67 protein-coding genes, 1 other RNA gene, 1 pseudogene and 1 other annotated feature (1 of these 70 running past the window's edge) are annotated in these 56,321 nt (G+C 35.7%); of the genes and pseudogenes, 49 read left to right on the top strand and 20 right to left on the bottom strand.

The features are described from left to right. The 3 genes from P9E47_RS06840 to ssrS all read left to right on the top strand — a co-directional run. On the top strand, window positions 1-180 hold a 180-nt coding region (locus P9E47_RS06840), incomplete at its 5' end, for a copper amine oxidase N-terminal domain-containing protein (protein WP_326162935.1). Window positions 181-306: 126 nt separating this feature from the next. Continuing rightward, window positions 307-450, top strand: coding sequence for a hypothetical protein (locus P9E47_RS06845; RefSeq protein ID WP_169315878.1), 144 nt, complete (start codon window positions 307-309; stop codon window positions 448-450). A 58-nt stretch (window positions 451-508) separates the two neighbouring features. Then, window positions 509-697, top strand: a non-coding RNA gene (gene ssrS, locus P9E47_RS06850) — 6S RNA. A 46-nt stretch (window positions 698-743) separates the two neighbouring features. On the opposite strand, the gene P9E47_RS06855 is transcribed toward ssrS, so the two are convergent. After that, entirely contained in the window at window positions 744-872 is a 129-nt protein-coding gene (locus P9E47_RS06855; RefSeq protein WP_003332654.1) for a hypothetical protein, read from the bottom strand. A 104-nt stretch (window positions 873-976) separates the two neighbouring features. Here P9E47_RS06855 and P9E47_RS06860 point away from each other — a divergent pair, with 104 nt between their 5' ends. Next, window positions 977-1,438: a divergent PAP2 family protein gene (locus tag P9E47_RS06860; RefSeq protein WP_003332656.1), complete on the top strand. Its 462-nt coding sequence runs from the start codon at window positions 977-979 to the stop codon at window positions 1,436-1,438. A gap of 77 nt (window positions 1,439-1,515) precedes the next feature. Continuing rightward, on the top strand, window positions 1,516-1,785 hold the full coding sequence (locus P9E47_RS06865) for a DUF6123 family protein (RefSeq protein WP_003332657.1): 270 nt from the start codon (window positions 1,516-1,518) through the stop codon (window positions 1,783-1,785). Window positions 1,786-1,826: 41 nt separating this feature from the next. Here the strand turns inward: P9E47_RS06865 and ilvB are convergent, their stop codons facing one another. Together ilvB and P9E47_RS06875 are read right to left on the bottom strand one after the other, a co-directional pair. Then, entirely contained in the window at window positions 1,827-3,527 is a 1,701-nt protein-coding gene (ilvB, locus tag P9E47_RS06870) for a biosynthetic-type acetolactate synthase large subunit (protein WP_326162936.1), read from the bottom strand. 397 nt (window positions 3,528-3,924) lie between these two features. Next, the gene (locus P9E47_RS06875; RefSeq protein ID WP_326162939.1) at window positions 3,925-4,854 is read right to left on the bottom strand and encodes a DMT family transporter; all 930 of its coding nucleotides are present in this window, start codon (window positions 4,852-4,854) and stop codon (window positions 3,925-3,927) included. Between the two features lie 141 nt (window positions 4,855-4,995). On the opposite strand from P9E47_RS06875, the gene P9E47_RS06880 reads away from it, so the two are divergent. Together P9E47_RS06880 and P9E47_RS06885 are read left to right on the top strand one after the other, a co-directional pair. Then, window positions 4,996-5,658, top strand: coding sequence for a ribonuclease H family protein (locus P9E47_RS06880; RefSeq protein WP_003332660.1), 663 nt, complete (start codon window positions 4,996-4,998; stop codon window positions 5,656-5,658). 17 nt (window positions 5,659-5,675) lie between these two features. Then, window positions 5,676-5,852: a zinc-finger domain-containing protein gene (locus tag P9E47_RS06885; protein ID WP_003332661.1), complete on the top strand. Its 177-nt coding sequence runs from the start codon at window positions 5,676-5,678 to the stop codon at window positions 5,850-5,852. 81 nt (window positions 5,853-5,933) lie between these two features. Here P9E47_RS06885 and P9E47_RS06890 read toward each other — a convergent pair whose 3' ends face one another. Both P9E47_RS06890 and cspD read right to left on the bottom strand, forming a co-directional pair. Beyond that, window positions 5,934-6,182, bottom strand: a complete 249-nt coding sequence (locus tag P9E47_RS06890) for a DUF2564 family protein (RefSeq protein ID WP_003332662.1) — start codon at window positions 6,180-6,182, stop codon at window positions 5,934-5,936. A gap of 140 nt (window positions 6,183-6,322) precedes the next feature. Then, window positions 6,323-6,523, bottom strand: a complete 201-nt coding sequence (cspD, locus tag P9E47_RS06895) for a cold-shock protein CspD (RefSeq protein WP_003332663.1) — start codon at window positions 6,521-6,523, stop codon at window positions 6,323-6,325. A 243-nt stretch (window positions 6,524-6,766) separates the two neighbouring features. Between cspD and P9E47_RS06900 the strand changes: the two genes are divergently transcribed. Next, the gene (locus P9E47_RS06900; RefSeq protein ID WP_003332665.1) at window positions 6,767-9,058 is read left to right on the top strand and encodes a YcdB/YcdC domain-containing protein; all 2,292 of its coding nucleotides are present in this window, start codon (window positions 6,767-6,769) and stop codon (window positions 9,056-9,058) included. A 64-nt stretch (window positions 9,059-9,122) separates the two neighbouring features. On the opposite strand, the gene P9E47_RS06905 is transcribed toward P9E47_RS06900, so the two are convergent. Next, window positions 9,123-10,538, bottom strand: coding sequence for a LysM peptidoglycan-binding domain-containing protein (locus P9E47_RS06905; RefSeq protein ID WP_003332667.1), 1,416 nt, complete (start codon window positions 10,536-10,538; stop codon window positions 9,123-9,125). Window positions 10,539-10,698: 160 nt separating this feature from the next. On the opposite strand from P9E47_RS06905, the gene P9E47_RS06910 reads away from it, so the two are divergent. Beyond that, window positions 10,699-12,846, top strand: a complete 2,148-nt coding sequence (locus P9E47_RS06910; protein ID WP_326162941.1) for a type IA DNA topoisomerase — start codon at window positions 10,699-10,701, stop codon at window positions 12,844-12,846. 80 nt (window positions 12,847-12,926) lie between these two features. Here the strand turns inward: P9E47_RS06910 and P9E47_RS06915 are convergent, their stop codons facing one another. Beyond that, window positions 12,927-13,280: a hypothetical protein gene (locus P9E47_RS06915; RefSeq protein ID WP_326162943.1), complete on the bottom strand. Its 354-nt coding sequence runs from the start codon at window positions 13,278-13,280 to the stop codon at window positions 12,927-12,929. Further along, the gene (locus tag P9E47_RS06920) at window positions 13,255-13,488 is read right to left on the bottom strand and encodes a hypothetical protein (protein WP_326162945.1); all 234 of its coding nucleotides are present in this window, start codon (window positions 13,486-13,488) and stop codon (window positions 13,255-13,257) included. Before P9E47_RS06920 ends, P9E47_RS06915 begins: the two co-directional genes overlap by 26 nt. Window positions 13,489-13,694: 206 nt before the next feature. Between P9E47_RS06920 and P9E47_RS06925 the strand changes: the two genes are divergently transcribed. From P9E47_RS06925 to P9E47_RS06955, 7 genes are all read left to right on the top strand, one after another. Beyond that, the gene (locus P9E47_RS06925; protein ID WP_326162947.1) at window positions 13,695-14,387 is read left to right on the top strand and encodes a YfjL-like protein; all 693 of its coding nucleotides are present in this window, start codon (window positions 13,695-13,697) and stop codon (window positions 14,385-14,387) included. Window positions 14,388-14,424: 37 nt separating this feature from the next. Then, a complete protein-coding gene (locus P9E47_RS06930) occupies window positions 14,425-14,640 on the top strand; it encodes a DUF6366 family protein (RefSeq protein ID WP_003332672.1) in 216 nt (71 codons plus the stop codon). 1,291 nt (window positions 14,641-15,931) lie between these two features. Next, entirely contained in the window at window positions 15,932-17,005 is a 1,074-nt protein-coding gene (locus P9E47_RS06935) for a hypothetical protein (protein WP_326162948.1), read from the top strand. Beyond that, window positions 16,995-17,537, top strand: coding sequence for a PLP-dependent aminotransferase family protein (locus P9E47_RS06940; protein ID WP_326162950.1), 543 nt, complete (start codon window positions 16,995-16,997; stop codon window positions 17,535-17,537). Before P9E47_RS06935 ends, P9E47_RS06940 begins: the two co-directional genes overlap by 11 nt. 83 nt (window positions 17,538-17,620) lie before the next feature. After that, on the top strand, window positions 17,621-18,502 hold the full coding sequence (locus P9E47_RS06945; RefSeq protein ID WP_326162951.1) for a PhzF family phenazine biosynthesis protein: 882 nt from the start codon (window positions 17,621-17,623) through the stop codon (window positions 18,500-18,502). 342 nt (window positions 18,503-18,844) lie between these two features. Beyond that, window positions 18,845-19,834 (top strand): helix-turn-helix transcriptional regulator, encoded by a 990-nt coding sequence (locus P9E47_RS06950; RefSeq protein ID WP_326162952.1) that lies wholly within the window; start codon window positions 18,845-18,847, stop codon window positions 19,832-19,834. 52 nt (window positions 19,835-19,886) lie between these two features. After that, a complete protein-coding gene (locus tag P9E47_RS06955) occupies window positions 19,887-20,516 on the top strand; it encodes a type 1 glutamine amidotransferase family protein (RefSeq protein ID WP_035197294.1) in 630 nt (209 codons plus the stop codon). A 251-nt stretch (window positions 20,517-20,767) separates the two neighbouring features. Here P9E47_RS06955 and P9E47_RS06960 read toward each other — a convergent pair whose 3' ends face one another. Next, window positions 20,768-20,968, bottom strand: coding sequence for a hypothetical protein (locus P9E47_RS06960; protein WP_326162953.1), 201 nt, complete (start codon window positions 20,966-20,968; stop codon window positions 20,768-20,770). Window positions 20,969-21,026: 58 nt separating this feature from the next. Here P9E47_RS06960 and P9E47_RS06965 point away from each other — a divergent pair, with 58 nt between their 5' ends. From P9E47_RS06965 to P9E47_RS06985, 5 genes and pseudogenes are all read left to right on the top strand, one after another. After that, window positions 21,027-21,455, top strand: coding sequence for a DUF2000 domain-containing protein (locus P9E47_RS06965; RefSeq protein WP_326162954.1), 429 nt, complete (start codon window positions 21,027-21,029; stop codon window positions 21,453-21,455). A gap of 9 nt (window positions 21,456-21,464) precedes the next feature. Then, window positions 21,465-22,610, top strand: a pseudogene (locus tag P9E47_RS06970) (APC family permease). A 211-nt stretch (window positions 22,611-22,821) separates the two neighbouring features. Further along, a complete protein-coding gene (locus P9E47_RS06975) occupies window positions 22,822-23,121 on the top strand; it encodes a hypothetical protein (protein WP_326162956.1) in 300 nt (99 codons plus the stop codon). A 22-nt stretch (window positions 23,122-23,143) separates the two neighbouring features. Further along, on the top strand, window positions 23,144-24,034 hold the full coding sequence (locus P9E47_RS06980; RefSeq protein WP_003332686.1) for an RNA polymerase sigma factor: 891 nt from the start codon (window positions 23,144-23,146) through the stop codon (window positions 24,032-24,034). After that, on the top strand, window positions 24,024-24,497 hold the full coding sequence (locus P9E47_RS06985) for a DUF6194 family protein (RefSeq protein ID WP_326162958.1): 474 nt from the start codon (window positions 24,024-24,026) through the stop codon (window positions 24,495-24,497). Before P9E47_RS06980 ends, P9E47_RS06985 begins: the two co-directional genes overlap by 11 nt. 473 nt (window positions 24,498-24,970) lie before the next feature. Here P9E47_RS06985 and P9E47_RS06990 read toward each other — a convergent pair whose 3' ends face one another. From P9E47_RS06990 to P9E47_RS07005, 4 genes are all read right to left on the bottom strand, one after another. After that, window positions 24,971-25,201 carry a DUF1093 domain-containing protein gene (locus tag P9E47_RS06990; RefSeq protein WP_326162960.1) on the bottom strand — a complete coding sequence of 77 codons (231 nt, stop codon included), beginning with the start codon at window positions 25,199-25,201 and terminating at the stop codon, window positions 24,971-24,973. A 71-nt stretch (window positions 25,202-25,272) separates the two neighbouring features. After that, entirely contained in the window at window positions 25,273-25,578 is a 306-nt protein-coding gene (locus P9E47_RS06995; RefSeq protein ID WP_326163011.1) for an ABC-2 family transporter permease, read from the bottom strand. After that, window positions 25,550-25,870 carry an ABC transporter permease gene (locus P9E47_RS07000; protein WP_003332689.1) on the bottom strand — a complete coding sequence of 107 codons (321 nt, stop codon included), beginning with the start codon at window positions 25,868-25,870 and terminating at the stop codon, window positions 25,550-25,552. The genes P9E47_RS06995 and P9E47_RS07000 overlap by 29 nt, the downstream gene beginning before the upstream one ends. Window positions 25,871-26,085: 215 nt before the next feature. Next, on the bottom strand, window positions 26,086-26,496 hold the full coding sequence (locus tag P9E47_RS07005) for a helix-turn-helix domain-containing protein (protein WP_003332690.1): 411 nt from the start codon (window positions 26,494-26,496) through the stop codon (window positions 26,086-26,088). Between the two features lie 155 nt (window positions 26,497-26,651). On the opposite strand from P9E47_RS07005, the gene P9E47_RS07010 reads away from it, so the two are divergent. The 10 genes from P9E47_RS07010 (at window position 26,652) to P9E47_RS07055 (ending at window position 33,643) form a co-directional block, all read left to right on the top strand. Continuing rightward, window positions 26,652-26,927, top strand: coding sequence for a hypothetical protein (locus P9E47_RS07010; RefSeq protein WP_035197298.1), 276 nt, complete (start codon window positions 26,652-26,654; stop codon window positions 26,925-26,927). Between the two features lie 396 nt (window positions 26,928-27,323). Further along, window positions 27,324-27,647: a PadR family transcriptional regulator gene (locus P9E47_RS07015; protein ID WP_003332694.1), complete on the top strand. Its 324-nt coding sequence runs from the start codon at window positions 27,324-27,326 to the stop codon at window positions 27,645-27,647. Then, complete coding sequence (locus P9E47_RS07020) at window positions 27,644-28,513, top strand: permease prefix domain 1-containing protein (RefSeq protein WP_326162961.1); 870 nt, start codon at window positions 27,644-27,646, stop codon at window positions 28,511-28,513. Before P9E47_RS07015 ends, P9E47_RS07020 begins: the two co-directional genes overlap by 4 nt. A 23-nt stretch (window positions 28,514-28,536) precedes the next feature. Then, the gene (locus P9E47_RS07025; protein ID WP_326162962.1) at window positions 28,537-29,571 is read left to right on the top strand and encodes a hypothetical protein; all 1,035 of its coding nucleotides are present in this window, start codon (window positions 28,537-28,539) and stop codon (window positions 29,569-29,571) included. A gap of 61 nt (window positions 29,572-29,632) precedes the next feature. Beyond that, complete coding sequence (locus P9E47_RS07030; protein WP_035197306.1) at window positions 29,633-29,818, top strand: hypothetical protein; 186 nt, start codon at window positions 29,633-29,635, stop codon at window positions 29,816-29,818. A 37-nt stretch (window positions 29,819-29,855) separates the two neighbouring features. After that, complete coding sequence (locus P9E47_RS07035; protein WP_326162964.1) at window positions 29,856-30,503, top strand: hypothetical protein; 648 nt, start codon at window positions 29,856-29,858, stop codon at window positions 30,501-30,503. 178 nt (window positions 30,504-30,681) lie between these two features. Next, the gene (locus tag P9E47_RS07040; protein ID WP_326162966.1) at window positions 30,682-31,191 is read left to right on the top strand and encodes a sigma-70 family RNA polymerase sigma factor; all 510 of its coding nucleotides are present in this window, start codon (window positions 30,682-30,684) and stop codon (window positions 31,189-31,191) included. Beyond that, window positions 31,181-32,251 carry a DUF4179 domain-containing protein gene (locus P9E47_RS07045; protein ID WP_326162968.1) on the top strand — a complete coding sequence of 357 codons (1,071 nt, stop codon included), beginning with the start codon at window positions 31,181-31,183 and terminating at the stop codon, window positions 32,249-32,251. The genes P9E47_RS07040 and P9E47_RS07045 overlap by 11 nt, the downstream gene beginning before the upstream one ends. A 131-nt stretch (window positions 32,252-32,382) precedes the next feature. Further along, on the top strand, window positions 32,383-32,964 hold the full coding sequence (locus P9E47_RS07050) for a sigma-70 family RNA polymerase sigma factor (protein ID WP_326162969.1): 582 nt from the start codon (window positions 32,383-32,385) through the stop codon (window positions 32,962-32,964). Beyond that, window positions 32,954-33,643: a DUF3600 domain-containing protein gene (locus P9E47_RS07055; protein ID WP_326162970.1), complete on the top strand. Its 690-nt coding sequence runs from the start codon at window positions 32,954-32,956 to the stop codon at window positions 33,641-33,643. Before P9E47_RS07050 ends, P9E47_RS07055 begins: the two co-directional genes overlap by 11 nt. Before the next feature lie 433 nt (window positions 33,644-34,076). On the opposite strand, the gene P9E47_RS07060 is transcribed toward P9E47_RS07055, so the two are convergent. After that, the gene (locus P9E47_RS07060) at window positions 34,077-34,322 is read right to left on the bottom strand and encodes a hypothetical protein (protein ID WP_326162972.1); all 246 of its coding nucleotides are present in this window, start codon (window positions 34,320-34,322) and stop codon (window positions 34,077-34,079) included. Between the two features lie 766 nt (window positions 34,323-35,088). On the opposite strand from P9E47_RS07060, the gene P9E47_RS07065 reads away from it, so the two are divergent. From P9E47_RS07065 to P9E47_RS07085, 5 genes are all read left to right on the top strand, one after another. Then, entirely contained in the window at window positions 35,089-35,373 is a 285-nt protein-coding gene (locus P9E47_RS07065) for a YciI family protein (protein WP_003329677.1), read from the top strand. Between the two features lie 144 nt (window positions 35,374-35,517). Then, entirely contained in the window at window positions 35,518-35,877 is a 360-nt protein-coding gene (locus tag P9E47_RS07070; protein WP_326162974.1) for an MmcQ/YjbR family DNA-binding protein, read from the top strand. Window positions 35,878-35,961: 84 nt separating this feature from the next. Then, window positions 35,962-36,206, top strand: a binding site (T-box leader). 70 nt (window positions 36,207-36,276) lie between these two features. After that, window positions 36,277-37,980 carry a 2-isopropylmalate synthase gene (locus P9E47_RS07075; protein ID WP_003329675.1) on the top strand — a complete coding sequence of 568 codons (1,704 nt, stop codon included), beginning with the start codon at window positions 36,277-36,279 and terminating at the stop codon, window positions 37,978-37,980. 263 nt (window positions 37,981-38,243) lie between these two features. Continuing rightward, window positions 38,244-39,554 carry a methyl-accepting chemotaxis protein gene (locus tag P9E47_RS07080; RefSeq protein ID WP_326162976.1) on the top strand — a complete coding sequence of 437 codons (1,311 nt, stop codon included), beginning with the start codon at window positions 38,244-38,246 and terminating at the stop codon, window positions 39,552-39,554. 254 nt (window positions 39,555-39,808) lie between these two features. Then, window positions 39,809-40,405, top strand: coding sequence for a cell wall hydrolase (locus P9E47_RS07085; RefSeq protein WP_003329673.1), 597 nt, complete (start codon window positions 39,809-39,811; stop codon window positions 40,403-40,405). A gap of 171 nt (window positions 40,406-40,576) precedes the next feature. Here P9E47_RS07085 and P9E47_RS07090 read toward each other — a convergent pair whose 3' ends face one another. Continuing rightward, window positions 40,577-41,197: a hypothetical protein gene (locus P9E47_RS07090; RefSeq protein ID WP_003329672.1), complete on the bottom strand. Its 621-nt coding sequence runs from the start codon at window positions 41,195-41,197 to the stop codon at window positions 40,577-40,579. Between the two features lie 153 nt (window positions 41,198-41,350). Further along, window positions 41,351-41,812 carry a hypothetical protein gene (locus tag P9E47_RS07095; protein ID WP_326162977.1) on the bottom strand — a complete coding sequence of 154 codons (462 nt, stop codon included), beginning with the start codon at window positions 41,810-41,812 and terminating at the stop codon, window positions 41,351-41,353. Between the two features lie 184 nt (window positions 41,813-41,996). Here P9E47_RS07095 and P9E47_RS07100 point away from each other — a divergent pair, with 184 nt between their 5' ends. From P9E47_RS07100 to P9E47_RS07120, 5 genes are all read left to right on the top strand, one after another. Next, window positions 41,997-42,722 carry a nucleotidyltransferase family protein gene (locus tag P9E47_RS07100; protein ID WP_003329669.1) on the top strand — a complete coding sequence of 242 codons (726 nt, stop codon included), beginning with the start codon at window positions 41,997-41,999 and terminating at the stop codon, window positions 42,720-42,722. A gap of 155 nt (window positions 42,723-42,877) precedes the next feature. Then, entirely contained in the window at window positions 42,878-44,317 is a 1,440-nt protein-coding gene (locus P9E47_RS07105) for an NAD(P)/FAD-dependent oxidoreductase (RefSeq protein ID WP_003329668.1), read from the top strand. A 124-nt stretch (window positions 44,318-44,441) separates the two neighbouring features. After that, complete coding sequence (rraA, locus tag P9E47_RS07110) at window positions 44,442-44,954, top strand: ribonuclease E activity regulator RraA (protein ID WP_407697173.1); 513 nt, start codon at window positions 44,442-44,444, stop codon at window positions 44,952-44,954. Window positions 44,955-45,039: 85 nt separating this feature from the next. Continuing rightward, complete coding sequence (locus P9E47_RS07115; RefSeq protein WP_157382042.1) at window positions 45,040-45,192, top strand: hypothetical protein; 153 nt, start codon at window positions 45,040-45,042, stop codon at window positions 45,190-45,192. A 42-nt stretch (window positions 45,193-45,234) separates the two neighbouring features. After that, window positions 45,235-45,375, top strand: coding sequence for a hypothetical protein (locus P9E47_RS07120; RefSeq protein ID WP_003329666.1), 141 nt, complete (start codon window positions 45,235-45,237; stop codon window positions 45,373-45,375). Window positions 45,376-45,516: 141 nt separating this feature from the next. Here the strand turns inward: P9E47_RS07120 and P9E47_RS07125 are convergent, their stop codons facing one another. Both P9E47_RS07125 and metA read right to left on the bottom strand, forming a co-directional pair. Beyond that, on the bottom strand, window positions 45,517-45,657 hold the full coding sequence (locus P9E47_RS07125; RefSeq protein WP_162137830.1) for a hypothetical protein: 141 nt from the start codon (window positions 45,655-45,657) through the stop codon (window positions 45,517-45,519). Window positions 45,658-45,803: 146 nt separating this feature from the next. Continuing rightward, window positions 45,804-46,712, bottom strand: coding sequence for a homoserine O-acetyltransferase MetA (gene metA, locus P9E47_RS07130; protein ID WP_003329665.1), 909 nt, complete (start codon window positions 46,710-46,712; stop codon window positions 45,804-45,806). Between the two features lie 131 nt (window positions 46,713-46,843). On the opposite strand from metA, the gene P9E47_RS07135 reads away from it, so the two are divergent. Both P9E47_RS07135 and P9E47_RS07140 read left to right on the top strand, forming a co-directional pair. Then, window positions 46,844-47,371, top strand: coding sequence for a hypothetical protein (locus tag P9E47_RS07135; RefSeq protein ID WP_326162980.1), 528 nt, complete (start codon window positions 46,844-46,846; stop codon window positions 47,369-47,371). Between the two features lie 14 nt (window positions 47,372-47,385). Further along, a complete protein-coding gene (locus P9E47_RS07140) occupies window positions 47,386-48,729 on the top strand; it encodes a DEAD/DEAH box helicase (protein ID WP_003329663.1) in 1,344 nt (447 codons plus the stop codon). A 41-nt stretch (window positions 48,730-48,770) separates the two neighbouring features. Here P9E47_RS07140 and P9E47_RS07145 read toward each other — a convergent pair whose 3' ends face one another. Then, entirely contained in the window at window positions 48,771-49,019 is a 249-nt protein-coding gene (locus P9E47_RS07145) for a hypothetical protein (RefSeq protein ID WP_003329662.1), read from the bottom strand. A gap of 229 nt (window positions 49,020-49,248) precedes the next feature. Here P9E47_RS07145 and P9E47_RS07150 point away from each other — a divergent pair, with 229 nt between their 5' ends. From P9E47_RS07150 to P9E47_RS07175, 6 genes are all read left to right on the top strand, one after another. Further along, complete coding sequence (locus P9E47_RS07150; RefSeq protein ID WP_326162982.1) at window positions 49,249-49,899, top strand: HD domain-containing protein; 651 nt, start codon at window positions 49,249-49,251, stop codon at window positions 49,897-49,899. Further along, on the top strand, window positions 49,900-51,816 hold the full coding sequence (locus P9E47_RS07155) for an ABC-F family ATP-binding cassette domain-containing protein (protein ID WP_326162984.1): 1,917 nt from the start codon (window positions 49,900-49,902) through the stop codon (window positions 51,814-51,816). A 37-nt stretch (window positions 51,817-51,853) separates the two neighbouring features. After that, a complete protein-coding gene (locus tag P9E47_RS07160; RefSeq protein WP_003329658.1) occupies window positions 51,854-52,081 on the top strand; it encodes a hypothetical protein in 228 nt (75 codons plus the stop codon). Window positions 52,082-52,187: 106 nt separating this feature from the next. Beyond that, entirely contained in the window at window positions 52,188-53,153 is a 966-nt protein-coding gene (locus P9E47_RS07165) for an AAA family ATPase (RefSeq protein ID WP_326162985.1), read from the top strand. A gap of 2 nt (window positions 53,154-53,155) precedes the next feature. Beyond that, a complete protein-coding gene (locus tag P9E47_RS07170; protein WP_003329656.1) occupies window positions 53,156-54,451 on the top strand; it encodes a DUF58 domain-containing protein in 1,296 nt (431 codons plus the stop codon). Further along, window positions 54,451-55,791, top strand: a complete 1,341-nt coding sequence (locus P9E47_RS07175) for a hypothetical protein (RefSeq protein WP_326162986.1) — start codon at window positions 54,451-54,453, stop codon at window positions 55,789-55,791. Before P9E47_RS07170 ends, P9E47_RS07175 begins: the two co-directional genes overlap by 1 nt. A 32-nt stretch (window positions 55,792-55,823) precedes the next feature. Here P9E47_RS07175 and P9E47_RS07180 read toward each other — a convergent pair whose 3' ends face one another. Beyond that, a protein-coding gene (locus tag P9E47_RS07180) for a C40 family peptidase (protein WP_003329654.1) crosses the window boundary here: on the bottom strand, window positions 55,824-56,321 show its 3' portion. Its footprint extends 246 nt past the window's final position; the window shows 498 of its 744 coding nt (coding positions 247-744); the start codon falls outside the window, past its right edge; it ends in the stop codon at window positions 55,824-55,826.

A 56,321-nucleotide genomic window follows, 5' to 3' on the forward strand; every position in this document is an offset into this window, starting at 1 on the left:
CAAGTCGCTCAATTAACAATTGGCAGCAACATCTTAACACTGAACGGTGCTAAAATCACAATGGATACAAAAGCAAAAGTAGTAAATGGCCGTACCGTTCTTCCATTACGTGCTGTAGCAACAGCATTAGGTGCAAACGTAGCTTGGAACGAAGCTGACCAAACTGTAACTGTTAAATAATAATAAATATTAATGTGTTAAAGAGTCCAGTTATACTGGGCTCTTGTTGTTATGATTTCCCACCACTAAGATTATTGTAAAAATCAAATACTAATTTTGACCGATAATTTTTAGGAGGTATCCACAATGGGCAGATCCAAAAACGCAAACCCTAATGCAATGAGAAATAACAATGCCAAGAGGATGGAAGAACGATCACGAATTGCAAAATTTGCGTCCTATGCAGAGCAGGAAATAGATAAGTTAGAAAGCCATCAGATTAAGAAATAACTGCATACATTGGCAATGAAACGTATTTGCAATATGGAATAGTGTTCGTTATAATAAAGATAACCTACGATGTTGGTGACTCTACTGTGTCTAAAACCGATGCTATTTATAAGGGAGTTCTACATTTTGACCAGGACGTCAAGCCTTGTCCATGACGACATGAGGAAGATGAAACGGTTAATGCGAACACCCACCTGCGAGAGCGGGTTTTTTTAGACATACTGAGCACGGCATATGTGGGGGATAATGATAAAGAACGAAACCTCGGCTTATTAGCCGAGGTTTTTTTGTGGTTAAATTTTCGTATTACTTTTCTTTGCTTTTTGTTCTAGTTGTGATTTAGGGTTTGTGGCAGATCCCTCTGGGTGACCTTGTTTATTTACAGATGGTGCAAATTTTCCACGGTTTGCGTCTTTTGTCATTGCTTTTTCCTCCTATATTTGAATTTTACCTTCAATATTTTCTCCCGAATTGACCCATAATATTAAAAAACATTGCTTAAGTCTAATTGGAGGTGGATTCATTTATGAATAGAGGGATTACGACTGCCCTTTTGTCGATTGGGCTGGCACAGTTTTTAAAGATCCCAATCCAAAAAGTGCGTACAGGGAAATGGGATTGGGGTGTGTTTTTTGAAACGGGAGGTATGCCAAGCTCCCACTCAGCTGGTGTTTCCTCATTAGCAACCTTCATTGCGCTAAAACGAGGTATATCAACTATTGACTTTGCGCTATCAACGATTTTTGGATTAATTGTCATGTATGATGCCCAAGGTGTCCGTAGGCAAACGGGGGAGTTATCGATTAGGGTAAATGATCTTTATGAAGACCTTGACCGTTTAGAAAAACAGCAGAAGAGGGCTGAACTCCATGAAGAAAAAGAAGAAAAGATAAAAGAGGTGTTAGGTCATCAGCCTCAAGAAGTACTTGGTGGTGCCTTATTGGGTGTTGCAACAGGGGCGCTTAGTTATCGGATTTCAAAAAAATGATGAACAAAAAACATAGATGATTTGTCCGATTTTCGGTATTATTAGAAGTATCAGTTAAAAAAGAGGAGAACGTTGGTATGCTAGCAGCTTCAACAAGCGACTACTTAAACCATTTGCAAACAAAAGGTTTTTCTTTTCGCGAAGATACACTTGGATTTATTGAATTTGGGAAAATATATACAGCATCATCAGATAAATTAGTAAATCTGGCCATTGAAATTACACTAAAAGCACAGTATGAATTTGATGGTAGTTTTTATATTGCCATTTTAGAAATGTTCAAGGCACATAATATAAAAAGTAAAAAAGCCGCCTATAAATTGATAAAAGAACGAAATATTTTATAAGAAATAAACCCCTTGAAAAGTTTTCGAGGGGTTTTTAACACTTATCTTGATAAAATTACCTCATCATTTCCGGCTCCAGGCGGTACCATTGGATAAACATTTTCTTCTTCAACAATATCAAACTCAAGTAGTGTAGGGCCTTCATGTTTAAATGCTTTTTTAATGATACCCTGTGCTTCTTCCGCATTTTTCGCTTTAAATCCAGGAACACCATAGGCTTCTGCAAGTTTTGCGAAATCGGGTGATGATATTTTTACTGAAGAATATCGGCGGTCATAAAATAATTCCTGCCATTGACGAACCATTCCTAAATAGCCGTTATTTAGGACAATTATTTTAATTGGCAGTTTATAAAAAGCAGCCGTACTTAATTCCTGTAAATTCATTTGGAAGCTCCCATCTCCAGTAACACAAATGATTGGATGGGCACTATTTGCAACAGCAGCACCAATCGCTGCCGGGAAGCCGTATCCCATTGTTCCCAAACCACCTGAGGATAAGAACGTACGTGGCTTTGTAAATTTATAATTGTGAGCCGTAAATATTTGATGCTGACCAACATCTGTAACAACAATGCTATCAACATCTGAGTATTGGTCAACAAGCTGCAGTACCTCTTGTGGTTTAAGGACGCTGTTTACTTTATCAAAACGAGGCACCGTTCTTTTGAAATTAGTAACTTCTGCAACCCATTCAGCACAGTTTTCAGTAATTTCTTTTTCATTTATTAGTTGGTTTAATTCTGATAAAAAGGCATTAATATCTGCAACAACTGGTATATCAATTGGTACAATTTTATTTATTTCTGATGGATCTACGTCAACTTGGATTTTAAGTGATTTCGGAGAGAAATGGCTCATCTTTCCGGTAACACGATCACTAAAACGAACACCAAGGCAAAGTAATAAATCGCAGTTGTGAACGGCCTTATTGGAGGCAAATGTACCATGCATACCTAACATTCCTAAATGAAGACTATGCTTGCTATCAAATGAGCCAATACCCATTAAAGTACTAACAACAGGAATTTTTGTTTTTTCAACAAATTTCGTTAGGAGGGCGGAAGCATCAGAAATAACAACTCCACCACCAACTAAAATGACAGGTTTTTTTGACTCAGAAAGTGCTTGTAAAACATACTTAATAGCATTTTTGCTTACTGCTTTTTCTGTTTTTTTCTGTTCAACAACGGTTGGGGTTAAGTCATAGGAAATATTTTCAGTGCCTGCCATTAACAAGTTAGCTGGAACTTCAATAACAACGGGACCTGGTCTACCACCTTCGGAGATAACTTTAGCCTTTTCAATTGCTCCAGGTAATTTTTCTAAATTCCCAACTCTAATATAATGTTTTGTTATCGGAATCGTTAATCCACTCACATCAACTTCTTGGAAAGAGTCTTTGCCAATTTTCTCAGATTCAATTTGACAAACGATAACTACCATTGGAACTGAATCACTGAAGGCTGTTGCAATACCGGTAACCGCATTTGTCACTCCGGGACCTGCTCCAATTAAAGCAAAGCCAGCTTTTCCACATGCTCTCCCATATCCATCTGCTGCATGAACGGCAGCTTGCTCATGCTTCATTAGAAAAAATGAAATATCTTTATTTTCGTCTAGCTTATCAAAAACGGGTAATAGAACCTCCCCATGACATCCAAAGAGTTTGTGTCCGCCTTGTTGTGCAATAGATTTAAGGAGAAGGCTTGCTCCAGTAAATCCCTGCTTTGTAAAATACATTTGCCATACAGCTCCCTTATAATTATGTCTGTTTTTTAACAATTTTAAATAAACTGACAGGAGTTGTATGTGATAATTGTCATAGTTGTGTGAATTGAAAGATGCGGAGGAAGTGCAGAAAAGTTATCTGCCACCAAAAGGAGGTAAAGTGAAGTTTGGTGAGGATAAAAGCAGGTTATCTACTACCAAAGGTAAGTAGAGTGGAATTTGGTGAGGATAAAAGCAGGTTATCTACTACCAAAAGTGAGTAGAGTGGAATTTGGTGAGGATAAATCCAGATTATTTACCATCAAAAGTAAACAGAGCGCAATTTGGTGAGGATAAAACAAACCACCATCAAAAGGGAGGATACCCCAGTTTGATGGTGGATAACAAAAGGATCCCACATAATAAGCATTTATTTTGCCTCATAACTCCGCTTATTCTTCACTAACCCATCAAAAACCTTTTGCGGGAGCTCTGCTAAAATCATACCAATAAAGATCAACAAACAGCCAAGTAAGGCTTTACTTCCAAGTCGTTCATTTGCCCAAAAAAAGCCTGTAATAGCTGCAAACACGGGCTCCATTGCAAAAATCAGGGCAACACGAGTTGGTGTCGTAAACTTTTGAAAGTTTGTTTGCGCTAAAAAAGCTAAGGCTGTAGCAAAAATAGAGCATATAATAAGCGCGAGAAAAACATTAGCATTTCCCATAACCTCTGAATCAAACACTCGCTGCCAATCCTCAAAAAGTACAGCGGAAATACTGCTAAGCACTGATACTGTAAAAATCTGGACGATGGTCAACAATAGAGTGGAATACAATGGTGTATATTTTCCGGTTACTACAATGTGAGCCGCAAAAGAAATCGCACAAAAAAACACTAATATATCTCCAAAATTAAGTGCTAAACTGTCTCCTAATGTTAATAAATATAAACCAATCGTGGCTACTCCAACACCGAAGATAGCAAATCGTTTTGGTGTTTCCTTTAAAAATAAAAACCCAAATAAAGGAACTAATACTACACTTAATCCGGTTATAAAGCCCGCTTTAGAGGAAGTTGTATGTAAAAGTCCAAATGTTTGTAAAGCGTATGCAGTAAATAGCCATGTCCCCATAATTACACCGGATAATAAAAGCTTTTTGTTCATCATTGATAATATATTTCGCTTAAAAACAAAAAGCCAGGCAATTAGAAATAAACCTGCAAGGCCAAAGCGGACGCCATTAAATGTAAATGGTTCAAGAAGGGCAACGGCATTCTGAACGAGTACAAACGTTGAACCCCAAATAAAAGTAACCAATAATAAACTAACATCAGCGATTACTTGTTGTCTTTTCATTGGATGAGTCTCCTTACTTATTTAAAATCAATAACTGTTATTCTATCATAATTTTCAAAAATTAGTTAACAAAATATGATACGTTTGAAATGGAAGCGAATATGATAAAATAAGCCTAAACTGTCGAAAGGGGATTAAGATGTGAAAGTATCAATTCATTGGACATATAAGCATCCAAAGGGGAGACAGATTGAACTTACTTCGGATTTTTTACCGGCGAATGAAGCGCTTTTTCTTGTCGAAGATTTTGAAAAGACCAGCAGGGTAAAAGATATAGTATTTTATGATACATCAGATCAATCATGGTCGAAAAAAGAATTACAGCAGTACGTAAAAGGAATTGAGACGGAGCCACATGATATTGTAGCCTTTTTTGATGGGGGATATGATATAGATACTAGAAAAGCCGGCTTAGGAGTTTCTATATATTTTACGCAAAATAATAAACAATATCGGGTACGGAAAAACAGTTCATTTGATGAGCTGGAGTCTAATAATGAGGCGGAGTATGCAGCGTTTTGGCTATTATTGCAGGAGTTGGAGAATTTAGGTGTTCACCATATTGAAGTGACGTTTAAAGGGGATTCACAGGTTGTTTTAAATCAATTAAGTGGAGATTGGCCGGTGTATGAAGATGAATTCATCCGCTGGATTGACCGAATTGAGGATAAAATGAAAAAGCTTGGAATCAAACCAATTTATGAGCCGATTTCAAGGAAATTAAATAAAGAATGTGATCAACTAGCGTTACAAGCATTAAATGGAATTGATATTGACAGCCGTATAGAACTGCAAAATGGGTAATAAATAGGGGTGATTAGGTGGATAGAAAGCAGGTTATTGAAAAAGTTGGCTCTCTTTTAGATACATATTGCAACGGATGTTTTTTGATCCATCATCACCGAAAGGAATATGGAAAAAAGTATGCGCAAAGCTTTTGTATTAAAAACTGTACGGTAGGGATCGAGCTTCAAAAATATGGTAGAGAGCTTTCTTGAACTAAAGGAATGAAAAGAAAAAGCTGATTAGTTTAACCATCTAGGTTCTAATCAGCTTTTTCGATAAAACTAAAATAAATTTTAACGTTTTGCTTCTTTTAATTGCTCTTCACAATCTTGCAAGAGCGACTCTTGTTCGTTTAAAAATTCATTATCAACTCCAGTTGCGTTATTAAGAGCATTTTGCAACTGACCTCGGGCAGCATTTATGGCATCTGTTGCAGCTTGAAGCTGCCCCGGTTCCATACTCATCGTTGCAGAACCGACCATTTTTTGGGCTGCTTCGATTGAAAGTTCAACCTGTTTTAGATCATTAAAAGGTTCACCCATATGTATTCCTCCTCATAGAAGTTCTATATATAGAGTTTGTAGGTAACGTGAATTTCATTCATAAATTATTGAAACAAAAAAAGACCACCCAAAGGTAGTCTTTTTATTTATAGGTTTATTCATTAATGTTAGGGTTCAAATTAAGCTTTGTTTACGTTAGCTGCTTGAGGACCACGAGCACCTTCAACGATTTCGAAAGTTACTTCTTGACCTTCTTCTAAAGTTTTGAAACCTTCAGATTGGATTGCTGAGAAGTGTACGAATACATCGTCTCCACCTTCTACTTCGATGAATCCAAATCCTTTTTCTGCGTTAAACCATTTTACTTTACCGTTTTGCATATTTAATCCTCCTAAAAAATCCTGCACGAAAGTGCTCGAAAATATATATCAACTACACTTTATGTAAGTTGATTAGTACTAATATAGCATTTACCCATGAAGAAAACAAGACAATAAAAAAATATTAGAAAAATTTTTTGGTAAAAAATTTTTTTGAATTATTTTCTTTCGAATGAAACTTTATCCAAATGAATACGTCTAAATAGTATGAAGAAAAAAACTTGTCTAAGGAGGGCATTGGGTATGAAGAAGAAAGCTATTATATTTAGCTGTTTGTTAGTTTTACCGCAAATTGCTGCAGTCCCATTTGCGAGCGCGGAATCAGCCGTAATGAAACAAAATCCCGAAGTTGTATCATCAGCTGCTGTTAAAACAATGGCTGCACAGGATCAAACGGTTTCAGCAAAAATTTCTAAAGAACAGGCAATTGAAATTGCAAAAAACTTTACGACAGTACCGAAGGATTATACACAACAATCAGTAAGTTATCAAAGCAATTGGTATCCAGGGAATCGTACAATCTGGAATATAAATTGGAATCGGCAAACTGAGAATGGTTATGGAAATATCGGTGTAACGGTGGATGCTGAAAATGGTACGGTAATTTCAATGAACCGCTGGGAGGATACATACAATCAACAGCCATCCTATCCTCCAAAATACAATTGGGAAAGTGCAAAGAAGATTGCCGAGCAATTTTTGCAAGATAAAGCCCCACAAAAAGCTAATGTTGTAGAATTAGATACTACTAATCTATCTAATCAAAAACCACCTTTACATGGAAATGCAAACTATTACTACTCATTTATGCGTGTGGAAAATAATATTTCATTCCAGGATCAGTATATTTCAGTCGTTGTTGATGGAAATGGAGAGGTAGTTGGCTACGATTATCGTTGGAATGACGATGTTAAAATTCCGCCAACTTCAGGCATGATGTCTCAAGCAGACGCTGAGAAAAAAATGAAGGACAGCATGGAGATTCAATTAAAATATCAAACTATCTATAACTATCAAGTTCGTACTGACAATCAAGGTACAGTTAAATTGGCCTATGATAACCGCTTTAATTATCCATATATTGATGCAAAAACGGGAAAATGGCTCGATTATAGTGGGAAGCCAATCGAAATGAAGGATTATGCTGCAAAACTTGAACCACTGTCACCTAATAAACCAACACAGACTGCACCAGCAAATAAAGATTTAACACAGGAACAGGCAATTGATATAGCGAAAGAACAATTTAACATTCCTGCTGATGCAACCTTGGAGAATATTTACTTTAATGATGTTGATCAATATCAAAAATATCCGGTTTGGAATTTGAATTGGAGGACTGGGCAAACTTGGATTAATGTATCCGTTAATGGTAAAACGGGTCAAATTACCAATTACTATAAAGAAGATCCAAGCAGATATCAGCCATTAAGTGAAGACCAAACAGTCAAGCAGGTTGTGAATTATGAACAAGCTCTCGAAAAAGCTAAGGAAACACTAAAAACATTTGCACCAACAGAGCTTCATGCGGTAACATTCGACCCGATTCGTAATCCTAAGCCTGAAAATCCTGAGAAAATGAAAGAGTTTTACTTTACTTTCCATCGTCTTGTTGACGGTATTATTGTCGAGGATCAGTTTATGAGTGTGACCATCTCAACGGAAACTGGCGAAGTCTTCCAATATTATCAAAGCTGGGATCCACAGGCAAAGTTCCCGGATACAAAAAATGTAGTTTCAGCTGAAAAAGCGAAAGAAGTATATTTTGACAACTTCACGATTGTTCCGAAATATTTGTATATTGAAAATGTAGATTATTCAACATCAAGACCAATTTACAAGGCCCCGGAAGTAAAAGTGGTATATCATTTAGCAATGAAACCGCAGGATCAAGCTATTTACCTTGATGCTGTAAAAGGAAAGTGGGTCTCAATGGAGACCGGTGAACCAATTCGCGGAAAAGTTGACGTGAAAGATATTAAAGGACATCCAAATGAAAAAGCACTACAACTATTAATTGACTACTATGCGATTGATGTTGACGATGCCGGCCTCGTTAAACCAAATGAAGAGATAACTAGAGGCGAAATGGTTAAAATGATGATGCTTGTAACAAATCCAGACCCATATTATTATAAAATGAACTATATGAGCGGGGACAGACCAGCCACATTTGCTGATGTGCAAAGCAATTCACCTTATTTTGCTTATGTTGAATCAGCAGTTCAGCAGGGCTTACTAGATAAGTCAAAAGGTGAGTTCAAACCAAATGAAACGGTCACTCGTGAAGAATTAGCTGAAATGATTGTAAAATCAATGAGATTAGAAAAGCTGGCAGAAGTTCCAAACTTATTTAATATTACCTTTACTGATGCAAATAAAATTAATAATAAAGGCCATGCTGCCATTGTTCATCATTTGGGCATCATGCCGGCAAAAAATAATAATTTTGAACCGGCTCAAAAAGTGACACGTGGTGCCGGTGCGCAAGTGTTTTATCAATTTTTACAAGAGCGTGGGAAATACAGTCGTTAATGAAATTTCCTGAACTAAGAAAGGGGCTACCTCTAACAAACGGAGTAGCCTCTTTCAAATGATTTCATATTAATTTTTTTACATTAAAGTTATCCTCTAATAATGCCCAATTTTGTGGGTAGGCGTAGCCTAATGCCCAGTAACTAACACCGCGTAGATTAAATTCCTTGACTAAATCAAATTTTGCTTGGGCGCTGCGTGCATCTTCAAACCAAACTTCATGCTCTTTACCTTCATTATCTACATATCGGAAATGTGGGGATTGTGTCGCTTCATCGTAATGGATCGTGGCATTGTGTGTTACGGCTAGCCTTACCGCTTCTTGGACACCGAAGGTTCTAGCGGATTGACCTTTCACATGTGGCAGCACCCAATCGCGGGCATAGATTTGGAATCCTAAGAAAATTTTTTCCGGAGGCATCACGCTTGCGGCATATTGGATGACGCGCCTCATTTGGTTAATTGGTGAAATTGCTTGTGGCGGGCCAAGTCGGTAACCCCATTCATAGGTCATTAAAACGACAAAATCAGCGATTCGTCCATGGGCAGCATAATCATGTGCTGTGTAAAGCAGCCCTGATTGAGCAGCACTCGTTTTTGGTGCAAGTGCACTGGAGACAAAATAGCCCTTCGGATGTAGGCGATCGACTGCCATCTGCATAAAACGATTGTAATTTTCTCGATCCTCTGGTAAAACATTTTCGAAATCGACATTTAAACCGCGATATCCTTTTTCATCCATAACTTTAATGGCATTTGTTAGGACCTTTTCACTTAATTCCTGGCTCGCTAAAATCTTATTTGCTAAATTGGAACCAAGTGAAGTCGACGTGAAGTTCGTAATCGACATCATTGGAACGACATTATTTGCATAAGCGGCAGAAATGGCTAACCGGTCTGGGAAGGGCTCTAACGTTCCGTCTTCTTTAATCATATAAGCAAATGGACTTAGATAGGTTAGATGACGGCCAACTTCATTAATCGAATTCGCAGCAGCCTGTTCACTTCCTTGGTACGTATAAGCATTAACCTCGATTGTTGGTTTTGGTCTAGGAATGATTAAATGGGTACCAACATGAATTAAATTCGGGTCTTGAATATGATTTTCGCGGACAATCGCTTGAACAGTAGTGCCAAAGCGTCTTGCAATGATTGATAGTGTATCACCTGATTGAACAACATAGGTAAGTGGTGGGATGATCAATTTGGTCCCGGGATATAGAAGATTAGGATTCGTAAGTTGGTTAGCTTGAATAATTGAATTTGTTGTGACACCGTATTTCTGTGCAATGGACCATAATGTTTCTCCCGATTTAATTACATGAGTTGTGCCGGATACGGGAATAATCAAGGATTGGCCGATCACAAGTTGATTTGGAAATTGCAGTCCGTTGATTTCTACAATTGAATTTATATTCACGTTGTAACGACTAGCAATTTGCCAAAGCGTATCTCCGCTTCTTACAACATGTATAAGCAACTTTATCTCCTCCAACATGATTCAATAATGTACTATATATGCAATAGTTGTGATTGTGTGTTTTGTCTATATTGAAAAAAACTCACTTTAAAGTCAATTAGAGAATATTAATTATGCTATAATTTAATTCGAGTCAGGTAAATAAGGAGTTGGCTAATGAATGGTTGCCGTCATTTTAACTGAAAAGCCATCGGTTGCTAAAAATATTGCTGATGCACTAAAAATAAAAGGAAAACAAGATGGATATTATGAGGGTAATGGCTATTGTATAACATGGGCATTTGGGCATCTTTTACAGCTCTATGATGCGAAGGATTATGAGCCTTCAATGAAAAGCTGGAAAATGGAGAAATTTCCTTTTATCCCGGATTCGTTCCGCTACAAAGTAAAATCCAGCCCAAAGAACCGTGACTTTAAGGATGCCGGTGCTGAAAAGCAGTTAAAAACAATCTATCGCTTAATGAAACGACCCGATGTCGACACGATTATTTCCGCTTGCGACTATGATCGTGAAGGGCAAATTATCGGAGATACAATTATTTATAATTTGAAGGTAAATAAGCCGGTATTTAGGCTCCTTCTTAACGAATGGACACCGGATGAAGTGCTGAAAGGTCTGGATTCACTTAAATCTAATGAAGAGTTAAGACCGCTTCAAGATGCTGGTATAAGTAGACAATGGTCTGACTGGGTCATCGGCATTAATCTTACATCTGTTGCCACATTAAAGTATCAAAAAGGGAAAGGACAAGCCCTTAATATTGGAAGAGTGCTTTTACCAACCCTAAAGATCATTTATGACCGTGATCAGGAAATCAAAAACTTTAAGCCGGAAAATTACTACAAATTGAATGCTACTTTTCAAACCTCTAACAACGAAAGTTATGATGCTGTTTATCAAGAGGATAAGGAAGAAAAATTTAAAGATCCTACTCACTTAGAGAAGATTCAGCAGGCTTTAGCAGGGAAAAAGGGTCAAGTTCTCGATAAACAAGTGGAGCATAAAAAAGAATATCCCCCTTACCTTTTTAATCTTTCAAATCTCCAAGGAACGATTACAAGCAAATACAAAGGTTGGACGTCAGATAAGGTATTAAAAGTTGCACAAAGCTTGTATGAGAAAAAATTCATTACATATCCACGTACAGCAAGCGTTGTGTTAGAGGAAAGTTTAGTGGGTAGGGCTGCCAAGGTTTTGGAAGGTTTAAAACAAGGCCATCCGTTCGCAAATGAAATTAATTTTTCAAAACTAAAGCGGGTATTTGATAACTCAAAGGTTGAAAGCCATAGTGCGATTATTCCAACCTATTTAAAACCCAAGTCACTAACAAGTGATGAAGAAATTGTTTATTCAGCGATTAAAAATCGATTTATTGCCCAATTTATGCCGATTGCTGAATATGAGGAAACGAAAATTACAACGGGTGTTGATGGTGTTCCAGGTTTTTTTCATTCGCAAGGAAAGGTGCAGCTCATAGAAGGCTGGAAAAAAGTTGAAAAAATAGAATCGAAAGATACAATTTTACCGTTTGTAGAAGTGAATGAAATGGTTGCGATCGAAAAGCATGAACTGACTTCTCACGTAACGAAACCTCCCAAACACCATACCGAAAAAACACTACTCCGTGTCATGGAAACATGCGGGAAGAACTTTAAAGAAGAAGACAATGAGGAAATGCTTGTTTCGATTTTGAGTGGATTCAGTATTGGAACTCCAGCTACAAGAGCTGAAACAATAAAAAAACTGAAGGATGTAGGATATATTACAACTCAAAATAAAAACCTGCTCTGCACAGAGCTTGGTGAAAAATTAGTAGAAACGTTTCCGATTAAAGATCTTTTTGATCTTGAATTCACTGGCCGTATAGAAAAAACGCTGGCAGATATTGAAAAACGAAAATATCGGAAAGATGATTTTCTAAAGGTAATCTTTAATTTTACGGTAGATTCTGTGTTGAAAATAAAGGCGGACCAAGAAGTGACGATCCATGAAGTGGAGACAGCGAAAAAATCAGTAGAAGTTTTAGGTAAATGCCCGTTATGCGGTCATGCAGTAATTGAAGGCCAAAAGGGCTTTGGCTGCAGCAATTGGAAAAATGGCTGTAAATTTGTGATTTGGAAGAATGATAAGTTTTTGGCTTCGATGAAAAAGAAGCCAACGAAGTCGATGGTTAAATCTCTCCTGAAAAATGGCGTTGCACAGGTAAAAGGATTAACAAGTAAGAATGGCAATAAGTTTGACGCCAATCTTCGTTATGTGAAAAATCCTGATAATGAATATTTTAGCTGGAAGATGGAGTTTAACTGATAACTTGGGGTAGTTGGATCGATAGACGCTAGAGTTTACAATGCTCTGGCGTTTATTTTTTAAATAATACCGGTGAAAAATCAACATCTTTTATCCAGATATTTGCTTGTTTCTTCTTGCCTACGTACCCATATTAGAGAAGATCCTACAACTTGAGGATCATCATCTAACTCATTTTCTCTTGGAAATGTAATTTGCTCCTGATTTCTTGAGCTTAAATCTATCTGATATAGAGAGGTGAACATTTTGGGAACTGGTCCCTCTTCCCACGCTTTGTTTTCCTGTGACCGTGCGACGATCACTTCGGAAGGTGACAGCCATTCCAAATCTAGGTCTACATAACCTTTTGGTGTATATTCTACCTGCTTGGCGGATACATCAATATCAGCAATTTTTGTGATCTTATTTTCAACAAAAAACCGTCCTTTTTCCATTTAGATACCATTCAAAGCCACTAACACTATAAGACCACTGGGGTGAATACACATATTTATCTTTGGTAAGCTGAATTACTTGATCTCCCTCTTTCATCCATAACTGGTGGTCACGAACAAACGTAGCCTTCAGTGGCACTTCTGCATTCGTCACAGAAATAAACTGAAGCATGAATAACGTCATTAGTAATAGAATTTTTATTGGCACGCCATCCCCTCCTGCTATTAGATTTATCTAGAGAATTCAAGTTGATGCTTTGTTTTAAGTGAATAGTCTTTCGAAACGGTCTTTATTTTACTAAAGGATTCAAAACGCGAAGAAGAAAAAATTTAGTAAATATCAAAGCCTTTTTTACTAAATAATGTAAAATAAGAATTGGAATTAATTTAATAGTCCGAAATGAGGTATTGTTCATGAAACTGTATTTCAGAAAGTTACTTATCATGTGTAGTGTGGTCCTATTAAGCGTCGCCCTATTCATTTATGTCAGTTTTAGTGGGTTCCCTTGGAAGAAGTATACGGTTGGTAAGGAAATACAAGCATATCTAGACGAACGTTATGATCAGCCTTTTTTAATTAAAGACCGCTTATATAATTTTAAGGACGGTAAATATGGAATTAAGGCTACACCGGTTAAAGAAGCCGATCTACAATTTACAGCTTGGGAAGGCTACGGTGATTACGAATATATTGATTACTATCCTGAAGCTGTATGGGAGAAGCAAGTTTATGATGATTTTAAAGAAATAGTAAATAAAATATATCCGGATCATACGATGTACAATGCTTCAACGGCTATGGGGTTTGGAAACGAACTTGTGAAAGGGCCAGAAATCCCAAGTTATAGGGACGTTGATGTGCTGACTAGTATTGGCATAAGCACGAGGGGTAGTGTAGTTGGCAACGATTCAGAGTTTGCAAGAATGCTAGCCATTCTTTCCGAAATAAAAAAAGCGGAGGCCAATATTGAAGTTTCTTTTCATTATTACCAAACAACAGAACAAAAAATAGAGTATCTTCATTTTGATCGTACAATAATCAATAAAATTACTACAATTGAAGATGTCAAGAAAATGGCGAGAATGAGTGTATGGGTGAACAATTAAAACAATTGGAAAAATGGCTAAAATTGAGGGGGATTTGATGAGAGACAAAGAAACTCTAGAGCAAAAAAGGGAAAGATTAAGGCAACAAGAAATTAGAAATAATCCAACCGGCAAACTAAACGATTCTTTAAACAGAGCCCAAAATGGAAATCTTGTCGATTTGGTAGGTAGTTTAGGATGGAAAGGTACTGCCATACTTATTCTAGTAATAGTATTAGGATTTATAATTTATTCCGTCTTCTTCGCTAACTAGGGCAAGAGTTCGAGATTGCTATTTCTATTTTGAATAAAGGGTCATTTTATAACCAAACGAAGATTGCGGTGGCAACATCTTCTTTATAGAGTGGCAGGTTACTTAAAGAAGGGCATTGGATTTCTTTTGGTAAAAAAGTAGAGGGGTGTTTTTTGTGAAATAAAACTATGCAGAAATGACTTAATCATAGATTAGAAAAGTGCTTCACTACAATACATAGAATTGAATGAATTGGATTAGTTGGAACGCCGTATGCGGTGAAAGTCGCACGTACGGTGTGAGCGGGGAAAAGGTGACGATAACTTCAAAGCCTGACCTATCCGTATCAATAAGTGAAGACGCATTTTTCTTGAATAGTTGGAAACATAATTTACCAACAAAATAAACTTCACGTTCTTTATCTCCTTCGCCCCTTACAATAGGAGAACGAACGATCAGATCAACTAGAACTGTTCATTTCTAATGAGACAATTTCTTCAATTCGCCAACCTGTTGAGAACATAAATTCAAATAAAGCCTTTTCCATGGATGTATGGCAAGCCTATCGTATATGCTCTCTTTCCCTTTTGGTTAAATTTGGGGATTGCCAAGCGCATCGAAAAGAAAACTTAATAGGCAGAATATTAAGCTGAAGTGGCAGGATAATAAACCAAATGTAGTGTGGGTTTCGGGGAAATTACACTTAGACGTTGTTAAGGGGTTGGAATTATGGGGATAGTTTTGATAAACTTGCTAATCCTTTTTGGGGTTATTGCTTTAGTTGAGATACCTAAACATTTTATAAAATCTAAAAATACTAAACTTGTTAGTTTTATATCGTACTTGTTGATGGGAATATTCGCATTTCTTGTAGGAGAGTATGTACTATTTGATTTTTCAAATTTTGCTTATACATTAGCAATATCGTTTATTATTGTTGCATTCATATCCCTTATTTCAAATAATAAGACCAGCAATGATTAAGTCAAATTACTTACGAATGCGATTGCAAAAGGAGTTTAGTCGCTATTTCCTAAAGGATAGAATACTTCAGTAAAGAAAATGAATATTTAAGGTGAGGTATATTTGCAAAATGTTCATTGGGAATTTCATTGCACTTCCATATTAAAATACTTCACCAAGCTGGAGCATTCCTTTCGTAAGGGATGTTTCTTTTCTTTTATAAAGGGTTCAGAATAGTTCGGTAAATGTAAGAGTTTTTTATGGTAGAATTAATTTGAAACGCTCTTCACTAAAGAGCCGGATCATTGAATTAGTGGATTGAACAATATAAGAAAAGGGGAAATATGTGATGTTGAAAAGGAAATTAATAATATTGATCCTTGGTTTTATGTTGCCAATTATATTCACATCGGCACCTATTTATGTATATGCATCTGACAATATCCGTTTGATTGTTGATGGAAATGAAGTGAATATTGAATTGGTTAAGAGCTGGATTATGGAACAAGGAGCCGAAGAAGATTCTTCCTATTATTTCGATGGATTGTCTTTTGAAGTAGTGAATTTAGATGAGGATGATGACTTAGAAATAATTGCAACTATAGATGGTGGGGTCCACTTAGGCCAATTTTTTATATTTGATAAAGCGGACGGTAAATATAAATTAATAGCGGAAAAACCACAAAAAATTGAAAAAGTAAATCTCCTTTCTTCTATAAATTTAGATGGTAAAAAGTTTTTCGCTTTATTTGAGCGAACTGGTGGTACGGGACTGGATATTTATTATGAGCATATCGCCTATTTAGAAGATAGAAAATTGCAAATTGCATGGACAGGCGTACAAAAAGAAAGGGATGCCAATTTAGGCCTTTATAATTTAAGAATAGGCAACTACCAGTACAATCCAGAAAATCAACTGCTATATACATGGGAGAGTCGTTTTGAACACGATATAGAAACAATGGATATATTGGAAAATAAGGGAACCGTTACGAAGGTTTATCAATTTGTTGATGGTAAATTTGTTGAAGTACGAGGTGGCTCCGCTAACTCTAAAACATCAGAAATAGATACTAAAATTGAACCTCCAATCTTAAAAATGAAACTTATGGTTAATTATGGAATGGAGGCAGAGTTGCTAATTGACGAGATAACAGAAGAAAAATTGAATTATAGGTATTTTGATTTTCAACATAATTATAAGCCGAGCAACAAACAAGAAGAAATGGCAATAAATGAAATGTTCGAAAGGGTTGTTGAAGACGGACATTTATTTCCAAAATATACGTTCCATTTTTATGTTCATACGGCAGAACAAGATGTAGAAGTTAAAGTGCCAAACGGATTTATTGATAAATTAAAAAATGATCATGAATTTAGAAGCAAAGTGATTAGCAAAATCAATCAACCATTTGATATTTGATAACCCGCCGCCAAAGCCAATAAAAGCAATTGATAAGCAAGGGAATGTCCTATATATTGGCAGTGTTTCCAAGTCACTAAGTCCGGGTTTACGGATTGGCTGGATTGTTGGACCGGAACCTGTTATTGATCGCCTTGCCGATATAAAAATGCAAACAGATTACGGTTCAAGTTCGATATCGCAATTTGTTGTGAATAGGTGGATAAAAAGTGGATGGTATGATGATTATGTAGATCAAGTAAGATCAGAGCTAAAATATAGAAGGGACTTTACAATTCAGATTTTAAATACATATTTTTCTGATATTGCCTTATGGAATATACCATGTGGGGGATTTTATATATGGCTTCAATTACAAACTGGTATTTCTACTCGAAAATTATTTGAAGCAGCCCTTCAGGAAGGGATTTTACTAAATCTGGGTAGTGTCTATGATAAAAATAACCAGCTACATCTTCGTTTGTCATATTCCCACGCATCATTAGAAGAGCTTCAAAAAGGGCTTAAACGGATATCAGAACTGATTAAATGATTAAAGAGAATCTTTAAGGAAGGCTGTTTTTTAAAGATTGCTACTTTCTAAAATATGACAGTCACAGGCGGAGGAAAGAAATAATGGGGAAAATTAATTATTCAATTGTAGATGTTTTTTCACAAGGAAAATATACAGGAAATCAACTTGCTGTTTTTAAGAATGCAGAAAACCTTTCAGATAATAAAATGCAACAAATAGCCAAGGAGATTAATTATTCAGAGACTACTTTTATATTATCAGATACAAAAAAAGATGATGGCTACGATGTTCGGATTTTTACACCCAATGAGGAGGTTCCTTTTGCTGGACACCCGACTTTAGGAACTGCATATATCATTCAAAATGAAATAATTGGGGAACCGATAGATAAACTAATTTTAAATTTTAAAGCTGGACAGATTCCCGTAACGTTCGATAAACAAGAACAAATACTTTGGATGGAACAAAATAAACCCACATTTGGTCGTATATTAGATACAAATAAGGTTTCTGATGTTCTAAATTTAGATAAAGAGTACATAGATGATAGATATCCTATCCAAGAGGTTTCAACAGGGCTTCCCGTGATTATTGTTCCTTTAAAATCTTTAGAAGCAATTAAAAAAGTTAGAATAAATAAGGAAAAATACTTTGAGTTAATTGAGCATATTGATGCAAAAGCAATTATGGTCTTCTCTCCTGAAACATATAGTATCGATAATAATTTAAACGTTCGAGACTTTGCAGATTATTTTGGTATTCCGGAAGATGCAGCTACTGGAAGCTCTAATGGATGTTTAGCTTCTTACTTAGTTAAATATCGGTATTTTGATAAAAGTAAAATTAATATTCGTGTAGAACAAGGATATGAAATTAAAAGACCATCGTTATTGTTTTTAAAGGCAAGTGGTGAAAATGGAGAAATCATAGTAAATGTTGGTGGAAAAGTAGAAAAAATTGCTCAGGGTGAATGGTTTCTATAATAAATAGTCTTCCTTTTTTATTTAGCGAGTGCGATTTTTCAATGAGAGTTGCTTTTTCCTTATTTCAACTATTAGATTGGAAAATATTGTACTTAAATCTTTGGGGGGCATTATTGCAACAACAGTAATGCTTTTTCTTATTGAACGGGTAGCTTAGATGAATATGATGTTTGTTTATCATTTATAGATTGTCGAAAAAAAGAAGTGATGTAGTTTAGCATTAGTTTCGATTAACCGCACCATAAATAAATGAGGTTTTTACTTAATATGTTAAAGTACGCTATCAATATGAAATTGTAGAATTGAACTTATTCATATAGAGTGAATAATGAGGTGATTTTTATGTCTAAAATTGACAATATGATGCAGATTCTATGGATGTTGAATTCAGGCAGGAAAATTACTGCAAAACAAATATCTGAAAAGTTAGAGATTAATATAAGGACTGTTTACCGTTATATTGATGCACTTTCTGCAAGTGGTGTCCCTATTATATCTGACACAGGTCATAATGGGGGTTATACTCTGTTGAATAATTTTATTAAAAGTCCTCTTCTTTTTGATGTTGATGAGAAAACTGCATTACTTCATGCGGCTATTTTTGCAAAAGAATCTGGATATTTTTTAGGGGAGTCATTGAACAGAGCAACATCAAAGCTTATAAGTTATTCAAATCAAGAGCAGGAAAGAATGATCAAGCAAAATTTGGAAGGGCTTGAGGTAATAAGCCCAATTGGAAAATCGTCTATGGATCCAATTTTAAAGAAGTTAGAGCAAGGTATAGTAAACGAATCATCTGTAGAAATTGAATACCATACAAGTCGTGAAGAGCAATCTAAGCGTAGGATTGTTGATCCATATGGAATTATTTATTGGAATAATAACTGGTATGTTATTGCGTTTTGTCATCTAAGGAATGAAATCCGCAGTTTTAGAGTAGGGCGAATTATCAGTATTATCCAAACAAATATAAACTTCAATCGACCACAATTTTTTTCGGCAAGTGAATTTTTTATGAAAAACCTAATTCCAGAAGTAGAAGATAAGCAAGCACTTATGCATTTGATTGTGGGTGGTAAGACAAGTGCGTTGGATGACTTATGCCAGCATTGGTTTTTAGGACATCATTTCAAAGAACGGACTTCAAAGAAAGTAATATTTCTACTAGAAGAAGAAGCATTACATGCGTATGTACCGTTTTTACTTTTACCCTATGGCAAATCTATTGAAGTTATTGAACCAATAAGTTTAAAGCAAAAGATTATTGAAGTTCTATATGAGCTAATTAATTATTATCAAGTTGAAACCTTTACTGACGGAGGATGTCAGTAAAGGTTTTTTATAATAGGATATATCGATTAATTAATTACGAGGAGTGTGAATTATGCATACAAAAAAAGTGTATCTTTATGTATTTGATACTATGTCAGACTGGGAGGTAGGTTATTTAATTGCTGAACTAAACACGGGAAGGTATTTTAAAAAGGAATTAGCACCTTTAGAGGTGGTTGCGGTAGGCGTTGATAAAAAAACTGTTACTACAATGGGAGGATTGAAAATACTACCTATTATATCTATTGATGAGTGTATTTTGAAAAGTACTGATGTTTTAATTCTTCCAGGCGGTAATACTTGGATAGAAGCAATTCATGAACCTATATTGAAAAAAGTTTCTAAATCTTTAAAGGAAGGAATTGTTGTTGCTGCGATTTGTGGTGCAACAGTGGGTCTGGCAAAGATGGGGTTGCTAGACTCAAGAAGACATACAAGCAACAATTTGGAGTATATGAAAATGGTATGTCCTAATTATATTGGAGAAAAATATTATGAAATGGAACCAGCAGTAACTGATGGGAATTTAGTTACTGCATCAGGAATAGCTCCGTTGGAATTTGCGATGCATGTATTGAAGGTGCTCGACGTATTTGCACCAGAAACATTACATTCATGGTTCAATCTTTATCAGACTCATGAACAAAAGTACTTCTTTGAGTTAATGAATTCTATCAAATAGTTGATAGGTAACCCCAAATACAAATGATAGTACTTGAATAAGTGTTAACTGAATCAGGGATTTTAACGCTAAACCAAACTTTAAATAAGGTATTATAAGGCTACTACTCTTGAACTAATAAGGAAACGGAATAATTAATAGAGAAAACGACTCGAATCTGCCGAGTCGTTTTCTCTATTATTTTGTTAGCAAGACACGTTTTAATTTTGCTACACCATCTGCTATTTTTACTTCATCTAAATTTCCAAAGCCTAAAATGATATGGTTTGTATAAAATCCTTTGTTAATGGTAGCAATTCAACAGGGTAAACTTTTACGCCGTAATCATTTATTCTTGACAGGAGACTTTCCGTGAAATATATTCCTTCAAATTCAGCAATCAAATGTAATCCTGTTGAATCACCATGTATCGTAACTCGATCCCCGAATTCATTATAAAGCCGTTCTTTCAAAAAATATCTTCTTTTTCGATAAATTTTCTTCATGCGGAAAATATGTTTTTCTAAATAAGTGAGCCAACAAAATAATGAGACTAAATGTGTTTTATTGATTGATTCAGAACTGCCATTAGGTTTATTAGCTAATACTGCAGCTGTTCTGGCTCTTACGATAGGAAAGAGAGTGGAAGGAATTATAGGATCTGATGTAGTGGATGGGTCAGGTCAAATACATACTGGGATTACAACGATACCTCTTCCGATTTTAAAATCCACACAGGAAGGCTTACAGGTGTTAAAACAGAAAGTATCAACAGAAGCATTTCAAGATTTGCTTGTGGTTGATTTTACTAATGCTGCACAAACCACTAAAACCTATGAAGCATACACTCAAAAAATAGCCACCTTTACAAGTGGAGATTTATATTATTTGGGCATTGCTTTATACGGTGATCGGAAAAAGATTAATAAATTGACAGGCAATCTCTCTCTTTTAAGGTAGGTGCAGAAAATGGAATTAACTCGAACTCTGGGAATCCGGGCCTCTACATCCATTGGAATCGGTGCAATGGTGGGAGCAGGAATATTTGTTTTAAGTGGGGTTGCTGCTGGTAAGGCAGGCCCTGCCGTTATTGTTTCATTTATGCTAGCAGCCATTTTAGAAATTCTTTTGGGTCTCTGCTATGCGGAATTGTCTTCAAGATATCCAAGAGCTGGCGGATCCTATGAATTTGTTCGTGAAACAATGGGACCTTTACTTGGAACTGTAATTGGCTGGGCCTATTGGGGAGCATAGCTGGCTGCCAGCAGTTTCGTTGCTCAAGGATTTGGCCGCTATTTTCATACCTTAACTGGGGCACCGCCAATAGTAAGTGCTATCGTTCTATTCATCTTATTAGGATTGCTGAATATAATGGGAGTTCAATGGAGTGGTAAAGTTCAAGTTTTTATTGTAGTGATTGAAATTATCCTGCTGTTAACCTTTTTTGCCATTGGATTTAATCATGTTGATTACACTTTATTTGTGCCGTTTGCGCCTACAGGCATTGAAGTGATCCTCGCAGCAGCTTTGGTTGGTTTTTTATCAATGGTGGGCTGGGATGGAATTGTAGCTTCCGCAGAGGAAATTAAAAACCCTACATGGACTATACCAATATCGATTATTTCGTCCATTTTAATAGTCATGTTATTATATATTGGATTGTTGTTCGTTTCGGTGGGAGTCGTGCCATGGACGGAGCTTGGGGCATCTAAAACACCAGTCTTCCTTGCGAGCGAACAAATTCTAGGCGGTATCGGACCATTATTGATTAATATGGTCATTGTTATTGCTTTACCTGCTACAGCGAATCCTTTTATTCTATGCATTTCGAGAACGGCATTTGCGATGGCGCGGAATGGATTATTACCTCGTAGATTTTCCCATATTTACTCCCAATATAATACACCCGTATGGGCCATTATATTGGGAGTAAGTATTCAAATCTTATTTACTATCAATAGCTCTATCAATATAGCTGTATCCGCCACAGGTTTTTTATATATCATCACTTTTATTTTTACGTTAGTTGCATTTTTTATTTCAAGAAAGAAAACAACAGATATTGATCAGGATCAACAATTTAAGGTACCACTTTATCCATTGTTACCTTTTTAATAAAACGATGTTTCCATTATGCTAATGGGGGCAAGAGGTCAACAAAACGAGGTGTGTCTTAATGTCATACGATGATCATAAAATACCTTTAGTTTTAAAAATAATATTAAAATGTTGCTTTCTTCTGTCACACTACCTTTTTTTAATAGTCTAAATATATGAAAAGAATAATGGGACTTTTCATATATTTTCATAGGTGGAGGAGAAGATTATGAAAGAAGTAGTAGAAATCGTATTTTTTGAACTAGAGGAAGATGTGAGTGAAGAGCAATTCCAAAATGCTTCCCAAATATTTCAAAGTAATTTTGTTGCTTTGCAAGATGGCTATGTTAGTAGAAAACTTACCAAATCAATTGACGGTAGGTGGGCAGATATTGCAATTTGGAGGGATATGGATGCTGCTCAAGCTGTAGGAAAGAACATGGGGGAAAGTGAATTTGCTAGAAATTATGTTTCGTTAATAAAAAATAAATCTATTCAAATGCACCATATGTCTATTATTCATGGATGAGTGGTGATTAGGAGAAATCGCAATGCAAAAAATATTTAGTCATGAATATGATGAACAGAGTGATGACTTTCTTATTTCAAAATCCTTGCAAGGGTCTGAAGAGGCATTAGTAGAATTAATTTCAAAACATCAAAATTATATATACAATATAGCCTTTAAAATGGTTCTTTCTCCATTTGATGCAGAGGATATTACGCAAGAAGTCATCATAAAAGTCATAACTAAGTTAGGGCAGTATAATGGCAAAAGTAGTTTTCGAACGTGGTTGTATAAAATTACGGTGAATCACTTTTTGACAATGAAAAAGACTTGGTTAGAAGAAAGATATCCTACATTCTCACATTATGAACTAGATCTTGAGAACATTAGTGACCAAGACCTATCACCATCTGAGCAAGTTGAATGGAGTGAATTGATTGAAGAAGCTCGTCAAGGTTGTTTAGCAGGAATGTTATTGTGCTTAACTAGAGAACAGAGGATTGTGTTTATATTAGGTGAGATTTTCTCCGTCCCTCATGAAATTGGTGCTGAAATTATGAGTATATCAAAAGATAATTTTAGACAACGTTTAAAAAGGTCTCGAAACGATCTTTATCATTTCATGAACAAAAAGTGTGGTTTAGTTAACGATGATAACCCATGTAGGTGTCCAAAAAAGTTGAAAGGTTTTATTCGTGAAGGATGGGTAGATCCCACTACACTTAAATTTAATGTGAATTATTCAAATCGCATATATCAAATTGTGGAAGAAAAGGATAGCAAGTTAAAAAAAATGGAATATTTAAATTATAAACAACTACAGCAAGATTATTCTTTCCAAGAGAAGGATTTCATTAGTAAAGTATTTAAAGATTTAATCCAAAGTAAAATGGTAAAAGAAGTTTTTGAATTGAGTGGTTCAAATGATGAATGAGGTAAGTCCTATAAAAATCATTGATTTTTGTCTAAAAAATTTAGACCATACGGTACTTATTAATGCATGGGGAGAAAAAGTTGTTTTTTACAATCCTAATGGGTCTTTAAAAAGAGGTATTTATGTACTTACCGTCAAGGAAAAAGATGGAGCAAATGATAAATCATCTCACTTGGATCGAGAGGCAATTTTTAGGGTGAATATTGGTATTAAAAAAAACACTTTTACAAACATGTTTGGTGCAATACCTAAAAGACCATCAGCAGGAAAGGTTATAGATATGAACTTTGATTTCACAGAGATAAATAAAATTATCCCACACCCTGTATATGGTTGGATGGCATGGGTGTGTGTGCTGAATCCATCAGAGCTTTTATTTGAACAATTCAAATCGTTAATTCTTGAGTCTTATAACTTGGCTGTTGAAAAATATAATCTAAAATATGAATCAGAATTTAGATGAATAAATGGTGAAAAGCAAAAAAATTTATTGAACAAACGGGGGAGCTAGTACAATAAGAAATTGTGGTGAAATGTTGATTATTTTATACTAGTAACCTCAGCATCTAACGTATAGATATAGTAACAAAAAAGCCAAAATGCTCATTTAATTGCGAGAAATTTAGCTTTTTATATTGGCATTTCCCTGACGCTACCCTATGAAAAAATAGCAAGCGATAATTTGTAAGGAATAATCACTTTTATAATTTAAATGCTTCCATTTACTTATTTGGAAACAGAATCATTACAGGATCTTATCTCCCTAATAATGCTCTTTATCTAAGGGAGATAAGGAAGTTCTTTGTCTCTTTGTTATAACTAGTTGCGAATCATCAATGGTTCAAAACGCTCATAATCCAATAAAAATAGGCTTGGAAACTCTTCAAGCTTATTTTTGTGTGAATCTCTAAATATGTTCTTTCTCGCAGTAGTTTACTACTTGGTAAAGGAAAGGGTCTTTATTTCTCCTGACTTGTCATAAGCATTTAATGTATATTCATACCGTTGGTCACTGTCCAACTTTGTGTCGTCGTTCACCACCATAGTGTAATAATATGTTTTGCCTTTTGGATTTTCCGGTGTTAGCCTATTAGGATTAAATAGGAGGATGGAAAATCCAACAATAATTATTAGGACTAGACCAGTAACTAATAAAAATGTTTTCACGATAACATCCTTTCTCATTGTTTAAGCTATTATATCCGTCCTTCACAGCCAATGTATCGCTCCTGTGCTAACTATGATAAGTATAGTAGATTCACTATTAAAAATAAAAGATAATCACTTTGGGATGAAAAACCTGATTGACTAAGTACACCCATCCCAGTAGTCAGTAGGGAATGAGGAAATAACATTCCTAAATCCATTACGTACATGCCTAAACCGAAAAAAGTGGCGCATAAACCGATACCAATAGGAATAGCGAAACTATGGAAACGCATTGAGAGAGCCAATTGCAGAGTGAATATTGTAATACTAGCTATCCAGCCTTGAATGAACCATTCAAATAATTCACTAGGGAGCGCAGAGGTTAGCCCTACCATCCTCCAATAAGGTATAAAAGGAAAACAAACTTTGAACAAAAATTAGCAGCATACCGACAACTAGCATCTTAGATAAAAAAATACTAGCTGCCGATACTGGAGCGGTCATGATCATATTCCAGTTTTTATTTAAATGTTCTAACCTCCACAAATACGCATAGGAGATAGCAATTAGAATGGGTAAGAAAAATTCTCCGTAAAATAAACCGACCTGTGACCATAGGCTATACCATTTATTGGATAAAACACCTTGGTTCATGTGAAAATTGGCACTGCCAATTAATACACTCATTATCGAAAGAATTATAAGTATTACCCATATAACCTACATTTATGACTAAATAGTTTATACTAAAATAAATGATGATTGTGAAAAATTGATTTGATAAACTGGAGGGACCTTTATGAATTATGAGTATAAAGGGAAAGAAAAGAAGACTTCCTGAATGAGAAAGCCCACTGCTAAAGCTGTGGGAGTTGTCAGGATGTGCATATGGGTGGTGTTTTTTATTTTCTTTTATAAAATTCATCAACTGCTACATTAAATATTTTCTCTACTATTCTCCGGTCTTTTAATGGAAGTTCTGTGAATTTAAGTAGGTATTCATGGAGTCTTGTATTTTTATATAAATAATCGACAACCCCAAATATCTCTATATTGCTTTCATCGTTTGTTTTATAGATTTGATTTAACTCAAGTAACATCTCATTTTGGAAATAAGGAAGCCCTACTAAATGATCTAAACTGACTTGAAAATATTTTGACAGTGTAATTAATGTTTCTAGGTCAGGGGAAGCGGTTTCATTTTCCCATTTTGCTACAACTGAGCGAGAAACTCCTAGTTTTTCTGCTAGTTCCTTTTGTGTTAAAGCTTTTTTTTCACGGAAGAATTTAATGTTAGTTGCTAATTTGCTCAATTTATCACCATCATTACACCTTAATATAGTATTACATAAATAGTGCTGTTTCCAACATTATAAATTAAGTACTATAATTTTTAACTTTGTATTGGTTCTTATTTGGAAATTATATTATAATGTTCTTAATACGAACAAAAAAGGAGGATGTATAAGTGTTTAGTTGTTTAATTGTATCTCAACCTGATAATGAAGAAAGAGACCAACTCTTTCAAAGCATACTTTACAATACGTTAAAAAATCATCCTTATACAAAAAAACAGTTGAAATATGGAGATTGTATTGTTATATCAAATGTGAGTTTTACTTTAGGATGGCAAACAGTATTAAATTTAGAATGCTCAGGTTTTTCAGCAAGTTGTGGTTTTGGAGATTCAGAAGAAATAGCATTTGAAAATGCGTTCGAAAAATGGATGAAACGAAGTTCTTAATAAGAGGAAAATTAATATTTTAACCCCATTCTTTCTACCCAGTGCATTTTCAATGACACTCGAAGGCATGGAAAAATACTTTGTATACTCGCTTTTTGTTCGATTGAAACAGAATCAGAAATATGTAAACCTAAAAAAATTAACTTGTTTCAAAACCTTTTCCAGTCGCACCGATTGCGGCTTTTTTTGTTGCTCGTATAATTTTCTTTCTAAATTTAATAAAAGCTGCATTACTTGAAATGCTATTTGAAAGTACTCTGAACATTCAAAGCGGTAAGACCAAAACGAGTAACTTTTAGAGTGAACAACTTCCAATCAAAAGGATAAAAATATACATTGTAATACAATGTACATCGTATTACAATGATAGTATCAAATTAGAAATCAGGTGATGAAATGGATAAGGAAATGTTAAAAGGAAGTATTGATCTTCTTTTGTTATCGCTTATTAACCAGAGAGATCTTTATGGATATGAAATTACTAAATTACTAAAGCAGCTAAGTGATGATCACTATGAAATGAGTGAGGGGACCCTCTATCCCGCATTAAAACGCTTAGAGAAAAAACAATGGATTGAGTCCTATTGGTCAGAGACTCCTTCAGGAAGAAGGAAATATTATAAAATTACAGATTCAGGAACTAAGGAATTAGAGAAGAAACAAAAGGATTGGAAACTCATTGAGAATTTAGTACAAAAAAGCTCGGAGGGTCTAATATGAAATCCAAATTAGAACAGTATGTGGAAAATATTGTCCGTCATACGGAAAGTTCTAAGAAAGAAAAAGAGGAGCTTTATGAAGAACTTCTCATCCACCTTCAAATTTCTCGTGATTCCTTAATGGAGGAAGAGGGTTTGACACCAGAAAAGGCAGAGGAAAAGGCCATGCAGCTATTTGGCCAAGAAGGAGAAATTGGCAGTCAAATTCAACAAGCACTATTTCCATATCGAAAGGAATTAATGCTTACATTAGCGATATCCTCGATCATTTTCACAATTAGTATTTATTTAATCAGTCTTTTTGTGAAAGGGGATGCCTATATTGGGTGGCTTTGTATTTCAATGGGGTTGAGTTCAATGTTATTGTTTCTTCCTCTTAATCGGTCTTTTCATATTAATAAAAAGCTATGGCTTAATAGTTTATTGGTACTCCACACTCTTGGACAATTATATGGATGGTTAATCACGAGCCAGTTGGATCAATCATCGACTGTAGTTGGCTTAACGATCTGGGTGTGGCTAAACATTGCTTTAAGCCTTGGTCTTGTATATCGAACAACAATCTATGACTACAGTTCTGATGAAAAACATATGAAGGTTTTGCATGGAATTAACATTACAACCGGGATTATCATTTCTGGAATTTCACTTGTTTTCATCGTTGGCGGTCTGATTATGATCGGAAAATTTCATTTCATAATGCTTGTTTTAGCTAGTCCAATTCTCATTTGGGCTGGTTTGTATGTGGCACAGTTAAAAATTGCGAAGAAAAGTACAAGGCTTGCGTTTTTAATTGGAATGATACCTATTTTAGCTTGTATACTAGCTTTTTTGTATATTTATTTTCCAAACCTATTTTTTAGATAAATCAAATGTAGAAAGGATTTATCATGAAGAAAAACAATCTCATGTTTTTAATACTATTTTTATGTGGATTAACAGGAGCCCTTGTTGTTTTAGGGATATTTTTCAACAAAACAGAAAATGAAAAACAGAATGGGCTTTCCAATCATTATGATGTTTCAGCACAAAATGCGATTGCCTACGTAACGTACAAAGAGGGGAGACCACAGTTATTTTTGCATAAAGAAGGGGAGTCCATAGATGCAGTCATAGCAGAGTATGATGAGGATACAATGATTTTAGATCCGACCTTTTCAAAAGATGGATCGATATTAGCTTTTGTCACCACTAACAAAAACAAGGAAACTGAACTGACTAGTACAGTCCATTTCTACGATATAGGAAAAAGAGAAATTATAGACGTTTTCACTGATTCTTCAACCATAACAGAGATAGAATTTAAGCCAGACGGTTCATCTTTCCTTTATTTAAGTGCGGGAACATATGAAAATTATTCACCAATCACAGGGAAACGTCCGCATAACTTTGATGTTTACGAATTTAATTTAAATGAGAAATCACATGTGCGAAAGACAAATCTGCAACAGTATTCTATTTATTCGTTGAATGTTGCTCCTAGCGGGGATCGTGTTTACTTGGGAAGAGATGATAATTCAGATGTAAAGACGGCAGAGGCTTCCTACATGGTAAAACAAAGAATTTTTGAAATTTCGTTGGATCATCCGGAAGAGATGTCTGTCATTTCAGACCCTGACCGTGAAGTTTCCATCTTCAGCTTTACTATAACTCCAGCTGGAAATGAGTTTATTTTTCAATCTATAAGTAATCCTGATGAGGGCGGCATCTTTGAATACGAATTATACAAATATAATTTTGATACAAAAGAAGAAAAACAGCTAACTCATTTTGGGGAGTATGTGAGTGATCCAGTTATAAGTGCAGATGGAAAGTCTATTTACTTCACGTTGGATAGAAATTTCGCAAAAGGATCTCCTGATTATCATATATACAAAATGAGCATCGATGGAGAACAGGCAGAAGAGATAGGACTTCCGAACTAATACTTTAATTTGAAGTTGATAATTTGAACAGATTCTTGAGTTCCCAGGGAGGTGTTTTTACTTGGACCAAAAAGCAAAATTGATTATTGGATTAATAAGTAGCCTTATAATATGTCTTTTTGGAGTTTATCGTCTAGTGATTGAAACTCCAACCGCTGTTGAGTATTTAGTGGTCCCCATAGCATTTGCTGTTTCGGGTCTTATAGGGTTTGTGGGGAGTTTGGTTAAACTGAAAAAAATAAAATAATAACTGTTGGTAAAATCATCAGAAGGGAGGACTTTGCTTGAGGAAAATTTTAAAAATTTCTCTGATTATTTTGGGTGTTATTATAGTGGGAATGGGCATTTTAATTTTTTCCTTCATTCAGGGAATGAAGCCGGATAAAGATAAAGAGGAACAGATTAAAATTCAGGCTGAGCAATATTTAAAAGATAAATTTAATGATAACTTCGAGGTCTATGACGCTCTGTATGACAATATGGGGAACTTTGGATTTGAATATGCTGCTAAGGTAAGAGATAAGGAAACTAAAACGCAGTTTTTAGTCTATTATGACGATGAATTAGACCAGATGGTGGATACCTTTACGGCTGAGAAATGGACTAATGATTTAGAAAAAGAAATACGACCGTATATTAAAGAAAATTTCAGCGAAAAAACTGAAACTCACGTTTACTTTGATGACCTGATCGGTAAAGAGTTAAGTATTGATCCGCTTAATCCGGGAAGTTACAAAGATTTTAACGTTGCACCTACGATTCGAATTACACTCCCTCGGAAAAAGAGTGACCAAGATGAAAAACTCTTCAATGACTTTATTTCATATCTAAAAAGTAATGATATATTGCAACAGGGCACCATTATTGTGAATTATATTGCTGAAAATGGAGTAATACTTGAGGATTTTGAATGGAGCAAAGAATTTAAATAAGCATATTGCTACTGGTAAGAGACCCTGAAATAATATAAAAAAAACATCAAATCGTCCTTTAATTCGGGCGATTATTTTATTTATAGAAAAAAATAAAAAATTTTAAGCTAAACCTAGATTTAAATTGTCTAATAGATGTAGAACAAAAAAGAGAGGGTGAATTCAGATTATACATTTAGTGAAAAAGGCCCAAAAAGGAAATGACAAAGCCTTTTTAAAGCTTTTCCAGCAATATGAAGAGAATATTTATCGAATGGCTTTTATCTATGTCAATAATAAAGACGATGCATTAGATGTTGTTCAAGAAGTAGCATATCAATCTTTTAAGAAGATCCATACATTGAAAAAACCAGAGTATTTTAAAACGTGGTTGATCAAAATTACAATGAACTGCGCAATCAATCTAGCTAAAAAGAATAAGAAAGTGGTGCAATTAAAACCGGAGTTTGAAGAGTTCATCGGCTTAGAGGATGAGGATATTCCCCTATCTCTATCGTTACAGGAGTTGATAGAAACGTTACAAGAAGATGAAAAAAGCATTGTGCTTTTAAGGTATTATAATGATTGTACTTTTAAAGAAATATCAGATCTGTTAAATATTCCGTTGGGAACGGCAAAATCAGTGTTATATCGCGCATTAGATAAACTTCGCAAGAAATATAAGGAGGGCGATATTTGTGAAAGATAAAGTAAAGGAAGAATTACATAAAATAGAAATACCAACAGAACTACATGAACGTTCTAAAACAGGGATAAAAAAGGCAAAAGCAGAGCAACAAAAAAAGAAATTTAAGCAACCTGTCGCTGCTGCAGTTGTCATTTTGGGATTATCCGCTGTAATGGTTGGATTTGCCTTTCCAACGGCTGCTAGTAATCTCCCAATCATTGGTGATATTTTCAAATTATTTGGGAATGAGTCAGGAATCTATAATAATTACAAAGAATTTTCAACAGAGGTTAATACGATGAAAGAAAGCAATGGAATTAAAGTAACTGTTAATGATGCAATCTTTGATGGTGAAACTGTCACGATAACTTATTCAGTTATTAGTGATCAAGATTTGGGAGAAGAACCAATCATTTTTGATCACTTTGACATTCAAAATACAGACGGGATAGCAGGAACTTCTAAAATAGAAAAAATCAGTGAAAATGAGTATGTTGGTATAATGACGGGCACTTATTTTAGTAAAGAAGATTTACAAACTGCTAAGGTAACATGGAAAATTAATAGCTTTAAAATTTTAAACGGCGAGCAGGAAAAAGAAATTAAAGGTCATTGGAATTTTGCGTTTAATTTAGATGCAACAGATAGTCAAACAAAGTTAATTGGTCAAAGTGTAAAACAAGAAGGGATTCGATTAAACATTAAGAAGATGGCGGTCACACCAATGTCCTTTATTCTTTACTACGAACAGGGAGCGTCTGATGATGTCCAAAATAGGTGGCATCAGGTTTATGTCGATTTAGAAGTCCAAGATGATTTGGGAAATGTTTATACTGGTGAGGTGAACGGTGGTTCCGGAACGGATTCTTCTATGAATTGGAGCGCAACCTTTGAAAAACTACATCCAAATGCAAAAAAGCTAATTGTTACACCGCATGTTATGTTAAGGAACTCCGATCACTTCACTGCAGTAGAACAAATGGAAGATGGCACTATAAAGGAAACAAAGCTGCCTGAGAAATACAAAAAAGGGCAAAGGGATTTTGTGTTAGAAAATATAATTATTGATTTAACAAATTGACTGTTATTTACTTAAAGAAATACGTATTATCCTAGAGCTATAAAGGCTCTTTTTTTTATTTTCCAAAAAAACCGAACGAAATCTAGATATCTTTCCAATATAGAGTATAAAGGATAGGGAGGTGTTCATAATTGGAAACGCAAGGTGATTATAATCAAATTATTCAACTTATTTTATCTGGTCATCAGCAAGCATACAGTGAGCTCTATCAAATGACAATTCAAGATGTTTATAAAAACGTTCATTTTCTGATTGAGGATAAAGCTGATGTAGATGATGTTGTTCAGGACATTTACATACAGTTATTTAATTCTCTAAGTAAATATGATGGAAATAGACCGTTTAAGCCATGGTTAATGGGGATTGTAATAAAACAAATCCAAGCGTATCGGCGAAAAAAGTGGATGAAATTTCGGATTGCTAAAAAGGTTGAAGAAGTTGAACAAGTACTAGTTTTAGATTTTTCAAACGAAATTATTGATAAAATTTCTAACCAACTTCTTGTCAAGTTAGTGGAGGAACTGCCGTATAAACTTAAACAGGTTATTATTCTTCGCTATTTAAATGATTATTCTCAAGAAGAAGTAGCCAAGATCCTAGAGATTCCTATTGGAACTGTTAAGTCGAGAATTAATGCTGCTTTGAAGAAATTGCGTGGAAAAGTAATAAACAGAAATATCTCGGAGAAGGTGAGGAATGTATATGAATTTTGAGACAAAGGTAATGGAGGCACTACAGGAAAAAGGAAAAGAACTTATTCCTTCTACAAGTTTAAAAATGAAAGTTATGAACAACATCTCATCAAGAAAACAGAAAATGAAAAAACGTATCGTCACCGGTATTCTTTTAGCATCTTTATTAATTCCAACAGGAGTTTTTGCTTCCCAGCTCCTATTGGCAGACGAACTCTACAGTTCTTTCGATAATTTAAAGAAACATATTGTTAGTGCTACTATGGAAGGATACCTCCGTTTGGATGCCAAACTTGCAGAGGCTAAAGGCGAGTTGGGGGCCGAAGAATATAAAGAATTTATCAGTCTAGTTAAACAAATAACCCATGCAAAACTTGAATACGGTGATAAGTACGGCAATATTAACTATGATGCACTTTCGCAAGAGCGGGAAGCTGAATTGCAGCAAGTATTTTGGAAAATACAACCTTACTTTGATCGGTTAAATGGCCAGCAATCTAGTCTGGAATTGTTAACAGAAAATGAGTACAATCAATACATTGGCTCACTTATGACCCATGAAAAGATCTTAGCAAAAAGTGAAATAAACCCTGATCATTATGTAGAACTTCATGAGATTCCATCTAGCCTTCAGAAAGAGTTTCAAGAAGCACGTGATTTTCTGGAGTACGTAAATGAAAAGCAAATACAGAATGATTAATAGAGTTTCAGGAATTAATTCTTGATTAATGGCTGTCCAAGGGGCAGCCTTTATTTTTTTGGTTCATTTTAAATTGCAATACTAAATTAATATTGATTACGGCCATCTGTCATCTGAGTTAATGTAGTGATTATAATAAAATTTAATCTGTTGGACTTTCTTATTTATTGGTAAATACATTAGCAATGCATGGTAAGCTCTTTTGCGTTCTCTGTTAATAAACACGGCGAGGGTAGTAAAATCTCTTGGCCGTAAGCAATTAAAAGTAGAGGAATTGAGTTTTTCCTCCGCATACTCTTTTATCGATTTACTTTTTGTGGTGAATATTAGAGCCCTAATGTGCAGTAGGCATAGCAGGAGGACCGAAACTGGCTTTCCAACATTACAGTGCGGACAGGGAGTGCGGGTTCTGCCCTTGGCGTGGCCGCATTTTTCATTTTTGCGGACAGGGAGAGTGGGTTCTGCCCTTGGCATGGCCGCATTTTTCATTTTTGCGGACAAGGAGTGCGGGTTCCGCCCCGGGCATGGCCGCATTTTTCATTTTTGCGGACAAGGAGTGCAGGTTCCGCCCTTGGCATGGCCGCATTTTTCTTTTTTGCGGACAGGGAGTACAGGTTCCGCCCTTGGCATGGCCGCATTTTTTTGAAGAATAAAAGAAATGGTCTTCTGTGATTGCCATATTCCTGTTCATCCTTAGACTTTGGGAATCATACTCTCTCTTTGATTCCCATTTTCCCGATATTCCTTAGACTCCGGGAATTCTCCCCCCTCTATGGTTTCACATTTTTCCAATCCTAGAAATTTTAATGGGAATCTAATGCTCATTAGCCCAATATAGCGACAAAAGAGCACGGGCAACCGCTCTCAATAATGGATATTCATTCACACTATTAAATAAATTAGAAATCAGGTAGAACCAATTACTAAAAAAGATAACCGACCTGACTACCGGTATAATTAGCCAAAATAATTTTAAATTCTCTAACGGGTGCTTGAGCTGAACAAGAGGACGGCAGCCTATTTCTTGTTCCATTAACGGGGGTTGATTGTTCAATAACCTTTATAGGGGGAGTTTTTATAATTAAATCTTTAAAAGGACAACTAATATTATCAGTATTTAATGCGGGATTATTGGCGCAAAAATACATTCAAACGAATAAGTATTTAGGTTTAATATCAGTAATAATACTGTTAATTACCTTGGTTAATCTATCGAATAGCGATTGGAAGATAGGAGTTTTAGGGATTATCCTTGGGCTTTTGTTAGCAGTAAAAGCTCCAAAAAGTGTCTGGAAATATGTTGCTTATGTGATTTTGAAATTTTGTACCCTTTTAGTGCTATTTTTGGTAGCTATGGGTATTTTGATGGCAGGTCTTATGGAAATTTCAATTTACTGAAATTTATGATAATATGAAATTAATTAAGTAGGAAGGGGAATAATTGGATGAAAATTGTAGGATTATATACTAGAGGAAAATCATGGATAGAGGGTAAACCACATACTGAACAAGGTTTAGTTCCTCATCGTGACTATTTAGTCGAACATTTTGGAGATAGTATTATTGCAATTGGACCATTCATGAATCATACTGGGGGATTATTTATTTTTGAGGCTGAAAGTATAGAGAAGATAGAGGACATTATTTTTAATGATCCAGCTATATTAGAAGAAAAGTTCGAGGTAAAACTCTACCCATGGGAGCCGCTAATCGGAATTTTTAATCAGTAGATTGAATACGCTTACATTAAATTTAAAATCGGGCAATTCTTTCCCAATAATAACCATGAGAAGGACTTTCCGGTTTTTATCATGTCGAAATGCTGACTTTTCTGGTAATGGATAAGATAGATTTTTTTATAAGGAGCCTTTTTAATGGAAAAAGAAAAACTGCAATCATTTTGCATGACCTTGTCTGGTACAACTCATGATTACCAGGTAGACTGGCAAGCAGATCGTTATCATGTTGGAGGGAAGATGTTTGCAATGATAGGCGGAGATTCTGAAGGGAAGCCTATTATAACTTTAAAATGCGAACCTAAACGTGCTGAAGAGTTAAGAGGAACCTATAAAGACATTATCCCTGGCTATTACATGAATAAAACACATTGGAACTCTATTTATTTTGATTCAAATCTTTCCACTGATTTAATAGAAAATTTAATTCAGCATTCATATAATTTAATTTTTGAAAAATTAACCAAAAAGGTTCAAAAAGAAATTAGTATGGAGTAGTTATTAAGTTTTACACCTCTATTTTCAGTGAATTTAGTATTGACAACTCGAGTTTATCGATATATTATCTTATTTAATTAAATAATAACAGTAAAGATTGGAAATAGTAAAAGGATTTATAAATTTGTCAGAGAGCCGATGGTTGGTGAGAATCGGTAGTTGTAGCCTTTGAACTCATCCATGAGCTACTCCCTGAACATAATCAGTAGGGGATGTCGGTTTTCTACCGTTATGAAGATAGGTGGTGATTGCCACCGAAAATGAGTGGGTTAATTATTATGATGATTAATCAATTAGAGTGGTACCGCGAGCAATGCCTCGTCTCTATATTTTATTAGAGACGGGGCTTTTTTTATTTTAAATAAACGAACCATTATAAATGAAAAGGCGGGAGTCAGGATGAAAAATATTGAAAAGTATTCTAGAGGTTACTTTATGCCCCCAGCGAAAAGTTCGAAATGGACAGAGAAGGAGTATATTGCGGAAGCGCCTACATGGTGTAGTGTGGATCTTCGTGATGGAAATCAGGCTTTAGTTATCCCTATGAGTCTAGAGGAGAAATTAGAGTATTTTCAAATGCTTTTACAAGTCGGATTTAAGGAAATAGAAGTGGGATTTCCGGCTGCATCGGAAACAGAATATGCCTTTTTACGTACTTTAATTGAAGAAAATTTGATTCCGGATGATGTGACAATTCAAGTTTTAACACAGTCAAGAGAACATATTATCGAAAAAACATTTGAAGCATTACAGGGTGCAAATAGAGCTGTGGTGCATTTGTACAATTCCACATCTGTGGCACAGCGCGAGCAAGTATTTAGAAAATCTAAGGAAGAAATTATTGGTATTGCTGTTGCTGGAGCAAAAATGCTTAAGAAATATGCTGCTGAAACTGAAGGGAATTTCCAATTTCAGTATTCCCCAGAAAGCTTCACAGGAACAGAAATGGAGTTTGCACTTGAAATTTGCAACAAGGTACTTGATATTTGGCAGCCGACAGCTGATAACAAGGTAATTATCAACCTTCCAGCTACGGTATCAATGTCCATGCCTCACGTTTATGCAAGTCAAATTGAGTATATGAGTGACAATCTGAGCTATCGTGATCATGTAATCCTATCCCTTCATCCACACAATGACAGAGGAACTGGGGTGGCAGATGCCGAGCTAGGAATGCTGGCTGGAGCGCAAAGAGTTGAAGGAACATTATTTGGAAATGGGGAAAGAACAGGGAACGTGGACATCGTAACGCTTGCACTAAACATGTTTTCACATGGGGTGGATCCAAAGCTGAATTTTGAAAATATCCCTGCCATTATTTCCAAATATGAAAAATTAACAAGAATGAAGGTTCACGAACGACACCCATATGGCGGTGAACTTGTCTTTACTGCATTTTCAGGCTCCCATCAAGATGCTATTGCCAAAGGCATGAAATGGCGTGAGGAAGAAGAACGAGAGTATTGGACTGTTCCTTATCTATTAATTGATCCGATGGATATTGGAAGAGAATATGAAGGAGATATCATCCGAATTAACAGCCAATCAGGCAAGGGAGGAATCGGTTACATCCTTCAGCAAAAGTATGGAATCGATCTACCAACTGAAATGCGTGAGAGCTTTGGATACAGTGTGAAAAATGTTTCGGATCAATTACACAAGGAGTTAATGCCGAATGAAATCTATGACATTTTCATGAATGAATATGTGAATATTAACACCCCTGTCGAATTTATTCGTTACAAAGACACTCAAAATGGTCAGTACGAAACAATTGTATCGATCAAGACAAATAATGAAGAACATGAATTAGCTGGTGTGGGAAATGGAAGATTTGATGCTATCAGCAACGCGATTCAAACACAACTGGGAATTGATTTTACTGATTTGATCTATAGGCAGCACGCGCTGGAAGTGGGTTCAGGCTCAAAAGCTGTATCCTATGTAGGAATTACCGCAAAGAATGGTGCTGTATATTGGGGCTGCGGAATTGACACTGATATTATGATTTCCTCGGTAAAAGCTTTGTTTAGTGCCGTTAACAAAATAATATCTAGCTTAAACCTTCCTGTTGAAAAAGAATTAAACTACTCCAAAAAATAAAACAACAAGTAGATACGAAATAGATAATGTAACATTCATTAAATCGTCTAAAAGACGATTTTTTGTTTTTTGTATAAATGCGATAAAGTTAAAAATTTTTTAAACCAAATTGAGTTTGAAATTGTCAAATAGATGTAGGCCAGTTAGTAATTATGTACTTTTTTATGTCTTCATGAATTATTAGTAGAAGTTGGTATCAAAATGAAATAAAATATATTATAGAAACCAATTTTACAATTTACGTTACGATAGGAGTTTTCAATGTGGCCTTTTACAATATATTAGTTAAATCAAAATCTGCTAATAAAACAGAGTGGATTCAAAATGCAGACAAACTTCCTGCTAAACTTTCAATTTCTGATCATAATATTTGCAATCAGGCCCTAGCATTAGGGCTTACTTTGGAAGAAATTAAAATTGGAAAATCGATTCAAGGTGTAATTAAAGAGTCTTCTCTACATATTGCTAATGAGTATTATCAGTCTATGTGCAATATACCTGAATTTAAGACGGTCGTCCTTACCTATTCAAATAAGGAAAAATGGGTACAAGCACATGCCAATGTAATTGTAAAAATGTTCGATGGTCATTATGATGATGCCTACATTGAATTTCTTCAACAATTGGCAAGGAATCACCACGGAATTGGTGTGTTGCCCAAGTGGTATATAGCTAGCTTTCAAATTTTATTTCAAAATATACAGAGCTGTATCTCTTCTGAAATTTCAACAGTGGATGAATTCCTAGTTCTTTCAAATGCTATTTCAAAAATATTAAATTTTCATCAACAGGTAATTATTGAGGAATTAGAAAAAATAGATCTTGAAACGCGAGAGGAAGAATTCCAGAAAGTAAAAGAGGAATTAAAAGATAAGATATTTGAAACTAGTGAAAATCTAGTTGCTTTAACGGAAGAAACTAGCGCAAGTGTTGAGGATTTAATTCAAAAAAGCAACAACGTAAGTGTAGAAGGGCAGCATACGGCAGAAAAATCAAAAACTACTCAATTGCTCGCAGAAAAAGGACAAGAGCAATTAAATTCATTGGAGGAACAAATTCAGTCCGTATACAAAAGTACAATAATTATGAAAGAATCCGTCGAGTCACTTAACCAATTAACTTCACAAATTCGTGAGGTAGTTGGAATTGTCGAGGAAATTTCAAGCCAAACAAACTTACTTGCCCTTAATGCAGCTATTGAAGCCGCACGTGCGGGCGAGCATGGAAAAGGGTTTTCTGTTGTCGCAAATGAGGTTAGGAAGCTTTCGGAACAAACGCATTATTCAGTTGATTCAATCAAACAGTTTACTGAGCAAATTACTGAACAAAAAGACAATGTTATTTCAAGTTTATATGAGGTTGAACAGCTCACAGTAGATGGTCAACAGAAATCTGCGATGACAAGGGAAGCTTTTGATCGCATTGTGAAAGCTGCAAACGAAAATCTCGAATCTGTTCAGAAATCTAAAACCGATATGGAAAATTTAATTTTAATTATTAATGAGATTGGATCAGCCACACAAAAAATCGTTACATCTACAGAACAATTAAATGAAGCAGCACAATTAGCTTAGAAGTGTTTATTTCAGAGGGCAAAGGACATAATAAATGGATAAATTATAATAACAGACCATAAATAGCCAAATTATGTTAATTATCACCAATGGAAAAGTGGTAATTTTCACCTTATGAATTCATGGAAATCACTAATATAGCAAGGGTTCTGCTTTTTAATTGATTATATTCCATAATTTGGATGCCCATTTCCCCTTTTTTATTTGTTAACCTACTTGTGTCCCAAAAAAAACATCTAGGAGGTTAACTAAATATGAAAATGTTAAAAAAGGTAATGGTGGTAGCAACTCTTTCATTATCATTATTTGGGTTAAACTCCCAAACTGATGCAGCTACAACAACCCATTTAGTTAAGAGCGGAGAAACATACTGGACAATTGCTCAAAAATACGGATTATCTGTCAATTATCTAAAAAGTATTAATAATAAATCTAGTAACGCATTATATTCTGGTCAAAAATTAGTATTACCGCGTACATCAATTACTGCGGCTGATAAAGAACTTATGGCAAGACTTGTATCGGCAGAGGCAAAAGGTGAGCCGTATGCTGGTAAAGTAGCTGTGGCAACTGTAATTCTAAATAGGGTGGATAGCGTAGAATTTCCAAATTCCGTTAAAGGAGTAGTCTACCAAAATGTAAATGGGCATTATGCTTTCACACCAGTTCAAAATGGCACCATAAATCAAGCAGCTGATGCAGGGTCAAAAAAAGCTGTAGAAGAAGCGCTTACGCTTAGAGGCAAAGGAAACGGTTCTTTATATTTTTATAATCCGAAGACTTCTACAAGCAGATGGGTTGATTCACGCGAAGCAACAGTATGGATTGGCAAACATAAATTTGCTAGATAAAATATCATTAATTAATAAGAAGAAATTTGACCTAGGGATTTTTTTCCTAGGTTTTTTAGTATCAATTTTGGTCCAATGTCCTACTATGTTTATTTTATTACATTAATGTTTTAACCTTCGAGGGCAGTCTTGTAATTCTTACAAAAGACTGCCCAAATGTGTTACATTTCTTTATGACTGTTCATCGTGCCACTCGATTTCTTTTATAATAATATCAGATCTCGGCCCAAAGCCTTCTGCATAATCCTCTGGGAAATAGTAATAAATAGCATAATCGTCGTTGCTGTGTTTGAAAAAGGCTACGTGTCCAATCATTCCTTCTTTATTGAGGGAGAATTCTTTATCAGTGAAATCAAAAGCTTTGACCTCTACCTTTCCAAGAGTGAACCCGTTATCTTGAAGGTTCTTTATTACTTCTTCTTCGGTTTGGCCGGTGATTTTTAACGTTGCATCCTTATTTTCAGTTCCACCGAAGTTTGCGAATACATTAAATATTTCAGGGTTCGATTCGACGATCATATCATCAGGTACATAGGTTGAAAAACCTAACTCCTTATGATGATATAGCTTTACAATCTTATCCTCTGGCATGCCCTCAAGCATCATTTCCACTGTTTTCTGCTCTGCTAAATCAGGCAACGGCTGTTCTGAATTTTCTTTTTCACCTTTATTTTCGGTTTGTTCGGTATTCCCCTCGTTAGCCTTATCGTTTTTTTTGTCATCCTTGTTATTACAGCCAACCAAGCCTATAATTAGAGTAGTTAAAAGGACAAAATAGAATATTTTTTTCATAAGATCCTCCTTAATATTAAAAATTCCACTATTATTATATTTTCCAATATCTATCTTTTTTAGGCATCTTAATGCTGTTTCAATCAAAAGGTGCTATAATATAAAAAAGGCTGTCAAGAAGAATGGACTCTTTTTGACAACCTAAAATTTAATTTAATACCTTGCTTCTTTATTTCTAAGAGCAAAAATTATAAAAGCACTAGCGACGCCTCCAGTAATAACATTAATAATCGTCAACACGGTTCCACTTTCTGAGTATTTTTCAAATAACCAATAGTAGACTACGATCCAGAATATTCCGATTAATATTGCAACAATATTGCCAATTACGGGGATCAAATTAAGAACAATTGCTCCAAGACAAATAATCAGAAGCTTGATTCCACCACTACTTCCAACAGTAAACCACTTTAGTCTCTCGTCAATTAGTTCACCAACGATGTAGGCATTACCAATAGGAATGAACGCAAGCCATTCATTATTGATATTTGCCCGCTTAGCCATAGAGTATAAACCGATTGCACCAAAAATGTAGGCAATGAAGAAAAAGATGAGCAAAATAAATAGTGTTCCAAAACCAACCGCTAATAAACTGGCAATCTCATAATCAGTCATTTGGCAGCCCTCCAACTTATTAGGATGGAAAAAAAGTGAATCTCTATATTATAGATATAATAACTTGAATTATGATTAAAATTTCATTATTTTGGTGACAAATAAAGGAATAACAATACTTCAACATACATACACATGGTAATTGTAGGTGTTTGCTGTGTGATTAATTCGTGAAGGCGTGATCATGATGAAAGGGGTTATTATTGCCGGAGGAAGAGGAAGTAGGTTACGTCCGTTAACAAATGAAATGCCCAAACCAATGATTCCTATTCTAGACAAACCAGTAATGGAATATTGTATCGAGCAGCTTAAAGAGCATGGCATTACAGAGATCGCAGTAACCGTACAATATTTATCTAATAAAATTATGGATTATTTTGGTGATGGGCGAAAATATGATGTAAATCTTACTTATTTCGAGGAAAGAAGACCTTTGGGAACGGCAGGAAGTATTAAAAATGCTGAAGAATTTTTAGATGAATCTTTTGTTGTTATTTACGGAGATATTATTTCGAATTTTAATTTAACAAAAGGGATGCAATTTCATCGTTCAAAGAATTCTCTTGTTACGATTTTTATGACAGATGTTCAAAATCCAATGGATTATGGAATTATTAGGACGAATGAAACAGGCAAAGTAACCCGATTTTTAGAAAAACCAGCACGGCCTGAAATTTTCACAAATCAAATCAACACTGGCATTTATATTATGGAACCGGAAATACTTCATTATATAAAAAAAGGGGAAACCTTTGATTTTAGTTTAGATCTTTTCCCGATGTTATTGAAAAAAGATTGCCCAATATTCGGATTTAAAACAAATGGATATTGGTCTGATGTTGGAAACATGGCTAAATACGAAAAAACAGTCCATGATCTTATTGATGGATCAATTATAATATCTGGTTAATTGAAGGAATACACATAGTTGAATAAAAAAACGAACATTTTAATGATGGATTATTAAAATGTTCGTTTTTTGTTTGACTAGATTTTAATATTTTGATATATTATGTAAGGATTGTTTGAAAAGCATATGATTGATGAACAATGGGGGTAATTTTTATGCAAAACAATTATGATGTAATCGTTGTGGGCGCTGGTCCTGCAGGAATTTTTGCTTGTTATGAATTAACTTTGAAAATGCCAAACGCAAATGTTTTACTAATAGATAAAGGTCATGATATTTATAGCAGACGCTGTCCAATTTTAGAAAAAAAGATTCAGTTATGTCCACCTGCAGCTGGCCGAAAAGATTATGCAGGTTGTCTGCCAGCTTGCTCGATAACAAACGGTTTTGGCGGAGCTGGCGCCTATTCGGATGGCAAATTTAATATTACGAGTGAATTTGGCGGTTGGATGACTGACTACCTACCACCATCTGAAGTTGTAGAACTAATCAAATATGTAGATGAAATTAATTTAAGCCATGGTGCGACGGAATCTATTACAGACCCATTAACTCCAGCTGTAAAAGAAATTGAACGCCGCGGCTATGCGGCTGGTTTAAAACTTTTGCGCGCACAAGTACGCCACTTAGGAACAGAGCAAAATCTTGAAATTATGCAAAGTATTTATGAATATTTGAAAACTAAAATTGAAATGCGCTATAAATCAGAGGTAGCGGACATTATAACTGAAAAAATGGATGGTCGTCATAAGGTAACTGGAATTGAGTTAAAGGATGGCGAAGTTTTACATGCTAAAAAAGTTGTCATTGTTCCTGGTCGTGACGGCTCAGCATGGTTAACAAAAATCTTAAAGAAACGTCGCGTTACGATGTTTAACAATCAAGTAGACATCGGTGTACGTGTAGAAACTTCAGATATTGTAATGGAAGAAATTAACAAGAATCTTTATGAAGGAAAATTTGTTTTTAATACATCTGTTGGGACAACAGTTAGAACCTTCTGCAGCAACCCTTCCGGACATGTTGTAGTGGAAAATCATTCTGGGATCATGCTGGCAAATGGACATGCTTATAAAGATCCGAAGCGAGGTAGCCGAAATACGAACTTTGCTTTGTTAGTCTCTCATAAATTCTCTGAGCCGTTTAACAAGCCGACTGAATATGCACATGAAGTTTCTACACTTGCTAATCAGTTGTCAGGTGGTGGAATTATCGTTCAAAAGTATGGAGACATACTAAAAGGTCGCCGTTCAACAGAAAAACGGATTAAAGAAGGATTTATTGAACCAACCTTGAAAGAGGCCGTTCCTGGAGACTTAGGGTTGGTATTACCTTACAATACAATGAAAAGTCTAGTAGAAATGACTGAAGCATTGAATCATGTTACACCAGGTATCGCTTCAGAACATACATTGTTCTATGGTGTTGAAGCTAAGTTCTACTCAGCAAGACCAAACTTAAATGATAAGTTTGAATCTGAAATTTCCGGATTGTATTTAGGTGGAGATGGTGCTGGGGTAACACGCGGCTTGGCTCAGGCTAGTGCATGCGGTGTTTGGATTGCTAGAGATATAGTAAGTACAATAAATGAATAGTTAAATAGATTCGGAAGTTAAGAAGGCGGGCAGTAAGGTAGCTGTTGCCTTCTTTTTAATTTTAAAATTTACTATTAACAAAAAATTCGAAAAAGTAGTATAATAAGATGGACAAAAGTGGGAAATGGGGGGCTTTCATTTGAAAGCAGTACAAACGTTAAAAACAGCAGATTTATGTGATCATTATTCAGATAGCATTTCAATCTGCCAGGTAGAATTTAAATCCTATGGTGCTAAGAAACAGTTTTCAGGCCCAATACAAACCGTTGAGGTTTTCGAAGACAATGTATTAGTTCGCCAAATGTTAGAAACTATACCGGAAGGCTCTGTCCTTGTTGTAAATGGCGGTGCATCAAGAAATTGTGCTCTAGTGGGGGATATGTTGGCACAAATCGCAGTTGACCGAAAAATCGCGGGAATCATCGTAAATGGTGTCATTCGTGACAGTGGGGAAATTGCGGGGATGAATATTGGAGTATTTGCGATTGGAACGATGCCATTAAAAAGCAAAAAAGAAGGCAAAGGGAAAACAAATGTTGTAACAAAGTTTGGTAGTGTTACATGGACACCCGGTGAATATGTGTATGCCGATGAAGATGGGGTAATTGTATCACCCAAGCTGTTAACTTTACCTTAATATAAAAATAAGTAAAAAATAAAAAGCAAACGATTGTAGTTTAGAACTATTCGTTTGCTTTTTATGACATGGAGGGCTTTGGTTTATGGGGCGTCGAATCGAGAAGCAGGCGGAACATTTAATCATCCAGCAAAGGGATAGAGAGGTAACTACAAAAATAAGGGAATTTTTTAATCAAAAGCAAAAGGATTTGGATGAAAAGCTAGTACATAAAAAATGGTATCAGTTTTGGAAGTAGGTCGATAAAATTTGGTATAGTAATATTAAGGGGGAGATTAAATTGAAAGAATTAGTTGGAGAATGCCAAGAATGTAAAAAAGAAATTTTCTGTTTAAATGGGTTTTTTAATGGGATTGTCAAAGAAGACGGAACAATTACATGTTTTGAATGTGAGGAAAAAAAGGAGAAAAATGAAGTATAAGTTTAGAAAGTTTATCTTTTCACAAATAAGGGCTGACCGTAAAGTGTCATCAAACCACATTAGGTGCAAAATTTACTGTATTTGCAATGTGGAGTTGGACACTTTTCGGTCAGCCTCTTGTTTTTCATTCATTATTAATTTTTAATCACTTTCACTAGCTAATTGTTCGATTAAGCCGTTTATGAAACTAACGTCATTTGTAATTAATAGAGCTGGGAGAAGTGCTAGAACTGCTAGTACCATGAAATTCGGAATTATTACAAGCTTCAACAATTTTGTCAAAGAAACCACTTCCTTTTCCCTTTTTTTCATGATACCAAATACTCGTCCTAGTTTCAAGAATCTTCAGATATATTAGGTAAAAATATTATAATTTTCTTATAAAAAAAGTCAGCGCAATTCATTTGCGCTGACACTGAATGGTAAGCTTACTCCCAAATATATGGTGTTTCTTGGTATACGTAATAATTTAGCCAATTTGTATAGAATAGGTTTCCATGGGCACGCCATCTGTTTAATGGCTCCTCATTTGGATCATCATTCGGAAAATAATTGACTGGAATTTCAATATCTAAGCCCTTGTTTTTATCGCGAAGATACTCGTCTCTAAGTGTTGTAGCCTCATATTCCGGATGTCCTGTAATAAAGAATTGTTTACGGTCTTTAGATGCGACGAGACAAACACCTGCTTCATTTGAATAAGAAAGAATTTCAAGATTTGAATTTTTTTCAATATCCTCTTTTTTGACATCTGTATGTCTTGAATGCGGGACAAGATATACTTCATCAAAGCCGCGAAGAATTCTCGATTTTCTATGAAATGTTTTATGTTCGAATACACCGAACATTTTTTTCTCTAAAGGATATTTAGGAATACCAAAATGATAGTATAACCCTGCTTGGGCACCCCAGCATATATGGAGGGTTGAAGTTACATTCGTTTTTGTCCATTCCATAATTTCCTTTATTTCATCCCAATAGGTAACATCTTCAAACTCCAATAGTTCAATCGGGGCCCCTGTAATAATCATGCCATCAAATTTGCGGCCTTTAATTTCATCGAAAGTACGATAGAAATTTTCCAAGTGCTCCTGCTTTGTATTTTTTGATTGATGTGTTTGCGGATGCATTAGTGTAATATTGACTTGTAATGGTGAGTTACTAAGTACGCGAAGAAGGTGTTCTTCCGTTTTTTCCTTTAAAGGCATTAAATTTAAGATTACTATATTTAAAGCGCGGATATCCTGTTGATATGCACGTTCTTCATCCATTACAAATATATTTTCACTTTCAAGTATTTCTTTAGCGGGTAAATCCTTTGGAATGTTAATAGGCACTTTCAATCACTTCCTTTTCTACCTGATTTATTAATTATAAGAACATTAGAAAAATTGTTCAATGAAAAAGTTCGTAATATATGCGAATTTTGTTAAAATGGGGAAAGAAAACTTGGGGAGCGAGGGATATTATGTTTGATCCTACCATTTTTGACAATTTAAAGGTTGTTGCAGAAGGAGCCCTTTATGACCTTGATCTAGAAGAGGAAATCTTAATTACAAATCGCAGGGATCAAATTGATCTTGCGAAGCTTTCCCGCGACTATGCCGTGACTTTTAGAAAAATGGATAAAACGGATAATTCGGTTCATGGAGAGCTCCGAATAAACGCAGGTGTCTATGATTTATCAGCAGAAATCTTGGAAAAAGAAGACAAATCGATTGGCTGCCATATTGAAGCTGTCTTTTTAATGACTGTAATAGATCCGAAAAAGGATTGTGAAGTGATTCAGTCGGCATTGTTGGAAATTTGGGGCGATCGTCCTTTAATAATCCAAGAAATCTCATACAATTATGACCCTTACCATTCTGTGAAATTGAAAAATACAATCATTTTGAAATTTGATCGAAAAATAGGGGAAGCACAAGTTGACGATTTACCAATAATGGTGGAGTATATGATTGAGTCGATTGACTTCTTAAATGAACTAATGCTATAAAAGGGGCAAACACAATGGAACTATTAAACACAATGAAGCCTTTCCTAAAAGAAGCGTGGCAAAAGGCTGGATTTGAACAACCAACAGCAATACAACAAAAGGCGATTCCAAGTATTTCAGAAGGGGTGGACATTGTTGCCGAATCACCGACTGGAACAGGAAAAACATTGGCATACTTGCTTCCAATATTACATAATATCGATCCGGATAAAAGAGAAATTCAAGCTGTTATTTTGTCACCAACAAGAGAACTGGCGATGCAAATTCATCAAGTTATTCAGAACTTTACTTTGAATAGTGGAATCGTAAGTGGAGCGTTTATTGGTGGAGTTGACCTTAAACGACAAATCGACCGCTTGAAGAAAAATCCAATGATTATCGTTGGTACTCCGGGAAGAATTAATGAGCTAATTGATAAGAAAAAAATGAAAATGCATGAAGTGAAAACAGTTGTTGTCGATGAAGTGGATCAAATGGTTGCTCAGAAGTTGACTTACGATGTAAAAATGGTGATTCAATCTACATTAAGAGATCGTCAAGTTCTATTTTTCTCGGCCACTATTTCGGATGTAGTACAGGATTTTGCCAAAAAGGTGATGAATGCTCCAACATTTATTCAAGTTGAACGTGAGCGGAATAATGCTGTCGACCATATTTATTTTGTAAGTGAGCGCAGGGATAAGGTTGAAGTGCTAAGAAGAATTTATCGAATGGACGAAAGTATGAAGGCGCTCATTTTTATTAATGATTCTTTTCATATCGACGAATTAGCGGCGAAATTTAAATATAAAAAGATTCCAATTGGAGTTTTACATAGTGCTGCTAATAAAAAAGAACGAGCCGCAGCGATTCAACAATTCCGCAGCGGAAAACTGACTCTCCTTTTAGCAACAGACATTGCCGCTAGAGGGATGGATATTCAGGGCTTGACCCATGTCATCCATTTGGACATGCCTGAAAAAATTGAGCAATATATCCATCGCTCAGGCCGTACAGGACGGATGGGGGCACAAGGTACCGTGATCTCTTTAGTTACACCAACTGAAGAGAAGACATTACTAAAGTACGGTAAAGAATTAGGCGTTGCGATGACGAAAAAAGAACTTTATGGCGGCGAAATCGTTGATGACCGCCCAAATGTAAGAAAAAGTGATGATAGGGAGCGGGTTACAAAACGAGCGCCAAGACCTGAGCACCGGCAAAATAAAGATGGTGATGGCAAGAAAAAATCGTACAGTGTCGGGGAAAGTAAACGAGCCGTAATTAAAGGTGGTGCAGCACCCCAAAAAGGCGGAACCAATCAAGCACCAAACGGTAGTAATCATGCTACCCCACGTAAAAAAGATAGAAAACGATAAAGAAAAAACGATGAACTCGTTTTGCGATCCCCGCAACGAGTTCATTTTTTTATAAGTACATATTGAATCTCTGTTTGTGAGATCATGGTTGTATTTATCATCGTATAACCGATGCTTAAAAACCGTGAAAGTGTCTCTGTACACGTGGGGTGGGTTGGCTCAACCGGAGCTTCAAGACTAGTGTTGATTCCAAGAAATTGATTTGTATATGGATTGCACCTGAGAATTACAACATGATGCCCCCGCCAAGCCGTTCCGATCATTGTTGGATGTGGTTGAGGTCTGTACATATGAAAATAACTCCCTTCTTATTGAGTAAAATGGAAAGTGGATAATATAATCAATAAATCGGCTAATATTTTACTAAATCCGGATAATTTCTTGATCAAACCCGATAATATAACAGTATTTCTACAGTATATGGATCCACTTCACTAATAGTTGAATGATTTTGCTAAAAAATGATAAGATTTCATTATATATAAGTCTTTGTAAATAACGAAAAGGGGTTAACCAATCATGGATAAAAACAGATTAATAGAAGAGGCAACAGCGTTTGTTCGCAGTGAGCTTGAAAACGAGGCAAGTGGTCATGATTGGTGGCATATTGCCCGGGTTACGAAAATGGCTAAGCATATTGCTGAACAGGAGGGCGCTGATGTTTTTATATGTGAAATGGCAGCCCTACTGCATGACATCGCCGATGAAAAATTAAATGAAGGCGGAGAGGAAGCCGGTCTTAAACGTGTGAAAGACTGGCTTGAAGTCCATCAAGCGGACAACGAAATGATTAATACAATCATTGAAATTATTTCTACGATGTCATTTAAAGGTGGCAACCACCCGCCTATGACGACACTGGAAGGAAAGGTTGTTCAGGATGCGGACCGACTAGATGCCATCGGTGCGATTGGCATTGCACGAACATTCGCCTATGCCGGTGCACATGGTGATTTAATATATGATCCCGCTATACATCCACGTGAAAAAATGACAAAAGAAGAATATCGTGCGGTAAAAACAACAGCGGTCAATCATTTTTATGAAAAACTGCTTAAATTAAAGAATCTAATGAATACAGATACAGCTAAGGAAATGGCGGAAGCCCGCCATCAATTAATGGAGGACTTTTTACAAAAGTTTTATCATGAATGGGAAGGAAACTTGTAAATGAACATATTGTCCGTTGAAAATCTATCAAAAAGCTTTGGCGATAAGACATTATTTAATAATATAACATTTAGTGTAGCTGAAAAACAGCGTATTGGAATTATCGGAGTGAATGGGACGGGGAAGTCAACGCTTTTAAAAATATTGGCCGGGATTGAGCCGTCTGATGCAGGGGAAATCATCAAGCCGAAATCGTATAACATTGAGTATTTAGCGCAGAACCCGGAGTTTGAGGGGAATGGAACGATCTTAGATGAGATTTTTTACGGTGACACACCGCTGATTCGTTTGCTGAAAAAGTATGAAGAGGCCTTGATTGCCCTGCAAAAGGACCCGCTAAATGAACGAAAGCAAGACACGCTTTTTAAACTTCAACAGGAAATGGATGCAATGAATGCTTGGGACGCCAATACCCAAGCTAAATCAATCTTAACTAAGCTCGGACTTGATGACCACTCACAAAATGTTGGGCAGCTGTCAGGTGGACAAAAGAAACGGGTAGCAATTGCGAGAAGTCTAATACAACCGGCAGACCTGCTTATCCTCGATGAGCCGACGAACCATTTGGATATTGAAACGATCGAATGGTTGGAAGAATATATTACACGCTATCCTGGCGCGATTCTGCTCATAACGCATGATCGCTACTTTTTAGATCGTGTAACCAATGGAATTTTTGAGTTAGAGCAGGGGAATCTGTATAGCTATGAGGGAAACTATTCAACGTTCCTTGAAGCGAAAGCCATCCGCGAAGAAATTGAAGCAGCGAATGAAGATAAGCGTCAAAATCTGTTAAGACGGGAATTAGCTTGGATGAGGCGTGGAGCGAAGGCGCGGACAACAAAGCAAAAAGCAAGAATCCAGCGCTTTGAAGAGCTGCAAAACAAGCCGGGACATCGTCAAAAGGACGATCTCGATATTGCTATCGGTGGTAGTCGTCTTGGTAAAAAGGTTTTTGAAATTGAAAATATCTCTAAGCAGTATGAACATAAAACGGTCATCAAAAACTTTTCATATATCGTACAGCCATTTGAACGAATCGGTATTGTTGGCCCAAATGGTTCTGGGAAAACGTCGTTGTTAAATTTACTGACGGGAAAGGATTCTCCAGACGAAGGTACAATCGATGTTGGTCAAACGGTGAAAATCGCATACTATACCCAAGAAAATGAAGAGATGAATCAAGAACAGCGGGTCATTGATTATATTAAAGAGACTGCTCAAATCATTAAAACAATTGACGGCAAGGAAATTACAGCATCCCAAATGCTTGAGCGATTTTTGTTTTCTCCTGCAATGCAATATACGTACATTAAAAAGCTGTCAGGGGGCGAACGCCGTCGCCTTTATTTATTGAAAATTTTAATGACAGAGCCAAATGTTATCATTCTAGATGAGCCAACGAATGATCTTGATATTGAAACATTGACAATTTTGGAAGACTACTTAGAGGAATTCCCAGGTGTCGTTTTAACGGTATCGCATGACCGTTTCTTTTTAGATAAAACAAGTGATATCCTGTTTGTGTTTGAAGGGGAAGGAAGTATTCGAATTTTCTACGGGTCTTATAGTGAATATTTAGATGAAGAAAAGCAAAAGCAAGAATTACTAAAAAAAGAAGAAGCCAAAGAAAAGGCTCAAGCTGTCACTACTTCAGAACAGTCGAACAAACCGAAAAAATTAAAACTAAGCTATAAAGAACAAAAAGAATGGGAAGGCATTGAAGACAAAATCATGCAGTTGGAAGAGGAAATATCAACCATCCAACAAGAAATTGCAAGTAGTGGCTCCGATTTTGCGAAAGTCCAACCATTATATGAAAAAGAGCAATCCCTAACAACCGAGCTTGAACAAATAATGGAGCGTTGGGAAGAGCTATCGGAGCTAGTTGAACAAATTGAAAAACAAAATGCATAGATAATCAAAACCAAAAATTAGAAGGGAGTTTTACGTTATGGCATGTGAAATCAACCACACGAAAGAGGATGTATTAAGCAAGCTTGTTAGTCAAAAGGCGTATTTGCCAACCGAGCTTTACCCAAAAATGGAAAGCTTTATTCAAACAGACCTGCCACAGGAAACGTTAAATGAAGTCTTTCATTTATTGAAAAAGTATGATCTGGCAGCAGAAGCCGAGCAACAGGAACGAAATGAAGTACTGAAGACAATGGTTAAGGGATAAACAAAGAAAAAATAAAATGTTAACTAACAATTCTCCTTATACTTAGGAACTAAAAACCTAATTATAAGGAGTTTTTATAAATTAGAGAGTGGGGGATTTTATAAAAATGAGCGCAAATCACTTACCTTCCATACAAAAGGAAGCATTGGAGCATTTATGGAAAGAGTTGTCTAAAAGCGTGATCGGACGAAAAGTGGAAATGAAGCTTCTATTAACAGCTTTGTTAACTGAAGGACATGTGTTATTGGAAGACCTTCCCGGAACAGGAAAGACAACGATAGTTAAAGCTTTTTCAAAGGGGCTGGATTGTGCCTTTTCACGAATTCAATGTACACCGGATTTACTACCGTCTGATATATTAGGTGCGTCGATTTTTAACCCGAAAACGAATGAGTTCTATTTGCGCAAGGGACCTGTTTTTACAAATGTATTATTAGTAGATGAAATCAACCGGGCATTACCTCGGACACAATCCAGTTTATTAGAATGTATGGAGGAAAAGCAGGTATCGATTGAAGGTGTGACCTATTCCCTCACCGCTCCATTCATTGTCCTGGCAACGCAAAATCCCGTTGATATGGAAGGCACTTTTCCACTGCCTGAAGCCCAACTAGACCGGTTCTTAATGAAATTAAAATTAGGATATCCAACGATAGAGGAAGAACAACAAATGCTTGGGCAAGTAGGGGATGAAATTCCTTTTGATCAAATTAATAGCATTTTTCAACCAGCTGAAATTCAAGCGATGCAAAGACAAACGCAAGAGGTACAAATTCATCCATCCATTATTCAATATATTACCATTTTGGCTCACGAAACACGTAATCATCCTTTACTATCAATCGGTGTAAGCCCACGTGCAAGTAAAGCGCTTTATAAAACAGTAAAAGCATGGGCGTTACTAAATGGACGTCATTATGTGATTCCGGATGATGTAAAAGAGATCGTCCAGCCTGTTTGGAATCACCGCCTTTTATTAAAACCGGAAGCGAGATTCAATGACACCCATTCAGAGGATATATTGAATGATATTATTTCGAAAACGGAAGTACCTGAAGAACAGGTGGTTTGACTATGAGTGAACAAAAACAAAATAGGTGTGAAAACAAGGATAATGAACTTCCTTTAAAAGAGACAAGCATCTTGTTTGAAAAATATGCGATCTGGTTTTGGCTCATTTGTTTATTAGCAGCAATCTGGTTTAGTTTCCTTCCGCTGATTGCGGTCAGTACATTATTAATTTTCATTAGTCTGATTACGATAATTTGGAAAGAAAAGTCTTTAAAAAATGTTAACCCGGAAATAGAGTTAAATAAAACAAGACTGTTTGTAGGAGAAGAGTTTCATATTGAGGCTTCCGTTAAAAATGATAAGTGGCTTCCGCTAGTTTGGCTCGAATGGGAATTTCCCAAAAAGGAGGCGGTTGTCTGGGGTGATCACGAACAGAATCTATACACGATTCGTTTATTATGGCTGTTATGGTACCAACAAGTAAAATGGACCATCAAAGGTAAAGGGAATAAGCGGGGAGTGTACAAAATTGGTCAAGTAGGATTAAGGTCGGGTGATGGCTTTCGTTTTACGGAAAAAAGAATTGTCCATTCCTTTCCAGAAAAGCTCTATATTTATCCTCGTTTGCTTCCTGTTCATGTACCCTCTTTTCGGTCTTCTATCCAATGGCAGATTAAAGGAAAACAGGGAGGGTATCTTGAGGACCCATTATTAGTGAACGGAATAAGAGAATACGAGCCGGGCGACGAGTGGAGAAAATTCAATTGGAAAGCAAGTGCACGAACAGGAAAAATGCTGACAAATGTTTACCAGCCTGTTGTGAATGAACAACTGTTTATTTTATTTGATGTAAGTGGTTTTGTCATCGATAATACTGCTTTTCAGGACAATCTACTCAAGCAGGAAAAATACGAGTTAAAAAAGAGTGAAGATTTTGAGTGGGTGCTTTCTGTCATTGCTTCAATTGCAGTTGCCTATCAAAAACAGGGGGTAAGCGTAGGTTTTTCAAGTAATGGTTGTCATTATAAAGGATATAAGTTAAAGTCAGTACCACCAATGAAAGGGTTTTTATCATTTTTGGACCAACTTGCTGAAATTATTGCTCAAGTTAGTCAAAAGGGAATGTCAATGTTTGATAAAATGTTATATGAAGGGAAATTATCCCATCCATTTATTTTTTTCTGTGAAACGATAACGAATGAGCATTATCTCTGGTACAAACGACATAAACACGAAATTGCGTTAGTCAGTTTTTATTATCTAAACGACAGTGACTTTTCTAAAAAACTAAAGAATATTTCAAAAAAAATGGATGTATTCATGACAACAGATAGTCAAGTGGTGAAAGGGTCATTTTGATGGGACAGCTTAAAATTATTACACAATCATTTATATTATTATTTAGTGAAGCATTATGGATGTATTATGTGATCGTTCTAAACACTAGTTTAGAATGGCAGCAAGTAATGGACTTAGATATTAAATGGTGGATAGCTGCATGGGTAGTTGGATATTTTCTCAATAAAACGATGGCGGGCAAAATGAGCTTTCCTATTTTATTTTTAACCAATTCTATTATTCTATTATTTATTATTGTTCAGAATTGGAAAATGGCCGTTCCGGAAGGACACTTATTTTTGGGGATCGTTCTTAGCAGTGCTGTCGCTTTTGTATTTTTACGCAGTGCCTTCCTGAATAATCGAATACCAACACGTATGCAAATGGTCCGCCATTTTGAAGGTAATATCTTGTTATATATCATATTTGCAATATGCTTCACTGCAAATGAGTGGATGCAAACCGATGCGTACCATGCATTTTTCATAACGGCAATCATTTTGAGTTTAATGGGGATCGTCTTTTCTTTACAAAGTAATGAAAAAGAACAAATAGATGAAACAATGGAGATTAGAAAAGTAGGTCACTCAACATGGTTTACGGGGGTTATTACGGCGATTTTCACAACTATAATATTACTAAGTTTTTTATTTTTAATTCCATCACTTCGAGGAATGTTATTAGCGATAACGATGAATAGTTGGGAAGCGCTTAAATGGGGTGGTTCCACTCTTTTAAAGGGACTCACATGGCTTATAAGTCTCTTTCCAACAAGTGAAACGAAGGGAACGCTTCCGATGAATGAGAATGGAGAGATGAAGCTCCCTGATCAGGTTCAAGAAGAAACCTTGATCAAATTGCCGTTACTGTGGATTTTTGGAGGCATAGCCTGTATTGCTACTCTCTTATTCATCTGGTTGATAGCTAAATATAGCATACGAATAAAACCAGCAAAATCACTTAGGATACATCATGTGGTCATTGACAGAGAACCGTGGTGGTTGAATTTCAAACGGAAGTTCATACAGCTAATAATAGATCTGAAAAAGAAATGGTTCATGAAGTTTCCGCGATTTTATAAATCACCGCTCTTCTGGTATTTTTATCAAGTGCAAAAGTGGGGAAGAAAACATGGGATATTGCGATTACGAACGGAAACATCAAAGGAATTCATGGAAAAAGTAATTAGCTCTATTCCCACTCATCAAAATACTTTTTCGTACAATAATAAAAACTATCAATTATCCGATTTACTATTAAGATTACTGAATGATTATCAGGCTGCTTATTACGGCTCAACCGGAGAAACATCCATTGATGACTATAAAGTATTAATAAGCCAATTAAAAGAAATTCGCTAGAATCTCATAGATTTTAGCGAATTTCATAATTTCTAATCATATTGAGCAATTCTCTTAGAACCCAAGTATCTTTTACTCCAATAACTCTGACTGAGCTGACTAATTGTGACACCCTTTGTGGAGCCGGAGTGAATAAAGCGACCGCCCCCAAGATAAATACCGGCATGTGAAGGCCCCGGTTTATAAGTCTCAAAGAAAACTAAGTCACCAATGCTTGGTTTTTGGACCTCTATACTTTGATCCCAAATTTCACTAATCGTTCGAGGAATGGTAACCCCTTTTTTCGCAAATACATATTTAATAAAGCCGCTGCAATCGAAACCATTTGGTGTCGTACCACCCCATTTGTATGGAGTTCCTATTAAATTTAAGGCAAGCTGAAGAAATGTTCCGTCAAGTAAATGACTGTCTTTAAGTGATTGGACAGGAACTGAATCTTCATTTACGTTCTCTGTATGTATGGTTAGGGCTGCTAAAGTCTTTGCCCCAGCAATCCCATCAACCTTAATTCCGTGATGTAATTGGAATTT

Source organism: Schinkia azotoformans (genome assembly GCF_035811335.1).
In the GTDB taxonomy this organism is placed as follows: domain Bacteria; phylum Bacillota; class Bacilli; order Bacillales; family Bacillaceae_J; genus Schinkia; species Schinkia azotoformans.

Bases quoted from the DNA above. Each gene is read 5' to 3' on its own strand.
- P9E47_RS06915 (WP_326162943.1), bottom strand. From the start codon at position 13,280: ATGGAAAAAGGACGGTTTTTTGTTGAAAATAAGATCACAAAAATTGCT.
- P9E47_RS06980 (WP_003332686.1), top strand. From the start codon at position 23,144: ATGCAAAAAATATTTAGTCATGAATATGATGAACAGAGTGATGACTTT.
- P9E47_RS06860 (WP_003332656.1), top strand. From the start codon at position 977: ATGAATAGAGGGATTACGACTGCCCTTTTGTCGATTGGGCTGGCACAG.
- P9E47_RS06950 (WP_326162952.1), top strand. From the start codon at position 18,845: ATGTCTAAAATTGACAATATGATGCAGATTCTATGGATGTTGAATTCA.
- cspD (WP_003332663.1), bottom strand. From the start codon at position 6,523: ATGCAAAACGGTAAAGTAAAATGGTTTAACGCAGAAAAAGGATTTGGA.
- P9E47_RS07115 (WP_157382042.1), top strand. From the start codon at position 45,040: ATGGGGCGTCGAATCGAGAAGCAGGCGGAACATTTAATCATCCAGCAA.
- rraA (WP_407697173.1), top strand. From the start codon at position 44,442: ATGGGGGGCTTTCATTTGAAAGCAGTACAAACGTTAAAAACAGCAGAT.
- P9E47_RS07025 (WP_326162962.1), top strand. From the start codon at position 28,537: ATGAAGAAAAACAATCTCATGTTTTTAATACTATTTTTATGTGGATTA.
- P9E47_RS07065 (WP_003329677.1), top strand. From the start codon at position 35,089: ATGAAAATTGTAGGATTATATACTAGAGGAAAATCATGGATAGAGGGT.
- P9E47_RS06930 (WP_003332672.1), top strand. From the start codon at position 14,425: ATGAGAGACAAAGAAACTCTAGAGCAAAAAAGGGAAAGATTAAGGCAA.
- P9E47_RS07075 (WP_003329675.1), top strand. From the start codon at position 36,277: ATGAAAAATATTGAAAAGTATTCTAGAGGTTACTTTATGCCCCCAGCG.
- P9E47_RS07100 (WP_003329669.1), top strand. From the start codon at position 41,997: ATGATGAAAGGGGTTATTATTGCCGGAGGAAGAGGAAGTAGGTTACGT.
- P9E47_RS07105 (WP_003329668.1), top strand. From the start codon at position 42,878: ATGCAAAACAATTATGATGTAATCGTTGTGGGCGCTGGTCCTGCAGGA.
- P9E47_RS07095 (WP_326162977.1), bottom strand. From the start codon at position 41,812: ATGACTGATTATGAGATTGCCAGTTTATTAGCGGTTGGTTTTGGAACA.
- P9E47_RS06935 (WP_326162948.1), top strand. From the start codon at position 15,932: ATGTTGAAAAGGAAATTAATAATATTGATCCTTGGTTTTATGTTGCCA.
- P9E47_RS06865 (WP_003332657.1), top strand. From the start codon at position 1,516: ATGCTAGCAGCTTCAACAAGCGACTACTTAAACCATTTGCAAACAAAA.
- P9E47_RS06955 (WP_035197294.1), top strand. From the start codon at position 19,887: ATGCATACAAAAAAAGTGTATCTTTATGTATTTGATACTATGTCAGAC.
- P9E47_RS07060 (WP_326162972.1), bottom strand. From the start codon at position 34,322: ATGGCAATCACAGAAGACCATTTCTTTTATTCTTCAAAAAAATGCGGC.
- P9E47_RS07160 (WP_003329658.1), top strand. From the start codon at position 51,854: ATGGCATGTGAAATCAACCACACGAAAGAGGATGTATTAAGCAAGCTT.
- P9E47_RS07165 (WP_326162985.1), top strand. From the start codon at position 52,188: ATGAGCGCAAATCACTTACCTTCCATACAAAAGGAAGCATTGGAGCAT.
- P9E47_RS07020 (WP_326162961.1), top strand. From the start codon at position 27,644: ATGAAATCCAAATTAGAACAGTATGTGGAAAATATTGTCCGTCATACG.
- P9E47_RS07090 (WP_003329672.1), bottom strand. From the start codon at position 41,197: ATGAAAAAAATATTCTATTTTGTCCTTTTAACTACTCTAATTATAGGC.
- P9E47_RS06890 (WP_003332662.1), bottom strand. From the start codon at position 6,182: ATGGGTGAACCTTTTAATGATCTAAAACAGGTTGAACTTTCAATCGAA.
- P9E47_RS06995 (WP_326163011.1), bottom strand. From the start codon at position 25,578: ATGGTAGGGCTAACCTCTGCGCTCCCTAGTGAATTATTTGAATGGTTC.
- P9E47_RS07170 (WP_003329656.1), top strand. From the start codon at position 53,156: ATGAGTGAACAAAAACAAAATAGGTGTGAAAACAAGGATAATGAACTT.
- P9E47_RS07000 (WP_003332689.1), bottom strand. From the start codon at position 25,870: ATGAGTGTATTAATTGGCAGTGCCAATTTTCACATGAACCAAGGTGTT.
- P9E47_RS06910 (WP_326162941.1), top strand. From the start codon at position 10,699: ATGGTTGCCGTCATTTTAACTGAAAAGCCATCGGTTGCTAAAAATATT.
- P9E47_RS07085 (WP_003329673.1), top strand. From the start codon at position 39,809: ATGAAAATGTTAAAAAAGGTAATGGTGGTAGCAACTCTTTCATTATCA.
- P9E47_RS07150 (WP_326162982.1), top strand. From the start codon at position 49,249: ATGGATAAAAACAGATTAATAGAAGAGGCAACAGCGTTTGTTCGCAGT.
- P9E47_RS06900 (WP_003332665.1), top strand. From the start codon at position 6,767: ATGAAGAAGAAAGCTATTATATTTAGCTGTTTGTTAGTTTTACCGCAA.
- P9E47_RS06975 (WP_326162956.1), top strand. From the start codon at position 22,822: ATGAAAGAAGTAGTAGAAATCGTATTTTTTGAACTAGAGGAAGATGTG.
- ilvB (WP_326162936.1), bottom strand. From the start codon at position 3,527: ATGTATTTTACAAAGCAGGGATTTACTGGAGCAAGCCTTCTCCTTAAA.
- P9E47_RS07015 (WP_003332694.1), top strand. From the start codon at position 27,324: ATGGATAAGGAAATGTTAAAAGGAAGTATTGATCTTCTTTTGTTATCG.
- P9E47_RS06925 (WP_326162947.1), top strand. From the start codon at position 13,695: ATGAAACTGTATTTCAGAAAGTTACTTATCATGTGTAGTGTGGTCCTA.
- P9E47_RS07140 (WP_003329663.1), top strand. From the start codon at position 47,386: ATGGAACTATTAAACACAATGAAGCCTTTCCTAAAAGAAGCGTGGCAA.
- P9E47_RS06855 (WP_003332654.1), bottom strand. From the start codon at position 872: ATGACAAAAGACGCAAACCGTGGAAAATTTGCACCATCTGTAAATAAA.
- P9E47_RS07145 (WP_003329662.1), bottom strand. From the start codon at position 49,019: ATGTACAGACCTCAACCACATCCAACAATGATCGGAACGGCTTGGCGG.
- P9E47_RS06875 (WP_326162939.1), bottom strand. From the start codon at position 4,854: ATGAAAAGACAACAAGTAATCGCTGATGTTAGTTTATTATTGGTTACT.
- P9E47_RS06985 (WP_326162958.1), top strand. From the start codon at position 24,024: ATGATGAATGAGGTAAGTCCTATAAAAATCATTGATTTTTGTCTAAAA.
- P9E47_RS07070 (WP_326162974.1), top strand. From the start codon at position 35,518: ATGGAAAAAGAAAAACTGCAATCATTTTGCATGACCTTGTCTGGTACA.
- P9E47_RS06945 (WP_326162951.1), top strand. From the start codon at position 17,621: ATGGGGAAAATTAATTATTCAATTGTAGATGTTTTTTCACAAGGAAAA.
- P9E47_RS07175 (WP_326162986.1), top strand. From the start codon at position 54,451: ATGGGACAGCTTAAAATTATTACACAATCATTTATATTATTATTTAGT.
- P9E47_RS07055 (WP_326162970.1), top strand. From the start codon at position 32,954: ATGAATTTTGAGACAAAGGTAATGGAGGCACTACAGGAAAAAGGAAAA.
- P9E47_RS07135 (WP_326162980.1), top strand. From the start codon at position 46,844: ATGTTTGATCCTACCATTTTTGACAATTTAAAGGTTGTTGCAGAAGGA.
- P9E47_RS07155 (WP_326162984.1), top strand. From the start codon at position 49,900: ATGAACATATTGTCCGTTGAAAATCTATCAAAAAGCTTTGGCGATAAG.
- P9E47_RS06845 (WP_169315878.1), top strand. From the start codon at position 307: ATGGGCAGATCCAAAAACGCAAACCCTAATGCAATGAGAAATAACAAT.